This window comes from Burkholderiaceae bacterium DAT-1, assembly GCA_019084025.1.
Lineage (GTDB): Bacteria > Pseudomonadota > Gammaproteobacteria > Burkholderiales > Chitinimonadaceae > DAT-1.
The window spans coordinates 112,063-167,058 of sequence record JAHRBI010000004.1; the positions used below are offsets into that span (position 1 = coordinate 112,063).

A 54,996-nucleotide genomic window follows, 5' to 3' on the forward strand; every position below is an offset into this window, starting at 1 on the left:
ATCTTGTTCACTCCTTGTGAAAATTGAATGAACGTATTGTCGGAAAACGGTAGGCTCGCTTGAATACGCAAATTTGCGTAATTCACCGACTAAATCGAACGATCCTTCAATATGGAGTTGCCGATGTCCTGTTTTGTTCCGGTTGCCCTTGCGCATGCCAGTCGCCTGATTAACCATGGCCCGACCGTACTGGTGACGACCGCGCACAATGGCCGCCGCAATATCATGGCGGCTGCCTGGTCGATGCCCGTCGAGTTCACCCCGCCGCGCATTGCGATCGTCATCGATAAACGTACCCTGACTAAAGAGATGATTGCCGCGAGTGGCGTATTTGCGGTGTGCATTCCGGGTGTGGCGCAGGCAAAGCTGACCTACGCGGTCGGCACTTGCAGTGGCCGGGATGTCGACAAATTTGCGCACTATGCTATTGACGCGGCGACTGGTCCGGTGACGGGTGTGCCAGTGCTGGAGTTAGGTTGTTCCGCGTGGATGGAATGCCGGCTGATTCCCGAGGCGCATACTGAACAGGCTTACGATACCTGCTTTGCCGAAGTGGTATCGGCCGCAGCCGACCCGTGCATTTTCTGCGAGGGACACTGGAATGTGGATGAGCGCAATGGCGATCTCCATACGATTCATCATGTGGGGGCTGGGAAGTTTGTGTCGGGTGGGGGGATGTTTGGGGTTGGGGCGAACAATGTTTGACCGCCCTTTTGCACTTACCTTACCCCTTACCCCTTGTCCTGCTGATGCTGGGAGTCGGCATTTCACTCACGGTGCAATGGAATGCCCCAACGCTATCGCATAAGGAATGGCGAGATGTGATCGCAAAAACGATGGAGGCACATGCTGCTGCATCGATCCACTCCTGCGGCGTAGTGTTTCTTGGTGAGGATGGTACCGCTGCTGATCAATGTGTTTCAATTGCAGAGCAAATTCATGCGCCATTCTGGGTGGTTTCTCAGGTGAAAGGGGAGGACACCTTTGTCTGGATTGCACTTCATCGTTCGCAGCAAGGACAATTGAGCCAGCTTACACTTGATTCATACGGGGGAAGAACAATGGACAAATTGGGCTGCATGTATCCGAACGCGTGTGTACGTCAAACAGGGTAAGTAAGTTGCCAGCGGCCAGGCGAGATGTTTTGGTGCCAGCGTTTGATTGTTTGTAAAACACCGGTTCGAATTTTGAATGGAGCTTAATTGTGAAAGTCTCCGTATTCGCAGACATCAACAGTACACCTGCAGAGTTGTTTCATTTGTCTCAGGATTATCAGCGGCGACTGGAGTGGGATGTGTATCTGTCAGAGGCATATCTGCTGGGTGATGCAATAGAAGCAAATGTCGGTGTGGATTCGTTTTGTAAAGGCACATCGGGAGCGGTGATGATCTCAAGGTATGTCTCCTTCACTCCGCCAAGTGTGGCGGCTGTCACCATGATCAAAGGCCCGCTTATCCTTGATCGATTTAGCGGGAGCTGGTCATTTAAATCATGTGAGGGTGGTACGCGAGTGACTTTCACTTATAACTTCAGAACGCGCCCAGCTTGGCTTCGCTCCATCATCGAACCATGTGTGGCTTGGCTTTATCGACGGGATATGGCGCGCAGATTACTTGCATTCAAGCGTTGGGTAGAAACCAAGAGCGGCGAAGCGAAATAAAAAAACAGGCGCCCTCAAGCGCCTGATCCAGTGAGCGAGTGGATTGAAAATCAGTGTTCGAAGGCGGGCAGGCGAAGCTGCTCTTCCTTGCTGAACATGCGATCGCGCAGTTGTTGTAGTGCGGTATCGGCATTGACGGTGCTGGCGCTCTGCAGAACGTGCTGTCGCGCTTGGGTATAGGATTCGATGCGCGCTTGCCAGGCAGACTCTTCTCGGTCTAGTTCGGCGAGACGCTGTGCCGCTTCTGCACCTACCGTCTGAGCGCGGATCTCAAAAATCTGCGCGGTGGAAGCGCCCTTGGCGCGCGCACTGTCCACGGCGGAGGCCAGAGAGAGATGGCTGATGCTAGCATCCCGCTGCTGGCGTTCGGCCACGGATAAGGTCGCATCCAGTGCAGCTTCGCGAGCCCGCTTTTCTGCGTCGCTCAGTCTGCTGTCATTACGCAGGGCAACCCGCTGAAGTGCCAGATCGTCTTCACGGTCGTTGCTGCCGAACAGTGCCGCAATTTCCTTTTCAGAAAAAAATTGTTTCCGCGTGTCACGGTAGCGTTGCAGGCGAGTCTGCAATGCGCTGAGAGACTGACCCGACTGATCGGCGGAAAGCTTGATGCCTTTGAGTGCTTCGCGGAAAGACAGATAGCGTCCCAGCAGTTCCTTGGCCTGTTTGGCTGCGGATAGGGCAAGATCTTGATCGAGCGAAGCTTCGATTTCGCTGCGAATCTGGCCGAGTGATTTTTCGCCGCTTTGCGATAGGAAGTACTCGAAGCGGCGCAGGAGTTCGGGGCTGAGAACCAGTTCGCCCTCTTCGCTGCGAATATACCCATCCATACGGGTACCGAAGAGCGAACCACCTGCCGCAACATGTTGCGGCGCTGGTGATAAGGTGGCGACCGGGGCGGAGGCGTTGGCGTCTGGCCTGACCATCCAGATGATCAGGCCACCCGCTGCAGCGCTACTGACTGCAAGGGCGGCCCAACGCATTACACACCTGCCTGTTGCAGACGATTGGCGTGTTGACGGAAGAGTGTGACCGGGCTGGTTTCGAACCAGCTGACCAGACCGAAGAGCTGGTTGATTTCGTCGGCGTGGTTCATGGTGTAGTTGTCACGGATCACGGTGCCGAGGTGAGTGGCGCAGGCACTGACCAGTCCATCATTGGCTTCGCCGCCAAAGGCCAGGCCAGTTGTCACCAGCAGGGCATCGCTGGCATCCAGCAAATGGGTCAGCGTGCTGCTGCCGCTCCAGGAATAGTAGCGTACGCCATTGGCGACGGCGGCACCCTGGCCGCAGGCCGTTGTCGGCACACCGGCCGGGTACTTGGCGTTGAAAGCATTCATGCCCGGCGTGGACAGATCGTACAGCGCAGCTTTTGCGTCTTGCGGAAGCCCTGAGTGGCCAGAGACCAGTGCGACCAGACTACCGAATGCGTTGGCGATGCTGGAAGCGACGCTATTGGAAATCGAGCCATTGGGCAAGGTGCCTGCGACAACATCGGCAAACTTCGAGCCCTTGTTTACTCCCCCCACAGTGCTGACCGATGCCACCAGCTGTGGCGCGACCGCAGCGACGTACCGGCTGGTTGGCGCGCCCTGGCTGTGGCCAATCAGGTTCACTTTCTGTGCGCCGGTGATAGCAAGGATCTGTTTGACCTGACTGAGCAGCTGTTCGCCGCGCACGGCATTGCCGTTGACAGCGGAAACGTCAGCGATGAAGACCCTGGCGCCATCTTTTTGCAGCGCGCTGGCGACGCCGTTGAAATAGTCGACACCCAGTGCTTTGTCGAAGCCGAACAGGCCATGTACAAGAACGATGGGGTATTTGGTTTGGGTATAGCCTGCAGCAAAAGAAGGGATCGACAGGGCGAAGCAAAGCAGGACGCTGCCGAGGCGCCGGATGGTGCGTGTCATCGAGTTGTCTCCAGTTTTAGTGTGTGTGCCGGTGTTGAACCGGCCAGGTGACGCAACCATCTTCGGGTTGTCATCACCATCTAGCGCTCACTAGAACTGAGCGCTTGCTATGGAGTATTGGCAGGTCTTTCGGTTAAATCAATTTTGGATTCAAAGAGTTGTCACTTTGCGGCAACAAAAGTGTGCGAACGGGCGTTTGAAATTAGGTGCCGAAATCCCAGTCAGACCCTGAATAGAGTGAATTGCTGGAGCGGTAGATTGGCGGCAAAATGTAATGGCGGTAAGTCGATCTAAATAAACCGGACAAATTGGGACAGGAAGAGGAATGCTAAAATATCTTTTGCTAATGGCTTGTTTGAGTTCGGCTTACGCCGATACGATTTATCGATGCACAGAAAAGGGCAAAGTCACGCTGCAACAGACGCCGTGCCCGGTTACGTCAAAGGAGAAAACGGTCAATCTGGTGCCCAATGTGATTGATCGTAGAGAAGGGCGAATGAATGATCGAGCAACTGCAGAGCGTGTAGAGCGGCAGCAATTTGTGCAAGCACAAGCGAGAGCACAATACGAGGACGATCCTTGGGAGCGAGATCGAAGAGAACGCGAGCGCAAAGCGCAGTCTATTGAGTGCGGCAATGCCAAACGTACCGTTGAGCATTACCGTGCGACCAATAAAATCTCTCGTAATTCGCGGGAGTGGGAAGGTGCAATGAATGCGTGTTGGCGGGATTGCGGCATTTATTGCTAATTAAGTCTCGGTACGGACATGCGCGTACAGCTGGAAATCGCTCGGCTGGCCGCGCACCATGCGCAGGCAGTGCAAGGTGCCTTCATGGATGAATCCGGCGCGTTCTAGCACGTGAATTGAGCGGGTATTATCCACATGGGCATGCGTCTGCACCTGGATGATGCCGACTTCGCTGTGTACCCAATCGAGCAAGGGCGGAATCAACTGCGCCAGTGTGCGTTTACCCCATGCTTTACGGGATAGATCGTAGGCGAGTTCGGCGGTGCAATGCGCAGGCTGAACTGAATGAAAGCCGATGGAGCCAATTTGTGTATCGGCCGCATGGCTGGCCGGATCGTATATCGCATGCACCAGCTCCGAGACCGCTTTGAGTACCCTGCTGGTGTGATCGAGAAAACCAGGGACGGTCAGGTAGTCGAACCAGTCTTGCAGATCGCTTTCGCGAATCGGACGCAGATAGACATGTTCTGTTCGGATGTCGGGTAGCTGACTAAATTGCATGGTCAGCCCCCGAATTGCTGCCGCAGGACATTCTTCTGTACCTTGCCCATGGTGTTGCGCGGCAAGTCGTCGACAAGATGAACAGCTTTTGGCACCTTGAAGTTTGCCAGCGTGGCTTTAAGGGTGGCAATGATGTCGGCCGGACTCAATGCGGCACCCGCTGCAGACGTGTCCCGAACCACGACTGCCGTGACCGCTTCGCCGAAATCTGCATGCGGCAGTCCGATGACGGCCGATTCCACCACGCCGGGCAAGGCGTCGATCAGCTCTTCGATTTCCTTGGGATAGACATTGAGGCCGCCGGTGATGATCAGATCTTTGGATCGTCCGGAAATCGACAGATAGCCATCGTCGCTCCAGCTACCCATGTCGCCCGTTTTGAACCAGCCATCGGCAGTGAATTCTTCACGCGTTTTTTCCGGCATGCGCCAGTAGCCCGCAAACACATTGTCACCCTTGACCTGAATGTGTCCGACTTCACCCGTCGCACAGGGCAATCCGTCGTCATTGAAAACGCGCACCTGTGTACAGGGAAGAGGCTGGCCGACCGTGCCGCCCCGGCGTTCGCCTAGATACGGGTTGGACGTGAACATCCCGCCTTCGCTCATGCCATAGCGTTCGAGAATGGTATGGCCGGTACGCTCGGTGAACTGGGTAAAGGTTTCTTTGAGCAGCGGCGCCGAGCCGGAAATAAACAGGCGGATGGATGCGGCGATCTCACGAGTAAAGGCTTCGTTTGCCAATAGACGCGTGTAGTAGGTCGGCACGCCCATGAAAACGGTCGACTTTGGCAGCAGCTCAATGGCACGCTTGGGGTCGAATTTTGGCTCGAAATACATGGACGAGCCATTGAGTAGCATGCAGTGGCAGGCCACGAATAATCCGTGAATATGGAAGATGGGCAGCATGTGCAGGAGCACGTCGTTGGGCTGGAAATGCCATGCGGTGTGAAGGGTGGTGACATTGGCGGCGAGATTACCATGCGTCAGCATCGCACCTTTGGATCGACCTGTTGTGCCAGATGTGTAGAGAATCGCGGCGAGATCATCTTTGTTGCGCGGAATCGTTGCAAAGGTATCGGGCAGGTCTGCTGCTGCATCCATGAGCGAGCCGTGGCCCGTATCGTCCAGTGTCAGCACATGCGGGGTGCCCGCACCCTGCGCCAGTTCGGTTGCCAGTGCCAGTTGCTCCGGTGCGCACACGAACAGTCCCGGCGTGGCATCGTTGAGAAAATAGTCGAGCTCGTGACGCTGGTAGGCCGGATTGATGGGCAGAAAGACGGTGCCCGCACGTAACGAGGCCAGATAGAGCGCCAGCGCCTCAGCGGTTTTGTCGACCTGAACGGCGACGCGATCACCGGGTTGCAGGCCGAGTTGAATGAGCAGATTCGCCAGTCGGGCGGCGGTGCGGTTGAGGTCGTCGTAAGTCCAGATGCTGCCATCCGGCAGGTACAGGCAGGGCGCATTGGCTTCTTTGGGGAAACGGGTAGCAAAGAGGTCGAAAAGGTTGGCGTTGGACATGGCATCTGTGTGCGTTGCGTGGGATGCGACACGCTATCACAGCACACAGATGCGGGGAAACCGGATGCGTCAGGCAGGTTTGCTGATCTTGCCCGAGCGGGTTGGCCCGACGACAGCCTCGATCTGTGCCTTTAACTCAAGACACATGCCCAGCATGAACAGCGCTTCGCAGGCCACAAACAGCGGGCCGATGATGAGACCGGTGAGATCATCGACAAAGGCGGGTTTGCGGCCCTCGAATACATGACCGACAAACTGGATGATCCAGCCCACCACAAAACCACCCACACCCAGCATCAGCCAGGTTTGCGTGTCCTGTGCTGCGGCAGCGTAGCCTGCCCAGACCGAGAGCGCCATCAGGATGGACATCAGGATGCCAATCGGGCGATTCAGGTTGAGGTAAAACAGACTGGCACCCGCCGCAACCACGGCCGCCGCACTGAAGCGCCAGCCGACGATCAGTACGGTTAGCTTGCTCAGCAGAATGGCGACTGACACCACAATCATGGGAATCCCGACAAAATGCGTGGCGATATTGCGCGTATCGCGGTGGTAGGCGGCGTAGTTGGCCAGATGGGCGTCGAGGGTTTTCACATTGTGTCTCCGGTGAGGTTTTCTGTATTCTGGTGCGGAGCCACCTCTATCGTCTGTCAAAAATCCGACATAGCACCAAAATGACACAATCCCATTCTGCACAAACTTTTGCACCGCTGTTGCGCACCGGTAGCTGGTTCGCCTCCTTGCCGGACACATTGCAGTCCGCCTTGCTGGCGCTCGCACAGGTGCGCCAGTTGGCCGCGGGCGAGACGCTGTTTGTGCGTGGCGATGCGCCGGATGGTCTGTATTGCGTCGTGGACGGCTGCATCCGGGTGTCTGGCCTTACTGAGTCAGGCAATGAGGCCTTGCTGGCGATGCTGGATGCACCCCAGTGGTTTGGCGAGATTGCGCTGTTCGATCGCAATGTGCGGACGCATGATGCGCGAGCTGAAGTGGCGAGTGTCCTGCTACATGTGCCGCAGAATCAACTGGAGGCGCTGCTGGATGCGCATCCGCATTTCTGGCGGCACATGGGGCGATTACTGACGCAACGACTGCGCATTCTCTTTGGCGCAGTGGAAGATTTGCTGCTGCTTGAACCCACCGAGCGCGTGGCACGGCGTCTGGCGTCGATGGCCACCGGCTACGGGGCGCTGGATGGCGCCAGCAAGCGCATGGTGCGGGTATCACAGGAACAACTAGGCACCATGCTGGCGCTGTCCCGGCAAACCGTGAATCAGGCGCTGAAGACGCTGGAGTCAACCGGGGCGATCAGGCGCAGCAGGGGGGAGATTGAGATTGTGGACATGTACGCGCTGCAATCTCAATCCAGATAAATGGCCTCAGGCGAGTCGATACCTCACCCGTAACCCCGCCTCCTTCCCCGGCTGAAAATGTATCCGCGACGCATCGCCGCCCACGGCCTTGATCAGGCGCGGGTTCATGACGTGGAACCACAGCGGGGGCAGGTAGGCGATGACAAACATCCCGAAATAGCCATTGGGCAGGGTGGGCAGATTGTCGAAATGGCGCAGCGACTGGTAGCGGCGCATCGGGTGGGCGTGATGGTCGGAGTGCCGTTGCAGGTGGAAGAGCGCCCAGTTGGAAAAAATGTGGTTGCTGTTCCATGAGTGATGGGGCTGGCAGCGCTCGTACTGACCGTTGTCCTGCTTGCGGCGCAAGAGACCGTAGTGCTCGATGTAATTGGCCGAGGTGAGCTGGAACCACGCCCAGACCGCGATCCCGAGCAGCATTGGCAAGATGGCGGTGCCGAGCCACACAATCATCCCCGTCCATAGCGCCAGCGTAATCAGACTGGTGATGATCAGCTCGTTATGCAGCGACAATGGCGCGAGCCCGGCCTGGCGGCAGCGTGCCCACTCCAGCTTCCATCCGCGCATCAATCCGCCCGGTAATTCCCGCAGCGCAAAGCGGTAGATGGATTCGCCCATACGCGAGGAGGCCGAGTCTTCCGGCGTGGATACATGCTTGTGATGCCCGCGATTGTGTTCGATGACAAAATGGCCGTATGCAAAAGGCGCGAGGACCAGTTGCGCCAGTCCGCGTTCGTGCGCCGGACGCTTGTGGCCCATTTCGTGCGCCAGATTGATCGCAAATCCGCCGATGCCACCGGCGATGATAATCACGGCAATTACGCCATGCAGTGGTAAGGTCTGCGTACCCAGAAACCATAGCGAGAACGCCCACGCAGCGCCCAGAATCGGCACCAGCGCAAAGGTGATGTAGCGATAGTAAGCCACTTGTTCAAGCGCGGGGACGGCGGATTCGGGCGGATTGGAGCGATCTTCACCCAGCAGCCAGTCCAGCATGGGCACCACGCCATACATCACCAGCAGCGGGAGCCATAGCATCCACGCGGCATGAAATTGCAGGTAGAGCAGAGGGCCGGCGCCAACCGTGGCCGGTACCGCCAGCGAGGCCAGCCAGACCCATTTCTTGCGGTCGCGGTACGGCAGATCTGCTGGGGTGAGATGCATGTCCATCGAATGTCTCCAGTGTGGGTGTTGTAAGCATGAGTATGCAAATGCACCCGTTTTGCTAACACCGTTGAAACTGTCAATTGATCGTCATAAAGTGACAAGTCGACTTTAAATTGCACAATCATGCTGAATTTTCCGGTGATCCATCCCACCTACATCCGCCTGCTCTGCCATGTGCTGCGCGAGCGTGGTGTCGCGCTTGCGCCTGTGCTGGCGGCGGGAGGGTTGGCGGAGGGAGAGCTGGGGCAACGCCGATTGCCGGTCGGACTGGCATCAACCGTGGCGCTCGTTGCAGCGGCGGAACAGGCTGCGGACTGTCCGTGGCTGGGGCTGATCTTCGGGCGGGCGCTGCCGCTAACGGCACATGGCCCGATTGGTTATGCAGCTGTCGCTAGCCCCGATGCCAGACGGATGCTGGAGGTGATTCAACGCTATGGCGGGATGCGTATGCCGGTGCTGTCGTTCGAGCTGATGCCGGATGAGGGCGGCGTGCGCTTGTTGGTGCATGAACGCATGTCGCTGGGGCCATTGCGGCGCTTTTTGCTGGATGGCGTGGTGGCGGCGTTTTGCCGTCTATTCGAGAGCAATCTGGGCGGCACGCTGGCGGGCGTGACGCTCGCGATACCGTGGTCGCAGCCAGACTGGCTGGATGAATATGAACAGGCGGCTGCAGGTGCCTCGATTATCTGGTCGGCACCCGTTTTGTCGTGGCGGTTTCCGGCAGCCTTTTTGCTGCGGCCGTGTCTGATGTCGGATGAGACCGCTGCGGTGGATATGCATGTACAGCAGCACATCGAATCGGAACTGCCTTTGTCGGCACGGATTGCGGCGCGTCTGGGCTCGGCTGAAACGGGCTATCCCGCGCTGGACGATATGGCTGCCAGCCTGCATCTTTCATCACGCACGGTGATTCGTCGCCTGAAAGCTGAAGGGTGCACTTATCAGGATCTGCTGGATGAAAGCCGCAAGGCGCGGGCCGAATGGTGGCTGCGGACGACGCAGCTGGCGGTGGACGTGATTGCGGATCGACTCGGGTTTGTTGATACGTCCAATTTCAGCCGCACCTTCCGGCGCTGGTTTGGCATGACGCCGGGGGAGATGCGAAAGGGGGACGGATTGTCCCCCATGTCGTCTACCGCCAGTTCGACTGCACAACCGCGTGGTTAAGCCGCTTCCTGCACCTCATTTCGTCCAATCGCATACCAGTTCACCTTGCGGGTAAGCATCATCACGGCGGTGAGGGCGGCGAAGAGCAGCAGGGTGCCGCATAGCAGCGCGTAATCTTCCATGCACAGCAGCAGATAGAGGATGCCATAGAGGCCTGCCAGCATGCCTGCATGAATCAGACCCGCTCGACGGCTACCCAGTGCATGGCCGCCATATAAGCCATTCTGGATGACACAGGCAGACGCCGCGATCAGATACGCCAGCCAGAAGGGCAGTTGCTCGGCCAGCGAGAGCAGAAGCAGGAAGAAAATCGCCAGCGACATACCCACCAGACCATATTGCACCGGGTGGATGCTGATCTTGCGCATGATTTCATTGAGGAAAAACGCTGCAAAAGTCAGGATCATGAACAGGATGCCGTATTTGCTGGCGCGGTCGGTCTGCATGTAGACATCAACTGGCTCGAAGAGGCGGGTACGCAAGGCCACATCGCGGTATTGATCGCACTGACCGCTCATGCATTGCTCGAAGTGTTCGTTCATGCCGTTGGACATCCAGCTGGTTTTCCACTGCGCGTCGAATCCCTTGGCCGAAAACACCCGCACGTCCGGCAAGTAGCGGCCGACAAAACTCGGGCTGCGCCAGTCCGATTTCAAATGCAGATCGGAATTACGACCCAGTGGTACGACGGAGAGTTCGTCCATGCCTTCCAGGGGCAGGCGGACCTGAAAATGAATGGTGCGCGCATCGCCATCATGTTCGGGCAAATCGATATGGATACCCGTCGCGATCTTCTTCATCTTGCTGCCGGGCTCGAAGGTGTGATCTATGCCATTCCAGGTCAGAACGGGAATTTCCTTGATACCGCGCATATCGCTGATCCCCAGCGCGACAAACGGCTTGCCCCAGATAATGTTCGGGTCTTTGCGTTCGGCACGGGTATCGGGCAGCGTGATGTCGCCACTCAGGGTCAGGTCGGCGTGGTAGAGCAGGGCCTGATACATATCGCGCTTGCGGGTGTAGGTACGAATATCGCCGTCTGCTGACAATTGATCCGGCAGGACGCGATACTCCCGCTCTTCCCAGTGATAGGTCTGGACGCCATGTTCATCCGGTGCATTCATCACTTTCTTGCGAAACGGCAGCACCCATACCAGCCCCTCCACCCGTTGCATGCCGGCGGCACCATCGGCGATGGAAGATAGCGCTTCAGTCTTATAGGCTCGTCGGGAAGCCACCATGCCTTCGACCATGCCAAGCGCAATCATTAGCACCAGCATAACCACCCCGATGGCAATAAATTTGAATGTCAGATGCTTGGACACACGTCACTCCTCTGTGTTGTTCGTTGGAATGACGCAAGTGTGACAAGCCAGATTGAAGAATCTGTGCGCTGAATATGAAGTTGTGTGAAGTGCGCGGTGGCTCGCCAGTCAAACTTAGTCTGCCAGCGTGAGCTCGGCGACCGCCCCACCGTCTGGCGCGTTTACCACGCGAATGTGCCCGCCATGCAGACTGGCAACTTCGCGTACGAATGGGAGACCCAGCCCGGTTGATTTCGGGCGATGGTCGGGGCGCGGCAGGGAATAGAAGCGCTCGAAAATGCGGTCGCGGGCAAAATCGGGCACGCCGGGACCATGATCGCGGATGGTGAGTTGCACATTTTTCTCGTCACGAATGAGACTGATATCGATCAGACCCTTCTCTGGCGAAAAATCGATGGCGTTATCGAGCAGATTGCCTATGGCCTGACTGAGCAGAAACGCATCTCCCCGCATGAGGAGGGATGATTCGGAATCAAGGGAGATGACGATGTTGCGCGGGGAGGCGATCGCCTCCCGGTTGCGGATAACATCCCGAACAAGGGGCACCAGATCGACAGTCTCCGGGTGCGCCAGCGTGCGCATGCCCTCCAGCTTGGCCAGATCCAGCAGGCGCTCGATGATACGGGTCATGCGGTCAGATTGCGCGGCGATATTGCCAAGAAAGCGCTGGCGCTCGGCCTCGGGCATCTGCTCGTTGATCAGTTCTGCTGCGCCCTTGATCGCGGCCAGCGGGCTTTTTAATTCATGTGTGAGCGCATGAACGTATTCCTCGGCATAGCGTTTTCCTTCCAGCTCTTCGCGCATGTGCTCGATGGATTGGCCGAGCAGGGCGACCTCGCCGCTGCCATGCAAGGGGGGCAGGGTAACATTACGTTCGCCGCGCGAGACAGCTGCCGTATAGTCCACCAGCCGGTGCAGCGTGCGGGTCAGCCACCACGAGAGCAACAGCCCTGCCAGCAGGCTGAGGGCCAGCGCCGCTTGCCCTGCGCGAGTCAAGCCACGATACGCCTGCACAAAATAGGGTTCGACCGATCCCGCCGGCTTGGCAACAGTGACCACGCCGATGATCTTGCCATTGTCCAGAACAGGGGCCGCAACATGGAGAACGGCGTCGCCGGTGTTGGGGTCTTGTGTGGCCCGTGCGCCGTAGCGGCCGTGCAGCGTCAGGTAGACATCATTCCAGCGGGAATAATCCTGACCGGTTGCTTCCACGCTGGAATCAAACAATACGATGCCGCGCGCATCTGTGACGTAAATGCGGTAATCCGGGCGGTCGCGCTGTACGCCCCAGATACTTGCACCCATGTGTCGTTGCTGAAAACGACCGACTTGCTGCGCTAGCGCGCTGTCGCCTGCCAGCATGCCCTGACGGATGTCGTCGCGTACCTGTTCGGCCAGCAAATTGGCGCTATCGAGCAGGCTGTCTTCCATGGCTTGCCGCAGTGCCGGTTTGAGCGCATTGCGGGCGGTATCGACCAGAAACCACGCGGTGATGCCCACCACCAGGAAATACCCCAGAAAGATACGCAGGCGGATCCGCATCAGGCCAGCCTCAGGCTATAGCCCAGACCGCGATGGGTGTGGATGTACTGGTTGTCCGGGTCGGCCTGACGCAATTTGGCGCGCAGGCTTTTGATATGGGCATCCACAGTGCGCTCGAAGCTGGCCTCGGGTTCTTCCCATGCATGATCCATCAGTTGTGCGCGGGTAAACACGCGCTCAGGTGCGTCGAGCAAAGTGATCAGCAGGCGATATTCATAGCGGGTGAGATCGAGGGGCGTCTCGCCCAGAAAGACTTTTGCTCGGGCGACATCGTGGCGCAATGCAGAGCCAGTCTGCACGGACTGTATGCCGCGACGCAAGATGGCTTTGACCCGCGCCACCAGTTCGCGCGGGCTGAACGGCTTCAGTACATAGTCATCTGCACCCAGTTCAAAACCAATAATCCGGTCAATCTCTTCCGAGCGGGCGGTGAGAAAGACTACCGGCACATCGGACTGACGCCGGATCGCTTTACAGACCTCAAAGCCGCTGATGTCCGGCAGACCGACATCCAGAATCACCAGGTCGGCGGGACGTGTCTGCAGGTGTGCGAGTCCATCGGTGCCCAGCATGGCCCAGTGCACCTCGAATCCTTCCGAGCGAAGGGCGTATACGATGGTGTCGGCGATGGCGGCTTCATCTTCAATCAGGATAATCCGCTGGCTCATGAGGGTTTCACGCACGCCAATTGTGCTTTGAGGGAGGGCGATGCTTTGAGCAAAGCCTGATTGTAATGCTCGGCAAACTGGTAGGCCTGCGTGTTGAAGCGAACACCTTGTTCGCCGCAGACCGAGTCCGATGTGCCTGCAATGATCTTGACCATATCCTTGGGGAAGGGGCAGCCCGCCAGTTCCGGCACGCCGGGGGTGACGACGGCAAACCCGCTAATGGCGAGCAACTGCGGATGCGCGGATTTGGCTGCGCGCTGGGCAGCACGTACCGGGTTACCTTTAACAAGCTTGAGCGAATCCGCGGGTATGTCCGGACAGGAAGCGCTGATGGCCGCAGTCGACACGGCAGTTACCGCGCCCAGTATGAGCATGAATTGGATGGTGCTGCGCATGGCATCTCCCGAAAGGATATTGGTCAGTTTCAGCGATTCACGAGACTAACCCAAGTCTGCCGCGCTTCCAACACGCATTACATTCAGTCTTCATTCATATCCTTGCGTGCAACATGAAGTCACAAGCCCATCCACTTGGCCCTGCGACTGCAACCGATGCCGCAGGGATATCAACCTGAAGAGGCGACATCATGAATCAACGTGCATTTGCATTCCAGACCCTGCGTGACCTGCGTGAAGCGGGGCGTGACGAACTGGCAGACTATTTGCGGTCGTGGGGATTTTCCGTGGACAAGCAGGATGGCCGCGCACAATTGCTCAGCGCAGCCATTGTGAATTTCGAGAGTGAAGGTGCCGGTTACGGGCCCTTGCAGATGGCAGCTTGAGCTTCAGGCGGCTGGCGTCGAGTGCTTGTCACGCCGGCGGGCTGACAATCCACTTGCCAGCTTGATCCAACCGCCCGCTTCCAGCAGCACGCCAGCAATCAGACAGGCTGTCCAGCTGTGGCTAAACCCCTGTTGATAGGCAATGAGGGCAAGCACGAACAGTACAACGGCGATGATGTGGTGCTTCATGTTTCCTCCGGATGGACTGGATAGGGTGTTGTTTTCATCAACGTAGCGCCTTTGCCTGTTCGGGTCAATGCGCTGATCGAATAGATTGTGATGTATGGCGTCGTCATTCGGTGGCACACTTGCGGCATCTGTGTGGCATGACTCGATGATGAACGATAGCGATTATGAAATGCTCGTGTGGACGCTTGAAGCGGAAGCACGCGAGCAGCCGGGGCAATTCCGGCTCAAGGTGATTTTATTCAGCCTGACGGCGTATCTGGTGCTCTTTGGTTTGCTGGCCGGCTTATGTCTGGTCGGCGTATGGCTCTATGGCTGGGTAACTGAATCGCATTCGGTGCGCGGCATGCTGATACTGGCCGGTTTTGCGATCACGGTGATTCCGGTGTTGTATGCCACTGGCAAAATGCTCATGATGCGGCTGGATGTGCCCACTGGCAGGGAGATTACTGCTGCAGAGGCACCCAAGTTGTTTCGCTGGCTGGAAGGTTTGCGTAAACAGGAAAATGGTCCACCCATCTATCGGGTACTGATTACCCGAGAATATTCCGCTTATATCTCGCAAGTACCGCGATTTGGCCTTTTCGGGGGCTACCGCAATTATATGGTGCTGGGCTTGCCGTTTTTGCAAACGATGAGTCCGCGCGAAATGATGTCCATCATCGCACATGAGTATGGTCATCTGAGCGGTAGTCACGGCAAGCTGAGCCGCTGGATCTACCGGCAGCGGATTACCTTTGGTGCGGTCCAGGCGCATGCCAGCGCGCATCGTGAGGAAGACATGGTCAATGGTTTACTGGCTTCGCTCCTTGATCGATTTGGTCCGTATTACAACGCGTATACCTTTGTTCTGTCCCGAACCAACGAGTATGAGGCAGATGCGGCGTCCGCACGCACTGCGGGTGCGGAAGCATCTGCCAGCGCGCTGATCCGCTGTGTGCTGCTCGGCGAATGGATGAGCGAGACCTTCTGGCCGAAGCTGTACGATCAGGTTAAGCAGCGATCAACACCAGCATTTATGCCATTTTCTACCTTGCGCAAGATCGCCAGTGCCACGCAAATGGAATGGGCAACGAAGGAGAAATTGCGTGCAGCATGGAAAGTGGATTCCGGTGTGTTTGATACCCACCCCTGCCTGCGCGAACGTGTCACTGCGCTGGACCAGACTGCCGCATTGCCGCCGGATGTAAAAGTATCGGCGGCAGATGCCATGCTGGGCGAGTTTGCCCATATGCTTGCACGTGAGTTTGACGAAGCATGGTGGGCGGAACAAAAGAAAAACTGGCAAGACTATCATCGCCGTTACAGTCGGGGGCAGGCCCGAATTGCCGAGTTATCTGCATTGCAGCTGGATAGCCTGTCCGCGGGAGAGGCGCAGGAGTATGCGTTATTGCTGTCCGAATTCCGCTCGCATGCCGAGGCCAAGCCTGTTCTCAAGCATTTGCTTGACCGTTCTGGCGAGCGTTATCCCAAGCCGGTGTTCTACTACGGCAGGGTGCTCCTGAGCGAAAATAACGAAGTGGGTCTCGACTATCTGCACGAGGCCATGCAGCTTTCGCCGAGCCTGACCAATGACTGTGCCCATGCCGGATATGACTGGCTGATGCGAAATCGCGGCGAAGAGGCGGCAGAGCGCTGGCTGGTACGGATTGGTGTCGTCACTGCATAAGCGGATAACGGGCGCAGGGTAGGCCCGTTCTATCACTTGCTTACAGGCCGCTACAGGCCTAGTTCACTCAAGCCCGGATGATCATCCGGTCTGCGTCCCTGCGGCCAGTGAAATAGCCGGTCTGCCTCGCTGATAACCTGATCATTGATGCTGGCGTGGCGGATTTTCATCAGCCCGTCCGCATCGAATGCCCAGTTTTCGTTACCGTGACTGCGGTACCACTGGCCATCCTCTGCCTGCCATTCGTAGGCAAATCGCACCGCAATGCGGTCTGCATCAAACGCCCATAATTCCTTGATCAACCGATATTGCTGTTCTTTGGCCCACTTGCGGGTCAGGAAGGCTTCGATGGCTTCACGGTCGGCGATGAATTCGGCGCGATTTCGCCAGCGGCTATCTGGTGTATAGGCCAGTGCGACGCGGGCAGGGTCACGGCTGTTCCATGCATCTTCGGCCAGGCGAACCTTCTGGATCGCCGTTTCACGGGTAAATGGCGGGAGCGGGGGGCGACTCATGTGCATACTCCTGTGGCTGAACACCCGGCGAATCGCTTCGCCGGGCGCAAAAGTGGTGGGTGATCAGGCTGCAAACGGTGCAACTTCGGGGAAGTCGATCTCGGTTCCTGCGACAGAGTTGATGTAATTGGTCCAGGTGTTCAGGGCCACATGCAGCACGATCTCTACAATCTGGGCATCGCTATAGCCTGCAGCTTTCACGGCAGCGACCGCGTCTGTACCGACATGTCCGCGTTTGCTGACGACCTGTGCTGCAAAGGTGACGGCAGCGGATGCCATGGCATCTTCGGACGCACCCTTGCGGTTGGCGATCATTTCCGATTCGCTCAGGCCGGCCAGATTTTTGCCCAGATAGGTATGGGCAGACAGGCAGTAGCCGCAGCGGTTGATTTCGGCCACGGCCAGGGCAATGCGTTCGCGGGTGGCCGCTGGCAGTGTGCCCTTGCCCAATGCGCCGGAGAGGTTCAGATAGCCTTCGAGTGCAGCCGGGCTATTGGCGACCAGACGGAACAGATTGGGGACGACGCCCAGTTGCCCTTGCACGGCTTGCAGTAAGGGTTGCGCAGCGGCTGGTGCGTCGGCAATGGTGGCGGCGATATGAAGATGTGTCATGGTGTAGTGCCTTTCGGTTGGGTGGTGTGCATCGACAAACCGAACAATACGCACTATCACTGAATGTGATAATTGGGCAAAATTGCGAATCATCTTTCCAATAATTGAGAAAATAATGGATCGTCTCGATGCCATGAAGCTGTTCGTCGCGGTCGTAGATCATGGCGGGTTTTCTGCGGCGGCTCGGGTGGTGGGGATGCCAGTTGCGACTGTGAGCCGGCGTATTGGCGAACTGGAAGCGCATTTGCAGGCACGATTGCTGATGCGATCTACCCGGAAGCTGGCGCTGACGGATGCGGGGCGAGACTATCTGGGGGGGTGCCGGCGGATTCTCGATGAGGTGGGGGAGCTGGAGCGGGCCGCGACCGGTGAGTTGAGCCAGCCCAAAGGTGAACTAGTGGTAACTGCACCGGTAGTGTTTGGCCGCATGCATGTGCAGCCAGTGATACTGAGTTTTCTCAATGCTTTTCCGGACATCCGGATCCGGTTGGTATTAAGCGACCGCGTCGCGCATTTGCTCGAAGAACATATCGACGCCGCCATCCGGATTGGTCCGCTGCCCGATAGCAATATGGTAGCCATCCGGCTGGGGCAAATCCGGCAAGTGTGCTGTGCCAGTCCGGATTATCTTGCCCGGCACGGCATCCCTGCTGTGCCCGCTGATCTGGCACAGCACACCAGTATCAACTATGACGGGCTGTATCTGCCGCAGCGCTGGCAGTTCGGTGTCGGGAGCCAGAGCGAGGAGATTGGCATGCGCTGCCGGCTGTCGGTCAACAGTGCCGAAGCAGCAATTGAGGCGGCCATTGCAGGGCTGGGCTTGACCCGGGTGCTGTCCTACCAGTGTGCGCCTGCTGTGGCTGAGGGGCGGCTGAGTCTTGTATTGGAATCCTTCGAGCCTGCACCGTGGCCAGTGCATTTATTGCACGGTGGACAAGCTTATATGCCACAAAAATTACGGGCGTTCATCGACTGGATGGTGCCGGGGATCAGGGCGCGGTTGGCGGAATAGTCCGCCCCTCCCGCCACACTGCTGTGTGGCGGGGCTGGTGTCATGCCGTGCTTAGCTTGAATGCACCTTTTGCGAGTCGGGTGGGGCTTGATGACGGTCATGCATGCCATAGCGGCGTGTGACTTCTGCTACACTGAGCTGGTAATCGGTAAAGACCCGTTCCCTGCCAATCGTTTGTGCCAGCCGATGTGCCTCCAGCGTGCGCCACTGTTGCACGGCTGCTTCGTCGCGCCAGAACGACAGCGATAGCAGTTTGCCGGACTCACCCAGACTCTGAAAGCGTTCGATGGAGATAAAGCCGTCTATCTCTGCCAGAAGCGGACGCAAAGCCGCTGCTGTGTCGAGATAATCCTGCTGGTGGTTCGGGTGAACCCGGACTTCGAAGATCACGGCAATCATGCTGTGCCACCCATCACAGGGGGAATACCGATGGTACCGGCGACATTTTCTACAAAGGTCCGTTCTTCCTTGAGGATGAAGCGCTTTTCTTGCGCAAAGGCGAAGTTGGCGGCGCCTTCCGGATCACGTCTGAGCCGGGCGCGGTACGCTTCGTAATCGGCGAGGCTATCAAATGAGATCAGGCTCCAGGCGACGTAGTTGCTACCTTCGTGCGGCAGAAAATAGCCGATCAGGTGTCCGCCGCATTTGGGGATGATGCGACCCCAGTTCTGTGCGTACAGGTCAAATGCTGCGCGTTGGAAAGGATCGATTTCGTAGCGGATGAAACAGGTGAGGGCCATGTGCTGCTCCTTGGTTTGGACAGACCGCACGATAGCAACTTGACGCATGCAGATGGTTCGGCGAGGATCGAACCATGAACGACACTCCAAATCTGGTCCGCATTGCTGCACTGATCGGCGATTTTGCCCGTGCCGAGGCACTGTCTGCCTTAATGGCTGGTCAGGCCCTCACCGTAACCGAACTCGCAAATCGCGCCGGTGTAACCAAGCAAACAATCAGTGGACACCTTTCCAAGTTGCTGGAAGGCGGCTTGCTTGCCTGCGAGCAGCAGGGGCGGCATCGCTATTACAGGCTCGCGAGTACTGAAGTTGCTCAGGTGCTGGAGGCCCTGATGGGCTTATCCCAGCAGACCGCTACCCCGCATCAGCAGGTGGGGCCGCGCCAGCCTGCGCTGCGCAAGGCGCGCACCTGTTACGATCATCTGGCGGGTGAGCTGGCTGTGGTGGCTTACGATGCCATGCTGTCGCGGCAGCTCCTATCCAAACAGGATGACGCTATCACGCTGACAGACCGAGGGCTGGACTGGCTGGCACAATCTGGCATCGACACTGCACAGATGACGGGGCGCCGGCCCCTGAGTCGGCCCTGTCTGGACTGGAGTGAGCGGCGCCATCATCTGGCGGGAAAGCTGGGGCGCGCGATGCTGGTGCATGTGCTTGATCAGGGATGGGCGACCCGAGCGCCCGAGTCGCGGGTCGTGAGCTTTTCGGCGCCAGGGGAGCGCGATTTCCGGGCGTGGATCTTGTTCGAATAAGTATTGCAAATACGAATCATTATCATTTAGTATGTGAGTACATCCTCGGCACAGGGATGGGGGAACGCCCTGTGATCGCCCGCCATAATTAGGAGTACACGCATGTTGAATGTGCAAGAAAACGAGTATGAGTCCGGTTGCCGCCATCTGTCCATTGCCAGTAATGCCGCTGGCAAAGTGATTGTCTGCACGGAATGCGGCCGTGTACATGTGGCTATGCCGCATGTCATGCTGAATCTGGATCCCGATGATTTCGATGCACTGTCTGCGCTGCTCAACACCGCCAGACCGCGCATCGAAGAGCTGGCACGCATTCGTCTGAGTTGCCACCGCGAGGCTGGGGCCAGCGCGTATCGGCGCGCGCACTGATCGCAACGGGAGCTCATCATGTGTGATCTTGACGCGCAACAGCCGCTTGTACCTCACTTTGCCCGCGATCCCAAGGGGGTGCTGAATCTGTCAGGCAAGCACCGGCGCAAGCTCTGGGAGATACCGGAGGGATGTCATTGTCCGGTGATCGGCGTCTGCATTCCGCTACCCGTATTGCGGGCGCTGGTGAACAAGGCGCTGCGCGGACGGACAGTCGGCGATGACTATGAGCTGCATGTCGGGGCGGTGAGTGAGTGCCGCTTCAAGAATCGCATATCCGAAGCCATTCAGGCCGATCTTGAGCAGCGCCACGCGCAGATGATTCACCGATTCCGTGCCCTGCAGAGTAGTGAGGCAATTCTGTCCGCGTGGCTGGATGAAGAGGCGCGAGGGCATATGGCGGGTGCGCTCTGGGCTGCGGTGACCCATCCCGCCTGTTGCGCGCAGACCCTGGAACTGATTTGCCGGAGAGTCCATATGATCCAGCATCAGGCGGGCGCGTGCGCCCGAACAGATCGGCTGCAGGTTGAGGCCTTGCTGCGTGAGAATAAGGTACTGGCTGCAGAATTGGGAAAAGTACAGACGCGCTTCACCGAGTTTGTAGCCGAAAAACAGGCCGAACTGGATAGCCTGCACAGTATGCAGGGTCATTTGCAAGGGCAACTGGCGGCGCGCGAGCACACCATTGTGGCGCTTCAACGAGAGATGGCTGCCTGGCGTGAACAGGTGCCGGATCTGGACACGCGGCAGCGCCTTGCCGAACGCGTGGCCGATTTGGAAAGTCGCCTGCGCGACCGCCATACGCAAATATTGCAGCTTGAGCGAGAACTGAGTGTCGTCTTGCGTCGGGTGAACGTGTCCTTCCCGGTACAGGATGAAGAACGCGAGGAGGATGAGGCGGTTGCTTCTTTGCCTGCCTTATCCGAAAAGAAGGTGATGTGCGTAGGCGGGCGAGGCGGACTGGTGGCAGCCTACCGGCAATTGATCCAGCGTGCTGGCGGCAGTTTTGCCTTTCATGATGGCGGGGTAGAGCAGAATCTCAATCAGCTGGAGCCGGGGCTCGCGGCTGCCGATCTGGTGATCTGCCAGACGGGCTGTATCAGTCACGATGCCTACTGGCGCGTAAAAGACTTCTGCAAGCGAACCGGCAAGCAATGCGTGTTTGTGGAGCGCCCAGGGAAGGCCAGTTTGCAACGGGTGCTGGTGCAGTTGTTTCCACATCATGCTGAGAAGGACAATCAAACGCATTTTCAAGAGGCGCGGGACGCACATGCACCCCTTGCACATTCGCCCGGCTAGTCACTGACTCGCGATATCATGGGTGTTTCGATTGTGCGGATTGCTGCGGTGAAGCCTGATCAGTCCCTATCCATTTTTTTTATCTTCCTGCGACTTGGGTTGACCTCTTTTGGTGGCCCGGTCGCCCATCTGGCCTTTTTCAGGGAAACCTTTGTCAGGCGCAGGCAATGGCTGAGTGAATCGGCCTATACCGATCTGGTTGCGCTGTGCCAGTTCCTGCCGGGGCCTGCGAGCAGTCAGGTGGGCTTGGCGCTGGGCTGGATGCGCGGAGGCTATGCGGGGGCGCTAGCAGCCTGGCTAGGATTTACGCTGCCCTCTGCCATGATGCTGATCGTGCTGGCATCTAGCATGCAGCGCCTGTCGTCCCTGGTGTCCGCGGGTGTGGTTCATGGATTGAAAGTGGCTACCGTAGCGGTTGTTGCCCAGGCGGTGTGGGGGATGGCAAAGACGCTATGTGCGGATGTGCCGCGTGTATTGATCATGCTGATTGCCGCGGTTGTTGCATTCAGCCTGCCGCTGCCCGGTGTACAGATCGGTATTCTGCTATTGGCGGGTGCGGCGGGATGGTGTGGATTGCGCTTGCCAGACTCCTTGTCCATACGCGTTGCATTGCCGTATATGAGCCGTCGAACGGGACTGTTCTGGCTGGCCGCCTTCACGATTTTACTGACAGGCTTGCCGGTTCTGGCAAAGGCAAGTGGCGTACACGGCCTTGAGGTGTTCAATGCCTTCTATCGCGCGGGTGCACTGGTTTTTGGGGGCGGGCACGTTTTCCTGCCCTTGTTGCAGGCCGCTGTTGTCCCGGCTGGATGGGTGGACAGAGAAACCTTTTTAGCGGGATATGGGGTCACACAAGCAATGCCGGGCCCCTTGTTTACATTTTCCGCGTTTCTGGGGGCGTCACTGCATGGTACGCCCGGTGGCTGGGTGGGCGGAATGGTGTGTCTGATCGCTGCATTTTTGCCCGGGGCGCTATTGCTATTTGGCGCATTGCCATTCTGGACGCAATTGAGCCACTCCTTGCGCGCACGCGCAGCACTGGATGGCGTGAATGCAGCCGTGGTGGGGCTGCTGCTGGCTGCATTCATCTCGCCGGTGATCATCAGCGCAATTCACCATCTGCAGGATGTTCTGCTGGCCGGAGCGGCGCTGCTTGCCTTATTACACTGGCGCAGCCCGCCCTGGCTGGTGGTGCTGGTGTGCGGCGGGATGGGGGTGATGCTCCCGCCTGTCTAGCGGATCACCACATCCTCAGTCGTTCATTCGCGGGTTTGAACAGGGCATCACCCGGTTGCAGAGAGAACGCGGATTGAAACCCGTCACTATTGATGACTGCACCATTGGCTCGCCAAAATTGCGGTGCATGCACGTCGGTACTTAGCAGCTGGCGCTGCAGCTCCGGCCGGAGTTTGCTGCGCTTGCTTTGCGCATACGCTAGAAAGAAGCGCTGTTCGCCGGTGTAGCCATCAATCACGGGCGATGGTTTGCCGCCCAGTGAAGCCTGATAAGCCGCAAACGCCAGCTGTACGCCAGCCAGATCGGCCAGATTTTCCGGCAGTGTGCGCTGTCCATCGATACGGGCGCCCGGCAGTGCTTCATACTGATTGAACTGGGCAACCAGTTTGGCCGTAAGCTGGGCAAAGGTCGTTTTGTCCGACGCCTGCCACCAGTCCGAAAACACGCCATCTCCATCAAACTGATTACCGAGATTGTCGAAACCATGGCTGATTTCGTGGCCGATTTGCGTGCCTAGTGCGCCGTAATTGTATGCATCGTCAGCAGCAGGATCAAAGATCGGTGCTTGCAGGAATCCGGCGGGAAGGTTCACGGCATTGGCCATCGGATCATAGTAGGCATCCACGGTCTGGGGCGTCATCATCCAGTCTTCGCGGTTGACTTGCTGCCCCGCTTTGGCGGCCTGCAGCAGCCATTCGTGACGCTTGGTGCGATGCAGATTACCAAGCGGATCGCCGGGTAGAATGTTCAGGTGACTGTAGTCACGCCACCGTGATGGATAACCCACCTTGACCTGATACTTATCGAGTTTTGCTAGTGCATGCTGGCGGGTACTGTCGGCCATCCAGCTATTCTGGCGGATGGATTGTCTGGCGACGGTCAGCAGCGCCTGGGTCATGCGTTCCACATGTGTTTTGTCTTCTGCCGGGAAATATCGCTCGACATAGAGGCGCCCGAGCGGTTCGCCGAGCAGGTTGTTCAGCGTGTCAATGGCTTTCGCTTCACGCGGTGTTTCTGCACGCATCCCCGATAGCGCCGTGCCGTGAAAAGCAAAACTGGCTAAACGCACATCCGATGGCAGGACTGCCACTGCGCCATCTAACAGGCGAAGTGAGAAGTAGGCTTTCCAGGTAGTGAGCGGGACGGACTGGTAGAGTTTGCCGAGACCGGTTGCAGTAGTGGGTGTGGTGAGGACGACGGGTTGTGACGGATTCAGTCCGGCTGATTTCAGAAAGCGCGTCCAGTCAAATCCCGGCGCTTGGGCTGCGAGGCCGGTTGCACTGAGCGGGTTGTACATCTTGCCCGGATCGCGGGTATCTTCAATCGGCACATGAAGGGCAGCGATCTGTTTTTCCAGTGCGAATACATCTTGGGCTGTGGCTTCCGGATGTGCAAGGCCAATCCGAGTGGCCAGTGTAGTCAGGTACGTCAGGTAGGCCGTGCGTGCTGTTGCGAATGCAGGGTTAGACTCATCCAGATAGTAATCCCGGCCCGGTAAACCCAGTCCGCCCTGTCCGGTATAGACGCGCTGAAGCGTGGGCTGCTTGAAGTCTGGCAGTACGAATTGCATGAAGATAGGGGTCTCGACAATGCCCTGCATGTCGCCCTGCCAGCTGGCAAGCGCGTCCAGTGTCGCAACCGCGTCCAGCGAACGCAGTGCGGCCTTGACGGGCGCCATACCTGCGCGCTCGATGGCGTCTGTATTCATCCAGGCCGCATAGAATGTACCCACTTGCTGGCCGATACTGCCACGCTTGATATGCTTTTGCTGTGCCAGTTCATGCACGATGGTACTGATCCGAGCCTGAGTGCGTACCAGCGGATCATCTCCGAAAACCGCCTGTTTGTTTGCTGGAATCTCGGTACGCTGTAACCATCCGCCGTTGACGGCCTGATACAGATTGTCCTGAATCCGGACAGCAGGATCAAAGCCTGAGAGGTCTAGACCGGATGGCAATGGGGCGGCATACAGGGTCGAAATGGCCAGCGCCAGAATAGACAGTGTACGGGTGGGCAGGTGTGAAAGCATGATGCGCTCCAGAACTTGAATGTGAGCGGATTATTCGACTGGAGGGCGGCGCTGTTTCAAAAAGGTGCCGGATGGTGTCTGCGGGGGATGAATATCTGGATTAGCGGTTTGAGCGGCGATAAAACGTGTGCCATTGATTGCAAAAAACGGGTGGGTGTGCGCGGCAACAGTGGATTCGGATCTTCACAAGGACATACACTGCATGCGTTATATCCTTTGTGATGAATGGATGTTTTCCGATGAATGAGCTGATTGCTCCGCGTTTCTGGCCGACCGAACGCCGCTTCTGGCAGATGCATGCAGGCGGCATGCTGCTTATTGTGGCAACGCAAATGCTGTCTGCCTGGATGTGGGGGAACAGCATCGTCAAAGATGCAGTGGCGACGCTGGTGTGGATGGTCCCCTATACCCTGAGTGTGCTGCTATTTCGCCGGACATTTCTTCGGCGGAACTGGTCGGAGAAGGGATGGGGCAAGCTGTCCCTGATGACGCTGGTGTACGGAACACTGGCGGGTATGATGATCGCGGCTACGGTCTATCTGGTCACCATGTCGCAAAAATTGCCCGGACTCGTGGCGCTGAAGATGATCGTCGGGAACGGACTATCGAATCAGCTGTTTGTCTGCGCCTGGATTTTTATCTTCATGAGTGCCGTTGCGAATGGTCGGGCACGGGAGGCAGAACTTGCCAACCTGCGTCTGCAAAACCATCTCAAAGAAGCGCGTCTCGCTACGCTGGCAAATCAGCTCAATCCGCATTTTCTGTTTAATGCACTGAATAACCTTCGTTTTCTGATTCATGAAGATGGCCGGATGGCCGAACAGATGGTGACGCAGCTGTCGGATTTGCTTCGCTATTCTTTGCAGTCGAGTAGGCGGGATACGGTCCCGCTGGCGGAAGAGATGGAAATGGTCGATCGCTATCTGGCTGTGATGGCAATTCAGATGGAGGCGCGTTTAAGCGTGGAGCGATCGATTGATCCGGAGATGCTGCAGGTGGCGATTCCGCCGATGTCCATTCAGCTGCTGGTAGAAAATGCGATCAAACATGGATTGGAAGGACGTCCGAGAGGTGGCACCCTCACGCTGGCTGTGCGAGCGGAAGGGTCAATCTGCGTGGTGGAAGTATGCAATGACAAGGCGCCCCCATCCGGGCTGGTGTCACCGGGTGAAGGGATTGGGCTGGACAATATTCGTCGTCGTCTCGGATTGCTGTTCGGCCCCAGCGCAACGCTGATCGTTTCTGATAAAGGCGATACCTTTGTGGTCAGAATGCGTATACCCGGAGCACGTCCATGCTGAAGGCAATGGTGATTGAGGATTCCCGACTGGCGCGCGAAGGCTTGATCCGCATGCTGGGCGCATTCGAAGGGGTGATTGAAGTAGTGGGCGCAGCTGATGAGCCTGAAGCAGCCTTGCCGCTCATTCAGGCACTGCAGCCCGATGTCCTGTTTCTCGATATCCATCTACCGGGCGGCTCGGGGTTTGAGTTACTCGGACAGCTGGATTACACCCCGAAAATCATCTTTACGACTGCGTTTGCAGAATATGCGATCCGCTCATTCGAGTTCAATACAGTCGATTATCTGCTCAAGCCTATCAGCCAGGATCGGCTGGCGATGGCGGTTGCCAAATTGACTGCGCAGCAGGCGGAGGCCCCGCAGGACAATAGTCCGCTTTCTCTCAGCAGCCGGATATTTATCAAGGATGGCGATGCGTGCCACCTGATTGCACTTTCGAGCATCCGCTATCTGGAAAGCTGCAAAAATTATGTGATTGTGTACTTCGACGATAAGCGCGCGTACGTTAAAAAGTCGATGAATAGCATCGAGGCGCGCTTGCCGGATGCACATTTTTTCCGGATCAGCCGTCAGCATATCGTGAATCTGAACCACCTCATTGGCATTGAGGAAACACTCAATTTTGCCTGGAAAGCCGTAATGGATGACCGGAAAACACTGGAGATTTCGCGGCGCAATTTATTGGAGCTTAAAGAAAAGCTTTCGCTCTAGCGCATCGTCTGAGCACCTGCTTGCCCATGAAAAAGCGTGCCATCCCCGCTCACTGGAGATGGCACGCTACTAGATCGGTACGCGCCCTGCTTTTTACCGTGTGATCAATACTTTGCGGTCACACTCAGGTTGTTAAATGCGCTATACGCGTATACGCCAACGTAGTATTTGCCTGCAGCCGGGTTGGCAATCGAGCAGGATTCGGTTGCAGTTGGTCCATCGGACTTGCACTTGTAGCTGCTGGTGGTTGGCTTGGCACCCACTTGTACGAACAGGTCGGCATCGCCTGTTGAGCCTGCTGTCGATACAGTCAGCGACGTTTTGCCAGCAGGCACATCGATGGTGTAGTACTTCCAGGTACCTGCTGTAGCGGTCTGTCCGCCTAGTGCAACATTGTTGGACAGGACTGGATCGCTTGGCGGCACGATTCCGCCCTCCAAGGTACCCTTCATGGCATACCAGCCCAGCGAGGAATAGTTGGAGAAGCCGTTCTGTGGTGTGCCTTCTGCGCCGCCTTTGATCACCAGACGGTAATTACCAGCAGCCAGATTCAGATTCACAAATTCAGCGGAACGATTCACCGCCAGATTGCTGCGTGCGACGACTGCACCGCTGGCATCCAGAATCGAGGCATCCACGTCCAGCATCCGCAGGTATTCGATCGGGTCTACGCGCAGATTGAGGCGGCCACCGGTTTGCACGGTAAAGGTGAAGGTGTCCGTATCGGTATTGCGCTCGATCTGGCCGAAGTTGCGGGTCGGATCAATGGAACCGTCCGAGCCGACTACCAGCGGTTTGTCGGTGGGATTGTCGTCGGCCATATACGGCACGCCTTCGTCTACGCTCATGATGCGCAGATCATCTTCCTGATTGGATGCGGTGCTGTATTCGCCGCGGCTCCATGTAAACAGCTGATTGGTCCATGATGCGCCCATCCAGTAGTTGCCCATGATCGGGCCCCACTGATAGGCGGCAATGCCTTCGTAGTATTCGCCACCGGTGCCGCCGCCATCGTGGGACATCCCCATTTCGTGACCGACTTCGTGCGCACAGGTCATGCCGATGCCGTAGCCATAATCAAACCCGGTGGCCGGATTGCGGTACAGTGTGCCCGCCGATGTCGTCCCAAATGCGTGCAAAGGGGCATTTGATCGGCCATCCTGATTCACAAAGTTGATGACACCCGTGCGGGTGACATTGGCTGCTTTGGCTGCGTCGTACACCGCCTTATTGGTGGTGACGTTCAGATTGAGCATGGAGTACTGGTCGGCAGTGGCTTGCCATGCACGATACATCTGCTCTTTGGTGACGCCATTGATGGGGGTATTGCCACTCATCACGGCTGCGGTATTGAGATAGAAAACGTACGGGCTGCCGGGCTTGGATTCGAGCTTCGTTACATCTTCGTTATTGTACGGGCCGATGTGTGGCGCCTGGCGCAATGCCATCGAGCTATAAACAGGGTGAGCAACGGTAGCGGTTGCAGTGGCCTTGATAGCGCGCTCTGCGGCTTTGCTGAATGATTCGTCGTAGTCCGGTACGATCTTGCTAATGGCAACCGGTGTCATAATCAGATGTCCGGTTGCATCCGTGGTGTACTCGTATGCCTGCTTGGTGTCATGCAGAATGAGCCATCCATACAGCTTATTCTCGCTCCCCTTGAGCATGAACTGGGAGTTGGGAATATCCAGCGCCTCACCCGAGAGGGATACGCGCCCATCTTTACGGTAAAAGTCACGAACGCGCGTAGACAGGCGAGCTCCGTTGCTGCCCTGAATGAACATGGCGCGTTTTGCGGGCTGCTGTCGAGTCAGGCCGTCGAGTACGTTTGAAATGCTGCCAATATCCTGACCCTTCACCGATGAAACATCGGCTGCAAATGTTTGCAGGGCTGCGAATACGCAAAGGGACAAGCCGAGTGCGGCTGCTTTTTTCATGAGTCATCTCCTGTTTTGTCTTGCTTTTGGCCCTCTGATTTTGATGTTTCACGCATGATCTTGGTTGCCTGTGCCAAATAAAACGGCACTGGTCTTGCGTGGGCAGGCTCAGAGGGATGCTTGCTGCAAAAATATATTGGCACAGATATTTGATATCTATCGGGATTCAATCGCACCCCAATACGTGGCATGGATAGGTGGTATTAATGAAGTGACGGCGCTGTTGGCGGATTTTCGAAATATAGTGAAAAGTGGTATTTTTAACGGTGTTGCGAAATTGTTGCGATTGAGCAGAGAGGACGCTGCGAATGCAGATGCCCGGAAAATGAGCGAAGCGGATACTGTCCCGTTTTTCGCGACAAAGCGGGAGGATAGGCATGGCGTAGATGTGCAAACACGCATCGGACGCTCAGAAATCGCATGATGCGTGTTCGATAGAAAGGGTGAATCAGGTGTGCAGATTCACGCCTGCTTTGGTAGCGAGGGGCGCTTGTGCAAATGTACTGGCGGTACGCCTCAACTTTGCTTGGCAGCCTCGCGGCGACGCTTCGCTTCTTCCAGCAAATAGACCTGATAATCGTCCAGATCGCCGTCGAAATCCTTTACGCCGCCACGCGATACCATCCAGAACTCATCACACACCGAGCGCAATAATGCACGGTCATGACTGACTAGCATCACGGTGCCTTCAAATTCATTCAAGGCGACGCTGAGCGCTTCACGGGTGGAGAGATCCAGGTGATTGGTCGGCTCATCCAGTAGCAGCAGGTTAGGGCGCTGCCACACGATCATGCACAGCACCAGCCGCGCTTTCTCGCCGCCGCTCATGCTGCCCACTGCCTGCTTCACCATGTCCCCGCTGAAATTGAAGGTGCCGAGGAAATTGCGCAGACCCTGCTCGCGGCAATCGTTATAGCCCGGACGCATGGCCACAGGTGTATCGCGTACCAGACGGATCATGTGTTCCAGTGGATTATCTTCGGGGCGCAGCACATCGAGTTCCTGCTGAGAGAAGTAGCCGATGTTCAGACCCTTGCCCTGAATGATTTCACCTGTGATCGACTTCAGTGCACCTGCGATGGTTTTAACCAGCGTCGATTTACCCTGACCATTGGCACCCAGAATACCGATGCGCTGACCCGCCAGCACCGAACGGTTCACATTCTGGATGATGGTGGTCGGCAGGGAAGCCACATCCGCATCTTCAACTGGCGGATAACCCATCGCGGCTGAAGACAGGGTGAGCATGGGATTGGGCAGACTGGCTGGTTCCTTGAATTCGAACTGGAATTCGGCATCGGCCAGCACTGGCGCGATCTTTTCCATGCGCTCCAGCGCCTTGACGCGGCTCTGTGCCTGTTTGGCCTTGCTGGCTTTGGCCTTGAAGCGATCAATAAACTTTTGCAGATGTGCGATCTTGTCCGCCTGACGTGCCAGCGCGGCCTGTTGCAGCAGCATCTGTTCGGCACGCATGTCTTCGAACTTACTGTAATTGCCGCCGTAACGCACCAGTCGGCCATTGTCGATGTGCAGCGTCACATTGGTGATGGCATCGAGAAACTCGCGGTCATGGCTGATGACCACCATCGTGCCTGCATATTGCTTGAGCCAGGCTTCCAGCCACACCAGTGCGTCCAGATCCAGGTGATTGGTTGGCTCATCGAGCAGCAGTAAATCTGACGGACACATCAGCGCGCGCGCCAGTTGCAGACGCATGCGCCAGCCACCGGAGAAACTATTGACCGGCTGATCCAGCTCGGCCACGGTAAATCCTAGACCCAAAATCAGCGCCTGCGCACGAGCCGGCGCATCATGTGCGCCAACATCGTTCAGCGCCATATAGGCGTGCGCCATCCGCATGCCGTCGTCGCTGGCCTCGGCAGCTTCCACTTCGCGCATGGCTTCCAGTAAGGCGGTGTCCCCGGCGACCACGAATTGGGTCGCGGTTTCCTCGGTTTCCGGCATATCCTGCGCGACTTGCGCCATCCGCCATTGCGAAGGAATCGAGAATTCGCCGCCATCCTCGTGCAGGGTGCCATTGAGCATGGCAAACAGCGACGATTTCCCCGCGCCATTGCGCCCCACCAGCCCCACTTTCTCGCCCGGCGTCAGAGTCACAGACGCATCCCCCAGCAACACCTTGCTGCCACGGCGCAAGACCACATTTTTCAGAATAATCATTGAAACAACCACATGAGGAGATTGGGAACCGTCAGCGGGGTGCGGAGCGGAGGAGTTAAGTGGGCGATGATAACACTTAAGTCCTAGAGGGGATTGCGCCGTTGTCTGGTCTGAAAAGCCAAAAAGCCCTTGGAAGGCCAGGGCTCTTTAGTGGGGACATTTGCAAAGGCGTAATTTGCGCGGTTTGCGTGAGTCAGCCCTTAGTCGGCGAGGCATGTATCACGCGGCGTACAAAGGGCACAAACGCGGGTGTCGTCCGGATATACTCTGCATACTCGGGGCGACGCGCGCCAATATCCTTTTCCAGCATCGCCACGCCGCTCACGCGCAGCAACAGCCAGTTCATCATCAAGGGGCCGGGGAACGTCCACCAGCCACCGGCTGAGCAGGCAAACAAGTAGTAGGCCCACCAGATACAGGCTTCGCCGAAGTAATTGGGATGGCGGGTATAGGCCCACACGCCGCTACGCATGACTTTGCCCTTGCTGTCCGGGCGAGATTTGAACCTCGCAAGCTGCCAGTCGCCCAGCGCTTCAAATCCGAATCCCAGCAGCCATAGCATTAGAGCGACCGCATCCAGCATATTCAGGCCGGCAGGATTCTGCGCGATATAGAAGAGCGGGATGGATACCAGCCAGGCCAGTGTCGCTTGCAGCAGAAAGACGATGTACAAGCTGCGGATCCAGAAGGGCGGGTTGTTCGCCCTGATCGCGGCATAGCGGTGATCCTCAGCTTTGCTGCCATTGCGCCAGGTGAGATAGCCGGACAGACGCAGCGCCCAGATCAGCACCAGCGTCATGACCAGTGCGGTCTTGGGTTGGCTCACCACGGCGCTGATGTCTGGTAGATACGCCCAGCATCCCAGCACAAAAAACAAACTCCACAGGCTATCAACAATGGTGACATTGCGGCGGTACAGGCTGATAAACCAGCCCATCAGGCCCAGTATCACCATCAGAGACAGGCCGACTGCATAAGCGGTCCAGTTCATGAGGTGTGCTCCGTGCGGGTAAGCAGGAACTGGTTCACGTCGGTGCGGCCTTCGTCAAAGCCAGCCTCGCAATAGCACAGATACAATTGCCAGATACGCATGAAGGCATCGTCGAACCCCAGTGAGGCAATCTGCTGCGCATGGGTGTCGACATCATGACGCCACCGGCGTAGCGTTTCCGCATAATCCGGGCCAAAGGCAAAGTTGTCATGGGTTTGCAGGCCGGCTGACGCAGCCGTTGCGATAAAGCGCTCGGGACTTGGCAGCATGCCGCCGGGGAAGATGTATTCGCGGATAAAATCGCTGCTGGCGCGATAGCTGGCAAAGCGTGATTCCCCAATGGTGATCGACTGGATCAGCGCCTGTCTGCCGGGACGCAGCAAGTCGTGCACTTTGCGGAAGTAAGTCTTCCAGTACGATTCACCGACGGCCTCGAACATTTCGATGGACACAATCGCATCCCAGCTACCGTCCAGATCCCGGTAATCGCGCAGCTCGAAGCTGGCGAAATGGGTGAGGTGGGCGTCGGCGATGCGTTTGGTGGCGATGTCGAATTGCGCCCTGGAAATCGTGATGCCATGCACCTGAATGCCCTGACGCGCGGCATGCAGGGCAAATCCGCCCCAGCCACAGCCAATTTCGAGTACGCGCATGCCGGGCTTCAAGCCCAGCTGATCAATGATGCGCTGGTACTTGGCACCCTGTGCGGCTTCCAGCGATTGATCAAATCGACCATTGAAAATGGCACTGGAATACGTCCAGCTCGGATCGAGCCAAAGCTTGTAGAAATCGTTACCCAGGTCGTAATGTGCATGAATATTGCGCTGGCTGCCGCGTTTGGTATTGCGGCGGAAGGCGTGCAGGATGGCATACCAGATCGAGGCCAGCCGCTTGCCCGAAACCAAACCTTCCAGTGCGGATTCGTTGCGGATCGCCAGCTTCAGCAAGTCAGTCAGATTGGGTGTATCAATCCAGCGGGCACGCCAGGCTTCGGCAAAGCCGATATCGCCTGCCACCAGAATCCGCTTGCAGGCACCCCAGTCGTGAATTGTCAGCGAAGCGGCCGGTTGTGCATGTAAATCGCCGAAGGTCAGCTGATGACCTTCGGGCGTGGTCACGCTAACGTGCCCGACTTTCATGCGGCTGAGGGCGGCAATAAACAGCCTGCCCGCCATCGGTACTCGTTCAGGCATATTGAGATGGGTACTGAGCTCGCTCATGATCGGCGCTCCTGCGAATTCGATAACGTCAGGGAAACAGACGGCGGAACCGGCTTGCTGAAGAAGGGTACGCGCTGTACCCAGAGCTTCAGCGCCTGCCAGTGAATCCGCCACACCACGCCCAGCGTGAGAAAGGGCATGGACAGCAACTGCTGCCAGACAATGTGTCTGGCAAGCGGAAGGCGTGTGCCACCGATGGCCGTGCGTATGAGCGGGCCAGTATCGTCGGCGTAATCAATCGAGACAAAGGCATGCTTCACAGTGTCGCGAAAGCGGAAGCGATAGTGGCCTTGAACCTCGCAGAAGGGGGAAACATGAAACACCTTGCGCGCCAGTAGCACGCTGTCTTCCCCGATTGCACCGCCATTGCGGGTGGAGAGCAGGTAACGGTGGGTTTCGCCAAAGGTGTTATTCACCTCGGCCAGCACCGCACGGATCGAGCCATCTGCCCCATGCGCATACCAGAAACTCACCGGGTTGAAGGCAAAGCCCAGCACGCGGGGGAAGGTCTGCAGCCAGATTTCGCCATCGCATTCAATCTGATGCTCGGCCAGCAGGGCACGGAACCAGGGTGCGAGCGGCGTGCCGGTTCGCGGGCCGTAATCGCGCTCGAACAGGGCCAGCATGCCGCGCCGGTTGATGGCCAGACCGTGGGCGGGCAGGGCATCGAGCCGCTCCAGATTCACCCGAACACAGAACACCGGATAGACAAAGCGGTTGAACACCGGCCGCAGCCGTTCGTGCATCACCTGTCCACGGAGAATAAAGGCGGCGTCCATCACAGGGTCGCCCAGACGGGAAGCGCATCAAAATCAGCCACCACACGTAGTGCAGATTTGAGGCCATCTTCATGAAAACCGTAGCCCGTCCATGCGCCGGCATACCAGATGCCGCCTTTGCCCTGAATCGAGGGTAGCGCTGCCTGAGCCTGCGCAGCAGGCGTATCCATCACCGGATGTTCGTACTCGAAGCGCGCCAGTTGCGTATGGGGCGCTGGATCGTGGAAGGGATTCAGGGTGACCACCACAGGCTGGCTGAAGGGCAAGGGCTGTAGCTGATTGATCAGATAGCTGACGCACACTGGCCGCACGCCGGATACCGCGGCCCCGCCCAGATAATTCCAGGCTGACCACACTTTGCGGCGAACAGGCAGCAAAGCCGGATCGGTATGCAGCCAGGCAATATTAGTCTGGTAGCGCACGCTGCCCAGTATCTGCCGCTCCTCGTCGGATGCATCCTGCAGGATGGCCAGCGTGGTCGGGGCATGGGTGGCAAAAATCACGGCATCAAAGGTCTCGCTACCGGCATCGGTGCGTACCGTGATGCCATCTGCTCCGCGTACCACCGCACGTACCGGTGTATTGAGTCGCACCTGCTGAATCTGCGGCATCATGCGCCGCACATAATCGCGGCCGCCTCCGGCCAAGGTAAACCACTGCGGGCGATTGTTGATCTGCAAGAGACCATGGTTGTGGCAGAAACGGATAAAGCTGACGGCCGGAAAACCCAGCATCTCGTTAGACGGACACGACCAGATGCAGGCTGCCATCGGCAGCAGGTAGGCATCGGCAAACATTGCGCCATAGCCTTCCTGTTTCAGCAGCTCGCCCAGTGTAAGATCAGTCGAAAGCGTGAGATAGCGAGCCGATTCGCGATTGAAGCGCAGGATGTCCTGCACCATGCCGTGAAATCGTGGCGACAGCAGATTACGCCGCTGCGCAAACAGCGTATCGAGATTATTCCCCGCCCATTCCAGCTTGCCGCCATCCATCGATACGGCAAATGTCATCTCGCTTTCGTGACGCTGCACCCCTAGTTCGGCAAACAGGCCCAGCAGATTGGGGTAGGTACGTTCGTTGAAGACCAGAAAGCCGGTATCCACAGGTGCGGTGACGCCATTCAGGGTGACATCCACCGTATTGGTATGGCCACCGGCATAGGCATTGGCCTCGAACAGCGTCACCTGATGCTTTTTTGCCAGCAACCACGCACTGGCCAGACCGGAAATGCCCGCCCCGATGACGGCGATGCGTTGCTGGCCGGTTGCGGGTGTGGAGGAAGGAGCGTGCATTATGTGAATCCCCATTGGCGCGATCGATGGACTTGCGCATTCGATTGATATGTCTGGCTGTGCACAGCGCATCTGCCAGTGCTATGATCCTGATCATACTACGTCTTAAATAAAACTACCAACCAGTAACGATTGCTACCGATGAGTATTTTTTCCAAACTCAGCTTCAAGGATCAAGCCTTCAAGCTTCGCGAGACCGCGATTCTCGATGCCACAGCGCAGACGCTCGCCGAAAAGGGCTTTGATCTGATGACCATGGATGACGTGGCCAATCTGGTCGGTATCTCCAAGCCGGTGTTGTATAAACACTTCAAATCTAAGGAAGAACTAGTAGGCGCGGCGATGATCCGCCTACTGGGTGAGGCCATTGATCAGCTGAAGGGTTTGCCGGATACGATGTCGCCACTGGCGAAACTGAAGGTGTTGCTGAGCTGGGCGCTGGACGTGCGATTGAAAGGCGGTCTGCCGTTCCTGCCTTCAACTGCCCAGCATGTTCGCGATATGCTGATGCGCAATCTGCATTACGTGGCACTGGTGCTGTCGCTGAATAAACAACTGAAGAAGATTGTGCAGGCGGCCAAGGCGGCAGGGGAACTGCGCAGCGATCTGCCGGATGATGTGATTCTGTTCAGCTACTATGCGCGCACCTGCGATCCCACTGTGGAGTACCTGCGAACCTACTCGAAAATGGACGACGCGGAGATCATCGCTCATATGCTGGAAGTGTGTTTTGCGGGGGTGGCGGTTTAGTTGCCTGCAAGGAACTGATTCGCTATGCCACAACCACTCAGCCACGCACTTTCCACCGAGCCCGCACCCAGCCAGTCCCCGCACAGGCCGATTCTGGCGGACGCATCCCATGCCCATGGCGTAGCCAGCCCGAGTCCGCCGCGTGCGTAGCGCCAGCGATGAACTTCACACGTGACCTCCTCGCGGCGCTGATCGGGAAGCAGGGCAGTTAGAAAAGCCTCTTTCACAGAGTCTGCGCTGTCTTCCAGATGCTCGACAGACCATGCTTCTGTCGCGTATGCCACATAAACGGGCGTATTAGCCCGACCGTATTTGCAATGATTGGCGATGATCCGGTCGATCATGGGCGAGCCTGCGATTGGCGTATCCTGTATGCCACTGAGCATCGCCACCCAGCAAGGCGTCTGCTGTGCTGATCGTGCAAGATCAGCAAGGGTAGCCGATAAGTTGACCAGCAACGGTACGGCCTGCTCCGCAGGTGTCGCGCTGATTACTGCGTCGAATGCTTCGCCAGCCACCTCGCCGGATTCATTCAACAAGCGGTACTGCCCGGCTGCATTGCGTTCGATGTGGGCGATCCGCTGTCCGGTGCGAATAGTGATGTCGCGCAGTAAATGCTTAACCGGCTGATTCATCTGCGGCACGCCGACGAACTCGCCATCGACGCTAAACGGTGCAGCTATGCCTGCATCCACCCAGCGTGCAACCTCACTGATAAAGTCAGGGCAACCCGCATGAAATCCCGGCGCGCCGTGATCTGCCTGCCAGTCCGGGGTGCGGCGCGTACTCAGGCGGCCACCCGTGCCGCGGCTCTTATCAAAGGCGACCACCTCGTAACCCGCATCGTGCAATGCGCGGGCACAGGCGGCGCCGGCCATACCGGCACCGATGATGGCGATTCGATTAGATAGTGACATGGACAAGCTCCTGCAGATCAGCTTTTCGAGAAACTTTACCATATGGTAGAGAAGTTTACTAATGAGTAGCGTATCATCTTTTCATGCCCAGAAAGTTGATCTGCCCATGTCCACCCAGACCCTCCGCCTGATCCTCGGGGATCAACTGAATGCCCGCCATCCCTGGTTTGTACGGCCGGATGCCTCGGTTTGCTATGTGATGATGGAAATCCGCAGCGAGACGGATTACGTGGTGCATCACATTCAGAAAGTGCTGACGATCTTTGCCGCCATGCGCCGCTTTGCGCAGGCGCTGCAGCAGGCCGGGCACCGAGTGCGCTATTTCAAAATTGGTGATCCGGACAATACCCAGACGATTGAAGGCAATCTACGCATGCTGCTGGATGAGACGGGCGCAGCGGGCTGGGCCTGTATGGAGCCGGACGAATGGCGGGTGCAGCAGATATTGGAGGCTGCCGCGAAGACGCTGGCCCGACCCTTCGAGATGGTCTCCACCGAGCATTTTCTGCTGACGCGAGCCGAGGCGATCCGTACGTGCGCGACGCGAGTGCCGCGCATGGAATTTTTCTATCGCGAGATGCGCCGCCGCTATCAACTTCTGCTGGATGCCGATGGTCAGCCGGTAGGCGGGAAATGGAATTTTGATGCCAGTAACAGAGGGCGCTGGCAGGGACAGCCGCAGGCGCCGGACTGGCCGTGGGCAGCCGAGGATGTCTCGGCGCTGTATCAGGAGATTCAGGCGGCAGGCGTGCGCACCATGGGAGAGGTTGATCCGGCCGCATTGCGCTGGCCGGTCAGCCGGAAACAGGCAAAGGCCGGTTTGCAGGCGTTTGTCCAGCAGGTACTGCCGCATTTCGGCGCCTATCAGGATGCGATGTCGGTCCATGCGCCCCTGCTGTTTCATTCGGCTCTGAGCGTAGCATTGAATCTGAAAATGCTGCATCCACTAGAGGTCGTGGAAGCTGCAATTGCCGCCTGGCAAGGCGGTGAGGCACCCATCGAATCTGTAGAGGGCTTTGTACGGCAGATTATTGGCTGGCGCGAGTTTGTCCGTGCGGTCTACTGGGCGAATATGCCCGATTATGCGCAGCTGAACGCCCTTGACGCGACCCGGCCGCTTCCCGCTTGGTACTGGAGCGGGGAGACCCGCATGAACTGCGTCCGCCATGTCGTGCGGCAATCTCTCACGCTGGGCTACGCTCATCACATCCAGCGACTGATGATTACCGGCAACTTTGCGTTGCTGGCCGGACTGCATCCCGATGAGGTGGATGCATGGTATCTCGGTATCTATGTCGATGCCTTCGAGTGGGTGGAAATGCCCAATACACGTGGCATGGCGCTATTTGCCGATGGCGGTACGGTAGGCAGCAAGCCCTATGCGGGCGGCGCGAACTACATCAAGGGTCAGAGCGACTACTGTTCCGGGTGCCATTACGATAGCAAGCGCCGGGTAGGGGAAGGGGCATGCCCCTTCAATGTGCTGTACTGGCATTTTATCGACCGTCATCAGGATCGCTTTTCCGCCAATCCGCGTATGGCCATGATTGTGAATGGCTGGAAAAAGCGTCCCGATCCGGAAAAAGCACCCATTCTGGCGACTGCCGGTCGCTATCTGGAGCGACTCGATACGCTGTAGGGGGCGCCTTAGCCTGCCGGACAATGCGTATTGCGCCGGAAAAACAGCGTGACCTCGCCCACATCTACGCCAAATTTGCTCATGCGGGTGCGGTTGACCAGCGTGTCGGCATCAATGAGATACATCCAGTCATCCATCTGCATATCATAGGTGCTGTCATCGACGGGCAGGCGCAGCACATATTGCCAGTGCAGGGCATTGCCCGACTGGATGCCATTTGCTTCGCCGACCACATCGCCAGCGCGCCCCTGCCAGGTATTCGCGGCGGTGCGGGTGAGTGCCCAGATGCGCGAGTCCTTGCTGCCATCCGCATAGCTGAACGACTCATTCAAGGTCAGCGCATCGGGTGTGCCTTCACCTCTGATCGCAACTTTGAATCGCTTGACCACCTCGCCATTGCGCTTCTGGAACATGCCCCAGCCGCAGGTATCGCCCGCAAACCACTGGTAGAGATCGAGCTTGGGTGTTTGATCACGATAGTGCTCGATACCCGGCGAGCCACATCCCGTGAGTGCCAGCGTAAAGAGGATCGTGCACAGTTTGAAAGCGGAAGGCATGGCGATGTTCACAATGGGGATCTCAGGGTAAGGATGAATAGGTCGTCGCGTCTGGCGGCCCCGCACGGCGGCAGCGCTCGGAACAGTAGACCACATGCTCCCAGTCGCGCGCCCATTTGCGTCGCCAGTTAAACGGACGTTGGCAAGCGGGGCAGATTTTGGCGGGGAGGGTGAGTTTGTGATGCATGATGGATCAGGCCTTCGGTAAGGGATGAATCACACCATGCCCGCCATCGACGGCAATTTGCTGTCCGGTGATCCAGCCTGCTTCAGGTGAAAGCAGAAAGGCAATCATCGCAGCGCTGTCTGCACCCTCGCCGACGCGGCCCATGGGATTGAGGCTGGCACTGCGGGCCAGTGCCTCGGGCGTACCCGTCAGGCGCGCAGACAAGTTCGAACGTGTGAGGCCCGGATGGATGCAGTTCACGCGGATACCATTGCCTGCATAGGTGGCTGCCGCCGATTCAGCAAGGGTAGCCACGGCGGATTTCGCGGACGCAATGGCTTCATGATTGGGAAAGGCACCCCGGGTGATCAGGCTGCCCATCAGGACTGCACTGGCGGCAGTTTTCTGCTTGAGTTGCAAGGCAATGAATGCCTTGAGCGCCCATGCCGCGCTGAAATAGTTGATCAGCATGGTCTGCTCGATATCGGCATCCTGTGTCAGATGCAGCGGGCGAATCACGGTATTGCCGACACAATGCGCCATTGCCGTGATGCCCCCCACCTTGGTCACGGCCTGTTCAAGCAGCGTGCGTGCGGTGGCAGGCTGGGTCAGATCTCCCGGGAGGACGACGGTTGGTCCATCCAGAGAGGCTGCCAGTTCTTGCAAGGCGGCTTCATGACGGGCAGTCAGAACCAGCGTTCTGCCAGATGGCTGCAATGCTCGTGCCAAAGCCGAGCCGATGGCACCTGACGCACCGGTAATCCAGATCGCACCCATGGCGTTCTCCAGGAATGTACTTGATGGTAAATAATGCTACTATATGGTAGCGATTGGCAAGTACCAAACGGGTTTCCTTACGGGAGGGGGATGCAATGATCCGACTGCACAGGTCTTCGTACGTACTTTTACTTGGCATTAGCCTGATCTGTCATGCGGGCTGGCAGGATGACGTACCGGGTGCGCGACTGGCCGGACAGGGTACCTTTAGCTGGTTCGGGTTCAATCTCTATCATGCCCGGCTCTGGTCGGCCACATCGCCATTTGAATTCGACCGACCGTTTGCCTTGGAGTTGACGTATCGCCGCAGCATCAGTCGCGAGCGTCTAGTCAATACAAGTATGGACGAAATGGCACGCCAGACATCCTGCACGGCCCGGAAGTCGAACGAAGCCGATTGGCGCGCCGGTATGCAGCGGGCGTTTGCAGATGTTTCGTCCGGAGATCGCTTTACTGGCGTGTATCTGCCGGAAACCGGCGCTCGTTTTTATCTGAATGGCCGTAAAACCACCGATATCAATGATCCGGCCTTTGCCCGCTGCTTCTTTGCTATCTGGCTGGGTGTAGACGCACGCTCACCCGAACTGCGGGCTGAACTGATCGGGAAGGGGCGTGCCGGTTGACACCACCGTACCCTGTACTCAATGCCCTTGCATACCAATGTGCATGGCTGGCAACCGTCATGTCAGCTGCTAACGGACATGGATGGTACACCATGCCTATCGCACTGGCGCAGGTGGGGTGGCATCTGGCGCGGAGTGAGCAAGTCCGGAGCGAGACGGGTCTGCTACTCTGCATCTCTGGGGCTGGACTCATGCTTGATCAAATGGTGCTCGGCACAGGATGGATTCAATTCACAGGGGATGCGAATGCATCGGACAGGGTGCCACTATGGATGGCGGGCATCTGGCTGTCATTTGCCACAACCTTTAACGGGGCACTGGCATGGTTACAGCGGCGATATTGGCTGGCTATCGGTCTGGCGGGGCTTGGCGGGCCACTCGCCTATTGGGCGGCTGCGCGAATGGGTGCGCTGGTGATCGTCGATCTGCAGGCGACCTGCCTCGCATACGGCATGGGCTTTGCGCTGCTGGTACCCGCCGGACTAGCGGGCGCCTCCTTTCTGCAGCAGCGGCCAGGACATGCCAGTGCATCGCATGCCGAGCATACGCAGTAAAGCATGTGCCGTGGATGCGTTTGGGAGATGAGTAGTAGAGACTCTGGGAGATGAAACGCAAAAAGCCCTTGGCGAACCAAGAGCTTTTTGTTGAATGCTGGCGGAAGCGGTGAGATTCGAACTCACGGAGCCCGTGAAGACTCGTCGGTTTTCAAGACCGGTGCATTAAACCACTCTGCCACGCTTCCGGGGTGGTTAGGGGGCGCATTCTATCGTGAGTGCGGGCCGTTGGCTAGTATTTGTAAAGATTTTTGCCAGCGGATTGAAACTTCCATATATTGACCGCATCTAAGCTGTAGTCGTTCAACCACGGTCTCAAAAGGAGTCCACCATGCAATCCCAATGGCAAACCTCGACGTATGAGGCAGGTTATGCCCAATCAGTCGATCGTAACAAAGTGCTGCGCAATACGTACTTCCTGCTGGCGCTATCCATGATTCCGACAGGGCTGGGAGCATGGTTTGGCGTCGCAATGAAGTTCGCCATGAGCCCGCTCATGGGTGTCCTGCTGTTTTTAGGCGTGAGCTTTGGCTTCTTCTTCGCCATCGAGCGTACCAAAAATAGTCCGGCAGGCGTGTTCCTGACCCTGGGCTGGACCGGCTTTATGGGCTTGTGGCTGTCGCAGTATCTGCAGCATGCATTGCGCTTTAGCAATGGTAGTACCCTGATTGCAATGGCGGCGGCAGGCACTGCAGTCGTTCTGTTTGCGATGTCTGCTCTGGCGATCGTCAGCAAGCGCGACTTTTCTTTTATGGGTAAGTTCCTGTTTGTCGGGGTGATCATTACGCTGGTAGCATCGCTGGCAAACATCTTCCTGCAGATTCCGGCGCTGATGCTGGCTGTCTCGGTCATGGTAACCGTGATCTTCTCGCTGTACATTCTGTACGACGTGAGCCAGATCGTGAACGGCGGTGAAACCAATTACATCACCGCAACGGTTCAACTGTACCTCGATATCTACAATGTCTTCATCAGCCTGCTGAATCTGCTGATGGCCTTTGGTGGCGAGCGTGACTAACGCCCACTGATTGACTGATTCACGACATGGCGCCTCCGGGCGCCATGTTTTTTTGTGCTTGAACGTGTGCCGTCGACATACAATCGCGTGCCTGCCACTTGCTATGAGTTATCCATGTCGCTGTTTCATCGTCATCACCGCGTGATCCCCTTTGGAGAGGGCAAAGTACACATTCATAACATGCCACCACATACCTGGCATGATCTGTATCACTTTGCGCTGTCTGCACCATGGCCGGTATTTTTTCTGAGTATTGCCGGTGTCTTTATGTCGTTGAATGTGGTGTTTGCGAGCCTGTACATGCTGGGTGACGATCCCATCGCCAACATTGCACCGCAAGGGTTCTGGGGCGCTTTTTTCTTTAGCGTAGAGACGCTGGCGACAGTGGGCTACGGCGATATGCACCCGCAAACGGCCTACGCGCATTTCATTGCCACACTGGAAATTTTTCTGGGGATGACCAGCATCGCCCTGATGACGGGGGCGATTTTCTCCCGCTTCTCGCGTCCGCGTGCACGGATTAATTTTGCGCGGCATCCTGTTGTTGGCATGATGGATGGCAAGCGCATGCTGATGATCCGTACAGCCAATGCGCGCATGAATATGATTCTCGATGCGTCTGCACGACTGCGGCTGATTCGCCGGGAAGTGACGCAGGAAGGCAAGGTTTTCCGCCGCATTCACGATATTGAACTAGTGCGTAGCGAGCAGCCGATGTTTGTGCTGGGCTGGGTGCTGATGCATGTGATCGATGAAAATAGCCCCTTATGCGGTTGCTACGAGCAATTACTGGAAGAGCAGGAAGCTTCCCTTATTCTGACCATGACGGGCCACGATGACAGCATCTCGCAATCGATCGTGACCCGGCATGTGTATTCCGCGAAGGATATTCGCTGGAATCATCGCTACATAGATGTCAGCACACAAGACGCGCAGGGAGTGCACCACATGGATTATCAATATTTCCATGCAGTCGAGCCCGAGCAGTCCGCAGTTCAGACAGACTGAACGTCGTCGGGCAGGGTCGCGATGATTTCGTTGAAATAGTCACGGTCGGATGGGGGAAGGTCAGGCATGGCCTCACGTAGGGCGTCGAGCGCTCGGCGGGCTGCTGGTAGATCTCCTGCATGTGTGGCATACCAGCCGTATTCCAGACACACGCCGCAGCGCTGCAATAGACTATACCGCGCTGCCCCGCTCATCATGCCCTCATATAGGTCGCGAGCCAACGCAAGCCAGCTGGACGGGAGTAGCGATTGCCAATCGGGCATTGCGCCAGAATTGCCTGCTGAATGCAGGATGGTGTCTGGCGGCATGGGGGTGAGTGAACGAAACTGACGCATCGAGAGACGCGTATTCAGTCGACACGCGGCACGGGCGATCCGCATCAGGTAAATTGCATTCCATGCGGAGTGGCCACTCGCGCCCGCGCAGCGGCACAGCCACTCGCTGAACAGCAGCCAGCGCAAAGCATCCTGCAGGGTGTGGCCTGGCGCGGTCTCGGCAATCAAGCTCTGATCGCGGAATAGCCAGATCGCCATACCCGTATTGGCGGCGACCTGCTGGGCGGCATCAAATGAGCCTTGCTCGAAAGCGGCACGCAAGGCCTGCGCAAAGTGTGCCATTGCTGCTGCAGCGTGTTCGGGGCGCAATTTGCTGGAGCGCTTATCCGCAGCGAGTGCACGGGATCGTTCGCTGAGCGCCATCAGATTATGCCACTCGAAGCGGATACGTGGATGAATCCGCACCACCAGCCCGCGTTGTGGATGGCTATGCATGGCCTGCAGAATGGCTTCAGTCCCGGCGACATCCCGTTGTGCATAGGTACACCACGCGCTGAGAATTTGCTCCATGGCGTCCAGATAGCCACTGTCATCGGGGCCGGCCAGCTTGAGCGTCTTGCGCAGCCGGGCCAGCGTTTTACGTGCCGTCGACAAGTCATCAAGCCGTCGCCAGACGCTGGCCTCGCCCAATACCGCAAGGGCTTCACTCAGATGATCGCCCGCCATCGCAGCTGCTTCCTTGAATCCTGCGAGTGCCCCCGCTTGATGCTGGTGTGCTTGCCCCAGACGGGTGAGTAGTCGTCCTTCACGCATCGCCTGCTGGGCAGTCGCCAATGCCATCCAGAATCCGGGGGAAGCATCTGTTTGCGGTTTGCCGGTTTGACTGCTGTGTGCGTTCAAGCCCAGCATCTCTCCGATTTCCCGCTCCGTTGCGGTGTCATTATCGAGTGTGCAACGGATGCGCTCGGGCTCGCCCTCGGCCAGCCAGAACGGCCCCTGGCTACGTCCATCCGGATTCAATAGGCGAGGATCTCGCCGACAGTCCTCTCCCCAGCCTATCTGAATGCCCCAGCTTGCAAAATCCTTGAATGCCCGGCTGATGATCATGCGCTGATTGCGTGCGTCCGGAAACTGCTCACGCAGCTCGGCTGCCCGCACCAGTGGCGATAAGCCATTGCGATGCTGATGGAGTAGCCGGAGCAGCAACCACAGCGATTGCCATGGGGCACGCTGGCCATTCACGGTTTGCGGGGAGCGGAGATCAATCAGGATCATGGTAGAAAGGTCACGGTTGGATTGCGACATTGTGCATGACTTACGAAGCAAGACATATTTTGGTTACATAGGTTACATGTGAAACAGAGGATACGGTCAGTGTACAGGCATGCGATTCGAAAAAGCGTCAGGATGCGGTCCATACAAACACACCCAGACGAGGCGCACCGGTATGGACAAACACACACATGAACACCCCCCCGCTGTGATATCCGGGCTGGGACTGCTGGCGGCCATTGTGTTGGCTGTTATTAGCGCACCAAGCGATGCGTCAGAACCTGTGCGTAAGGAGATGCCCGAGCTGAAGCGCTGTTTTGGAAATGGCAAAATTCAGGGTACATTTGTACTGTACGAACCTGCCACACAGACCCTTACTGAATACAACAGCAAGCGCGCACAGCAACGCTTTGTACCCGCGTCGACCTACAAAATACTCAATAGCCTGATCGGACTGGAAACCGGCGTCATCAAAAGTGTCGACCAAGTCTTTCCATGGGACGGCAAGCATTACTGGAATAGTGATTGGGAGCAGGATCTGACCCTGCGCGAAGCCATGAAGTATTCAGCGGTGCCGGTATATCAGCGCATCGCCCGCGACATCGGACTGGCGCGGATGCAGGCCGGGGTCACATCCGCCAATTTTGGGAATGGCCATATCGGACAGGTGGTCGACCGCTTCTGGCTGGACGGGCCGCTGGCGATCTCTGCCGAAGAGCAGGCGCAGTTTGTAACGCGACTGGCCATGAAGCAACTGCCATTCTCGGAGGCCAACCAGTTGGCGGTGCGCGATATCCTGCGTCAGGATGCCGATACCACTTACAGTCTGTTTGCCAAAACTGGCTGGGCGCAATCCAGCAAGCAGGATCTTGGCTGGTGGGTGGGCTGGGTGGAGGATGCAAAAGGCATCCATGCATTCGCACTCAATATGGACATGGATGAAAAACGCCATATCGAGGCGGAAACCCGCAAGCAGGTCGGCCGTGCCTGCCTGCGCCAGCTGGGTGTGATACCGGAGGCGAAACAGTGAGTCAGGCTCCTTCACGACTGGCAGGACTCGATTCCCTGCGCATGATCGCTATTGTTACGGTCATGCTGTTTCACTCGGGTTTGTTGCGCCTGAAACTGCCCATGGCGGGCTGGTTCAGCTTTGGCTGGATGGGCGTAGACCTGTTTTTTCTGCTCAGCGGCTATTTGATCGGCGGGCAGCTGTTTGAATCCTGGCAAGCGGGCCGCTTTAGCGCAGGGCGCTTTTATGCGCGACGTCTGATGCGGACCTTGCCAGCCTACATCCTGATCGTGGCGGTGTATTTTCTACTGCCAAGTCTGCGCGAAAATCCGGAGATTCAGCCCTTCTGGCAGTTTGCATCGTTCACGGAAAACCTGTTCATCGACATCACCCACAGCAAAGCGTTTTCGCATGTGTGGTCACTGTGCGTAGAAGAACAGTTTTACCTGTTCATGCCGCTCATTGCGCTGCTGGCCTTGCGCTTACGATCGCTCAAGGTCGGTGTCGGCTTGATACTGGGCGTGATATTGCTCGGCGTCTGGATTCGCTATCACCAGTGGGCCACGGTTGTCATGCCGGTATTGGGGGATGACGAGCTGAAGTGGCCGCGCTATTTCGAAGCGATCTATTATCCTACCTGGTGCCGCATGGATGAACTGGTGCTGGGCGTGGCGCTTGCGGCGATGCGCGTATTCCGGCGGCAATGGTGGGAGGCTTCCGGGCGTTTTGCCAACGTGATGCTGCTGGCAGGGCTGGGGCTGCTGTGGCTGGCCTGCCGGATGTTCGACGATCGCTTTACGCTGGTCAGTAGTGCGCTTGGCTACCCGGTGGTGGCGATGTCGATGGCGCTCATTGTGTTTGCAGGCGCCCATCGATCGCTGCTGAGCCGCTGGCGCATCCCCGGTGCAGGTCTGATGGCTGCAATGGCCTACAGCCTCTACCTCAGTCATAAGCTGGTGATGGCGGCCTACCGCGAAACTTTCAGCGCGCGGTTTGCCGACCAGCCCGTGATCGGCTGGGCAATCTGTGCGGCGATGGTATTGCTGGGCGGCTATGCCCTGTACCGGATAGCAGAACGCCCCAGCCTCTATTGGCGGGAGCGTCTGCTGGGGTGGCTGGATCGGGGGCAGGCAGTGAAATTACCAGAAGCCAATCCAGTTCAGTCAGGTGCTTAATAGGCTACGGTTGCAACTTCGCGAATGAACTGACCGGCTTCGATCTCGTTCACAAAGGCGCTGGCGTAGTCCGGATAATGGATGGCGCTGGCGCCGTTTGCATCGGCGATCAGGGTGCGGCTACCTACGCGGAAGCTGCCCTTTTCTTCACCCGGGCCAATCATGGCGGCGGGGGCGTAGAAGGTCCAGTCGAGGTCGGTGGCGGCCTGGAACACAGCCAGTGCCTTGCGATGCGCTTCGGCGATGGCCTTGTAGGCGGCCGGGAAGGTGGGGGCATCCACCAGTTGCAAGCCCGGTGCCACTTCCAGACTACCCGCGCCACCCACGACCACTAGACGCTTCACGCCGGTATCGCGGGCCAGCTTCACCAGTGCATGCGCGGCATCAATCACAGCATCGACATTGTCAGGACGCGGGCCGAAGGCGCTGGCGATCACGTCATGACCTTTCACCACCTCGTTCAGTGCGGCATCGCCCAGCGAACCCTTCACTTGTGTAGCGGCTGCGAGTGCTTCGTGTTCATTGCGGACGATGGCGGTGACGGCATGGCCACGATTCAGGGCCACGCGAGCGATGTGTTGGCCGATGTTGCCGGTAGCGCCGATCAGAGCGATTTTCATGATGGTTTCCTGTTCTGTGCGTTTGCACGTGTGTTTGCGATGGAGTGCATATTAATTGCTTGAATCGATGCGAAAAACCGCGTATATCGCATTTGTTTGTTGCATGAATCGAGCAAATAGGGGCGAACATGGATCGCATGATGGCGGCAAGGGTCTTTGTCGAGGTAGTGGATCGAGGCAGCCAGATTGCAGCGGCTGATGCGCTGGACCTGTCGCGAGCCATGGTGTCGCGCTATCTCGCGGAGCTGGAGGGCTGGCTGGGCGCGCGTCTGTTGCACCGAACTACGCGCCGCCTGAGCCTGACGCCTGCGGGTGAAGCAGTGTTGCCACGCTGCCGGCAGATGCTGGAGATTGGCGACGATATGCTGGCATCGGTGTCCGAGCCGGATGCCGTGCCACGTGGCCTGTTGCGGGTGACGTGTAGTACGGCCTTCGCGCAGCAGCATCTGTGTCAGGTGCTGGTGGCGTTTACCGAGCGCTATCCGGAGACGCGGGTAGAACTGTTGGTGGTGGATCGTACGGTGAATCTGATTGAGGAGCGAGTGGATCTGGCGGTACGGATTACCGGCGAACTCGATCCCAACCTGATCGCCCGCCGGTTCACGGCCTGTCGCTCGGTACTGTATGCTTCGCCGGCTTATCTGCAGAAACACGGCACGCCGAAGCAACCTGCTGATCTGAAACACCATCGCTGCCTGACCTACACCTACTTCGGCCAGACCATGTGGACTTTCGTGGGCGACGATGGCCCGTATACCGTGCCGGTGTCGGGTGGATTATCGGCCAATGAATCGGGTGTGCTGCTACAGGCGGCGCTTGCTGGGGCCGGGATTACCATGCAGCCGACCTTTGCTGTTGATGCGCAATTGCGGGACGGATCGCTAGTGCCAGTGCTGACGGAATTTCCCTTGCCGGAAATGAGTATTTACGGCGTGTATGCGTCGCGCAAGCATCAATCGCTGGCGCTGCGGGTGTTGCTGGATTTTCTGGCGGAACGGTTTGGGACGGCGTATTGGGAGGGGTAGGGTGAAGTTGCAATACCTTATGGTCGTACGCCCGGGGCTAGGCCATCATAGTCGCCAGCGAGACGCGCTTGAGCTTCGTTCAATAGTTGTGTGTAGTTGGATAAAAACGGGTGTGGCAAAATCTTATCTAGCTGAGCACTCACCGTTGAAAGTGCAATGAATTCAGCATTATTTTTGAGCTGCAAGATATCTGTTTCCTGAAAGCGAGCAAAAAATTCAAACAACACCAATGCTTCATCTTCGCTAAGCGTAATCTGGATATCTGAATTCATTTAATATCTGCCTTTTCCTTCAGGTAATGAATCATATCATCAACTAGCACCCAGTACTCTTCTGATGGGATGCGATCATCATCGATTTCACGCCTTTTGGTTTCGATGCCTTCAGGACTGGCAAGCCATCTGTCTTTGAGTGCGACTGCATTCTTGTAATCGAACTTTGCGGTCCATGAGATTGGAAGTAACCCAAACCCTTCGTGCATGATCGAATATTTTGGCATGCGTTTTGTACACTGCACTTTATATTCGGTTTCTTTTTCTATTTCCAGAGAGGTAGATATCTTTGGATTGAATACATTGCTAGATTCATTTAGGAAAACTAAAGCAAAGCTGCCTATGCCATTATCTCGGTAGGGGCCAAAATTGATCAAATCATCTTTTTTAAAGGTGCCTTTAAGTGCATTTATTATTCTGCCACTATATTTGACACCACACGATTGTTCTCCATTTTTTACCAGTTCGCCAGATTCAATTTGCACAATCGCAACCACATCGGCGTGTTTGTAAAGTGTATCTACACTCAGGCGGGGTAGCGTTGTTGCAGAAAGGTGTTGCGAGAGCGTGCACCATACCGACAGTGCAAATACGACTCTCATCGGGACCCGTATGATTTTGTTGTCGTGCATGGTATGGAGCCTAGTGTTTGTCTAGTTAAGCAATTGACCTGAAGCTTGTTGAGGCAAAAAAAGACCGCCCCCATATTGAAGGCGATCGTATCTTAAATTGAAGCACACTGGGAAATGGCCTATGTGGCCACCTCATCAAGGCTTCTCAAACCACGCAATACTTTCCACGTGCGCGGTATGCGGGAACATATTCACAATGCCCGCCGCCTTCAGTACATAGCCCTTCACATTCACCAGCACATTGGCGTCGCGCGCCAGCGTGGACGGGCTGCAGCTGACGTAGACGATGCGCTTGGGGCCGTTTTCGGCGGAGATGGATTTCACCAGCTCCATCGCGCCATCACGCGGCGGATCGATCAGCATGCGGTCGAAATGGCCGAGGCCGGCCAGTTTCTCTTCGGTCATCTCGAAGAGATTATCGACGGCGAATTCGGTACGGTCGGCCAGATTGTTCTTCTGCGCATTTTCCAGCGCACGTTCCACCAGTTGCTGGCTGCCTTCAATGCCGACCACTGTTGCGCCGGAGCGGGCAATCGGCAGGGTGAAGTTACCCAGGCCACAGAACAGATCGGCAATGCGCTCGCCCGGTTGCGGATCGAGAAGGCGTAGGGCGCGGCCGACCAGCATGCGGTTGATGTGCGGATTCACCTGTGTAAATTCGGTGGGCTTGTACGGCATGACGACATCGAACGCAGGCAGGGTATAGGTCAGCGCTGGTGCGTCGAGCGGGTAGAAGGGATAGGCGGTTTCCGGGCCTTTGGGTTGCAGCCAGAACTGCACCTTGTGTTCGTCGGCAAAGGCACGCACGATATCTTCATCGGCCGCGCTGAGCGGGTCCATCACGCGCAGCACAAGTACATCCACATCCTGACCCACGGCCAGTTCGATCTGCGGCATACGTTCACGGATGGACAACTGCATCACCAGCCCGCGCAGCGGCACCAGCAGATTGGAAATCTTGCGTGGCAGAATCTCGCATTGTTTCATGTCCACAATGTAGCGCGAGCGCTTTTCATGGAAGCCCACCAGTACGGTGCCTTTCTTTTCCACATAGCGGGCCGAGAGACGCGCGCGGTGGCGATAACCCCAGGTCGGGCCGTAGATCGCCGGCAGAATCACTTCCGGCTTCACGTTGCCGATGCGCTGCAGATTGTCTTCCAGTACGCGTTGTTTTGCGGCCACTTGCGAGCGCTCGTCAGCATGCTGCATATTGCAGCCACCACACAGATCATAATGCGGACATTGCGGCTTCACGCGCATGAAGCTTTCCTGCAGGACTTCAACCGTCTGCGCGTTTTCGAAATTCGGCTTCTTGCGATAGCTGGAGTAGCGCACGGTTTCGAAGGGCAGTGCGCCATCAATGAAGATGGTTTTGCCGTCGACGCGGGCAATGCCATGACCTTCGTGGTCGAGCGATTCGATGTGGGCGATCGGGTTGAGTCGTGTTTGGGACATGGCGTTGAACCGTAACCGTGCAGAAGCAAAAGAGCGGAATTATAACCGCTTGGCCTACAAGGTGAAATGGCCGTCTGATCGATGTGGTGCGTGACGAAAGCGATTCTACAAAAAATGAAGCCGACGCAATGTGCCGCGCCGGCTTTGAAGTAAGGCGACTAGCGTCGCCTTCGAGGGAGACTTTACTGCATGCACACCAATGTGTGCGGGGTTGAAGGTGTTATAGACCCGCTGGCGATTGCGTAAATGTGAATGCGACAATCGGTCAGAGACGGCTAAAATAGGGGCATTCGCCCAATAGTGACCTGCAATGAACACCCATCTTTCAGTAGACGATTTCAGCGATCCGGCAAGCCGCTTGCGCGCCACCAACCGGGTGACGTGGATCAGTGTGGTGGTCAATCTAGTGCTCACGATCCTGCAGGTGGTAGTAGGGATACTGGCCCGCTCGCAGGCGCTGGTGGCGGATGGCCTGCATTCGCTATCTGATCTGGTGGCGGATGGCGTGGTGCTGATTGCCGCCAAGGAAGCGCATAAGGATGCCGATGAGGATCACCCCTACGGACATTACCGTTTCGAGAATGCTGCCTCGCTGGTGCTGGGTGCACTGTTGCTGATCGTCGGCGTAGGCATGTGCTGGTCGGCGGCGCAAAAGCTGCAAGATCCCGAAGCCATCCCCAAGGTATCGCACTGGGCTTTCTGGACTGCGAGCGCCACGATTCTCGCCAAGGAAGCCCTGTTTCGCTACATGCTGCGCGTGGGCGAGAAGCTACGCTCCAGCATGCTGATTGCCAATGCCTGGCATGCGCGCTCGGATGCGGCTTCGTCGCTGGTGGTGGCGATTGGCGTGGCCGGTAATCTGATGGGCTATCCGCTGGCTGATGCGCTGGCGGCTGCCATGGTGGGCTTCATGATTGCGCGCATGGGCTGGTCTTTCGGGTTTGATGCCTTGTCCGACCTCACCGATCGCAGTCTGGATCCGGACATGGTTGATGCCATGCGCAAGACACTTGCCGCGACACCGGGCGTTGTAGGCGTACACGAATTACGCACCCGCAAAATGGGCGACCTCGCCTTGGTCGATGCACACTTGCTGGTATCGCCAACCATTTCGGTCTCCGAAGGCCACCGCATTGCCGAAGCCGCACGCATGGCACTGATGGCGCAATATCGCACGCTGGACGTGCTGATTCATATCGATCCGGAAGATGACGAAGTGGCTGCCAAATCCAGCCACCTGCCGCACCGCAGTCAGCTCATGGATGAAGTCCATGCCGCGACAGACGGTCTGGTGCATCCGGAAACACCTGCGCTGATCCATTATCTCGATGGGCAGTGCGAGATTGATCTGTTTGTCGATCATCGGCTGAGTGCTGAAGAGTTGCTGGCGGTGACCACCGCGCTGGATACACTGGCCAGCAACGCGCCACATCTGCGCGATATCCGCATCCACAAGCGGGTGGCCTGATGGCGCGCATCTTTCTGGGCATCTGGCCGGATGAAAACACGCGAGATGCGCTGGCACAGGCAAGCCAGTCCGTGCATCAAATAAGCGGTGGCCGCATCATGGCTGCCAATCGACTGCATCTGACGCTGGCATTTCTCGGTGAGGTTGATGAATCGCGCGTGGGCTACATCGCCCGTCAACTGGAGCATCTGCCTGTGCTGGCGATGGACATGCTGCTCGATCAATACGGCTTTTTCGGCAATATCGGCTGGCTAGGCTGTGCGAATCCGCCCGATGCATTAATGACCCAGGCCCGCCTCCTGCGGACTGCATTGCGGCTTAACGGCATCCAGTTCGACGACAAGCCCTTTGTGCCACATGTGACGCTGGTGCGGGATGCAAAGCGACGGGATTTGGTGCCGCTCCCGCCGGTTGCCATTCGCTGGCAGAGCAGCGAGATTGTGCTGGCTGAGGCAGATGATCGACCCGGCCAACCGTATCGGGTGCGGGGGCGGTTTGGGTGAGATATGGGATGGATTGCAAAAGAAAAGGGAGCCGCAGCTCCCTTTCCCTCACTCAAGCATCCACCCTGAGTTTTACTGTTGCACGGCCTTCAACTCCAGCCGCATCTTGTGCAGAATCGGCTCGGTATAGCCACTTGGCTGTACGCCGCCTTCAAAGATCAAAGCGGCGGCCGCTGCGAATGCAGTGCTGGCTGCGATGTTCGCGGCCATCGGCTGATACAGCGGATCACCTGCATTCTGCTCATCTACCACCTTGGCCATCCGTTGCAGGGTGCTTTCAACCTGCTCGCGTGTGACGATGCCGTGGCGCAGCCAGTTGGCGACGTGCTGGCTGGAAATACGCAGCGTGGCGCGGTCTTCCATCAGGCCGACATTGTGGATATCCGGCACCTTCGAACAACCGACGCCCTGATCCACCCAGCGCACCACGTAGCCCAGAATGCCCTGACAATTATTGTCCAGTTCTTCCTGAATCTCGGCGGCGGACCAGTTGGTGTCCGTTGCGACAGGGATGGTCAGAATATCGTCGAGGCTGGCGCGCGGACGGGATTTCAGCTCGTCCTGACGTGCCTGCACGTTGACCTTGTGATAGTGCAGGGCGTGCAGGACTGCGCCAGTGGGCGAGGGCACCCATGCGCAATTGGCACCGGCGCTCGGGTGGGCGATCTTGGTGGCGATCATTTCCGACATCAGATCAGGCTTGGGCCACATGCCCTTGCCAATCTGGGCGCGACCTTGCAGACCGCAGGCCAGACCGATATCCACGTTCCAGTTTTCATAGGCGGCGATCCACTTTTCCTTCTTCATCGCCTCCTTGCGCACCATGGGACCCGCTTCCATGGACGTGTGAATCTCGTCGCCGGTGCGGTCCATAAAGCCGGTATTGATAAAAATCGTGCGATCCTGAGCCGCGCGGATACAAGCTTTCAGATTCACTGTGGTGCGGCGCTCTTCGTCCATGATGCCGATTTTCAGCGTCTTGGGCGCGAGGCCAAGTGCCTGTTCGACGCGGGCAAAGAGTTTCACAGCAAACGCGACTTCATCCGGGCCGTGCATCTTCGGCTTCACGATATAGACCGAACCGGTGCGCGAATTGCGCAGCGGGCTATGGCCGAGTACATCATGCTTGGCGATGAGCGACGTCACCACCGCATCCATAATGCCTTCGAAGATTGCCTCGCCATCGACCAGAATCGCCGGGTTGGTCATCAGATGCCCGACATTGCGCAGCAGCATCAGCGAGCGGCCGGGCAGGGTAAAGCTGCTGCCATCCAGTGCGGTAAAGACGCGGTCGGCATGCATGCGACGGGTCAGCTGCTTGCCGCCTTTTTCGAATGTCTCTTCCAGCGTGCCTTGCATCAGGCCCAGCCAGTTGCTGTATACCTCGACCTTGTCCTCGCCATCGACGGCGGCAACGGAGTCTTCGCAATCCTGAATGGTGGTGACGGCGGCTTCGAGGCAGAGATCCTTGATGTGCGCGGCATCGGTTTTGCCGATGGGGTGGGCAGCATCAAACTGAACTTCAACATGCAGGCCATTGTGCTTCAGCAACACGCCTGTGGGCGCTTCGGCGCTACCGGTAAAGCCGACACACTGCGCGGCATCTTTCAGTGCGGTGACGCTGCCATCCTTCAGGCCGACTGCAAGTGCGCCGCCTTCAATGCGATAGCTGGCCGAGTCGACATGCGAGGCATTGACGAGCGGAAAGTGTTCGTCGAGGAAAGCGCGGGCAAAGGCGATGACCTTGGCACCACGTGCAGGATTATAGGTTTTACCCTTTTCGGCTCCGCCTGATTCGCTGATGGCATCGGTGCCATAGAGCGCATCGTAGAGCGAACCCCAGCGGGCATTGGCCGCGTTCAGTGCATAGCGGGCATTCTTGACCGGCACCACCAGCTGCGGACCCGCGAGGGTAGCGATTTCTACATCGACATTTTCAGTGGTGACAGAAAAATCCGGGCCTTCCGGCACCAGATAGCCGATGTCCTGCAAGAAAATCTTGTAGGCAATCGGATCAAATGTGGGATGGCTGCGATGCCATGCATCAATCTGCGCCTGCAGCTCATCGCGGCGTGCCAGCAGGGCACGGTTTT

60 protein-coding genes and 1 tRNA gene (2 of these 61 cut by a window edge) are annotated in these 54,996 nt (G+C 57.3%); 27 read left to right on the forward strand and 34 right to left on the reverse strand.

The window, feature by feature from the left end; all coding sequences use genetic code 11:
• A protein-coding gene (locus KSF73_09060; protein ID MBV1775863.1) for a hypothetical protein crosses the window boundary here: on the reverse strand, positions 1 to 2 show a 2-nt sliver of it. Its footprint begins 1,159 nt before the window's first position; a 2-nt sliver of its 1,161-nt coding sequence is all that appears in the window; the start codon is cut by the window's left edge — 2 of its three bases fall inside, at positions 1 to 2; the stop codon falls past the left edge of the window.
• 121 nt (positions 3 to 123) lie between these two features.
• Here KSF73_09060 and KSF73_09065 point away from each other — a divergent pair, with 121 nt between their 5' ends.
• From KSF73_09065 to KSF73_09075, 3 genes are all read left to right on the forward strand, one after another.
• A complete protein-coding gene (locus tag KSF73_09065) occupies positions 124 to 705 on the forward strand; it encodes a flavin reductase family protein (GenBank protein ID MBV1775864.1) in 582 nt (193 codons plus the stop codon).
• Positions 702 to 1,115 (forward strand): hypothetical protein, encoded by a 414-nt coding sequence (locus tag KSF73_09070; GenBank protein ID MBV1775865.1) that lies wholly within the window; start codon positions 702 to 704, stop codon positions 1,113 to 1,115. The genes KSF73_09065 and KSF73_09070 overlap by 4 nt, the downstream gene beginning before the upstream one ends.
• Positions 1,116 to 1,204: 89 nt before the next feature.
• Positions 1,205 to 1,660 carry an SRPBCC family protein gene (locus KSF73_09075; protein ID MBV1775866.1) on the forward strand — a complete coding sequence of 152 codons (456 nt, stop codon included), beginning with the start codon at positions 1,205 to 1,207 and terminating at the stop codon, positions 1,658 to 1,660.
• Positions 1,661 to 1,710: 50 nt separating this feature from the next.
• Here KSF73_09075 and KSF73_09080 read toward each other — a convergent pair whose 3' ends face one another.
• The gene (locus KSF73_09080) at positions 1,711 to 2,640 is read right to left on the reverse strand and encodes a lipase chaperone (protein MBV1775867.1); all 930 of its coding nucleotides are present in this window, start codon (positions 2,638 to 2,640) and stop codon (positions 1,711 to 1,713) included.
• Positions 2,640 to 3,566: a triacylglycerol lipase gene (locus KSF73_09085; protein ID MBV1775868.1), complete on the reverse strand. Its 927-nt coding sequence runs from the start codon at positions 3,564 to 3,566 to the stop codon at positions 2,640 to 2,642. Before KSF73_09085 ends, KSF73_09080 begins: the two co-directional genes overlap by 1 nt.
• Before the next feature lie 325 nt (positions 3,567 to 3,891).
• Here KSF73_09085 and KSF73_09090 point away from each other — a divergent pair, with 325 nt between their 5' ends.
• Entirely contained in the window at positions 3,892 to 4,314 is a 423-nt protein-coding gene (locus tag KSF73_09090; GenBank protein ID MBV1775869.1) for a DUF4124 domain-containing protein, read from the forward strand.
• Here KSF73_09090 and KSF73_09095 read toward each other — a convergent pair whose 3' ends face one another.
• From KSF73_09095 to KSF73_09105, 3 genes are all read right to left on the reverse strand, one after another.
• Positions 4,315 to 4,815: a GNAT family N-acetyltransferase gene (locus KSF73_09095; GenBank protein ID MBV1775870.1), complete on the reverse strand. Its 501-nt coding sequence runs from the start codon at positions 4,813 to 4,815 to the stop codon at positions 4,315 to 4,317.
• Positions 4,816 to 4,817: 2 nt separating this feature from the next.
• Entirely contained in the window at positions 4,818 to 6,335 is a 1,518-nt protein-coding gene (locus KSF73_09100) for a malonyl-CoA synthase (protein MBV1775871.1), read from the reverse strand.
• Positions 6,336 to 6,404: 69 nt separating this feature from the next.
• Positions 6,405 to 6,929 (reverse strand): DUF962 domain-containing protein, encoded by a 525-nt coding sequence (locus tag KSF73_09105; GenBank protein MBV1775872.1) that lies wholly within the window; start codon positions 6,927 to 6,929, stop codon positions 6,405 to 6,407.
• A gap of 80 nt (positions 6,930 to 7,009) precedes the next feature.
• Here KSF73_09105 and KSF73_09110 point away from each other — a divergent pair, with 80 nt between their 5' ends.
• Complete coding sequence (locus tag KSF73_09110; protein ID MBV1775873.1) at positions 7,010 to 7,708, forward strand: Crp/Fnr family transcriptional regulator; 699 nt, start codon at positions 7,010 to 7,012, stop codon at positions 7,706 to 7,708.
• Between the two features lie 6 nt (positions 7,709 to 7,714).
• Here KSF73_09110 and KSF73_09115 read toward each other — a convergent pair whose 3' ends face one another.
• A complete protein-coding gene (locus KSF73_09115) occupies positions 7,715 to 8,875 on the reverse strand; it encodes an alkane 1-monooxygenase (protein MBV1775874.1) in 1,161 nt (386 codons plus the stop codon).
• A gap of 120 nt (positions 8,876 to 8,995) precedes the next feature.
• On the opposite strand from KSF73_09115, the gene KSF73_09120 reads away from it, so the two are divergent.
• Positions 8,996 to 10,039, forward strand: a complete 1,044-nt coding sequence (locus KSF73_09120) for an AraC family transcriptional regulator (protein MBV1775875.1) — start codon at positions 8,996 to 8,998, stop codon at positions 10,037 to 10,039.
• Here KSF73_09120 and creD read toward each other — a convergent pair.
• The 4 genes from creD to KSF73_09140 all read right to left on the reverse strand — a co-directional run bounded on the left by creD (position 10,036) and on the right by KSF73_09140 (position 13,969).
• Positions 10,036 to 11,364, reverse strand: a complete 1,329-nt coding sequence (gene creD, locus KSF73_09125; GenBank protein ID MBV1775876.1) for a cell envelope integrity protein CreD — start codon at positions 11,362 to 11,364, stop codon at positions 10,036 to 10,038. The genes KSF73_09120 and creD overlap by 4 nt on opposite strands.
• 114 nt (positions 11,365 to 11,478) lie before the next feature.
• On the reverse strand, positions 11,479 to 12,906 hold the full coding sequence (gene creC / locus KSF73_09130; GenBank protein ID MBV1775877.1) for a two-component system sensor histidine kinase CreC: 1,428 nt from the start codon (positions 12,904 to 12,906) through the stop codon (positions 11,479 to 11,481).
• On the reverse strand, positions 12,906 to 13,574 hold the full coding sequence (gene creB, locus KSF73_09135) for a two-component system response regulator CreB (GenBank protein MBV1775878.1): 669 nt from the start codon (positions 13,572 to 13,574) through the stop codon (positions 12,906 to 12,908). The genes creC and creB overlap by 1 nt, the downstream gene beginning before the upstream one ends.
• The gene (locus KSF73_09140; GenBank protein MBV1775879.1) at positions 13,571 to 13,969 is read right to left on the reverse strand and encodes a hypothetical protein; all 399 of its coding nucleotides are present in this window, start codon (positions 13,967 to 13,969) and stop codon (positions 13,571 to 13,573) included. The genes creB and KSF73_09140 overlap by 4 nt, the downstream gene beginning before the upstream one ends.
• Before the next feature lie 191 nt (positions 13,970 to 14,160).
• Here KSF73_09140 and KSF73_09145 point away from each other — a divergent pair, with 191 nt between their 5' ends.
• A complete protein-coding gene (locus KSF73_09145) occupies positions 14,161 to 14,355 on the forward strand; it encodes a hypothetical protein (protein ID MBV1775880.1) in 195 nt (64 codons plus the stop codon).
• Positions 14,356 to 14,358: 3 nt separating this feature from the next.
• On the opposite strand, the gene KSF73_09150 is transcribed toward KSF73_09145, so the two are convergent.
• Positions 14,359 to 14,544, reverse strand: a complete 186-nt coding sequence (locus KSF73_09150; GenBank protein MBV1775881.1) for a hypothetical protein — start codon at positions 14,542 to 14,544, stop codon at positions 14,359 to 14,361.
• Positions 14,545 to 14,638: 94 nt separating this feature from the next.
• On the opposite strand from KSF73_09150, the gene KSF73_09155 reads away from it, so the two are divergent.
• Complete coding sequence (locus tag KSF73_09155) at positions 14,639 to 16,210, forward strand: M48 family metallopeptidase (GenBank protein ID MBV1775882.1); 1,572 nt, start codon at positions 14,639 to 14,641, stop codon at positions 16,208 to 16,210.
• Positions 16,211 to 16,260: 50 nt separating this feature from the next.
• Here the strand turns inward: KSF73_09155 and KSF73_09160 are convergent, their stop codons facing one another.
• Both KSF73_09160 and KSF73_09165 read right to left on the reverse strand, forming a co-directional pair.
• Positions 16,261 to 16,731, reverse strand: a complete 471-nt coding sequence (locus KSF73_09160; protein MBV1775883.1) for a nuclear transport factor 2 family protein — start codon at positions 16,729 to 16,731, stop codon at positions 16,261 to 16,263.
• A 57-nt stretch (positions 16,732 to 16,788) separates the two neighbouring features.
• Entirely contained in the window at positions 16,789 to 17,337 is a 549-nt protein-coding gene (locus KSF73_09165; GenBank protein MBV1775884.1) for a carboxymuconolactone decarboxylase family protein, read from the reverse strand.
• A gap of 115 nt (positions 17,338 to 17,452) precedes the next feature.
• On the opposite strand from KSF73_09165, the gene KSF73_09170 reads away from it, so the two are divergent.
• Positions 17,453 to 18,349, forward strand: coding sequence for a LysR family transcriptional regulator (locus KSF73_09170; protein MBV1775885.1), 897 nt, complete (start codon positions 17,453 to 17,455; stop codon positions 18,347 to 18,349).
• A 51-nt stretch (positions 18,350 to 18,400) separates the two neighbouring features.
• Here the strand turns inward: KSF73_09170 and KSF73_09175 are convergent, their stop codons facing one another.
• Both KSF73_09175 and KSF73_09180 read right to left on the reverse strand, forming a co-directional pair.
• On the reverse strand, positions 18,401 to 18,748 hold the full coding sequence (locus tag KSF73_09175) for an antibiotic biosynthesis monooxygenase (GenBank protein MBV1775886.1): 348 nt from the start codon (positions 18,746 to 18,748) through the stop codon (positions 18,401 to 18,403).
• The gene (locus tag KSF73_09180) at positions 18,745 to 19,089 is read right to left on the reverse strand and encodes an NIPSNAP family protein (GenBank protein ID MBV1775887.1); all 345 of its coding nucleotides are present in this window, start codon (positions 19,087 to 19,089) and stop codon (positions 18,745 to 18,747) included. Before KSF73_09180 ends, KSF73_09175 begins: the two co-directional genes overlap by 4 nt.
• A 74-nt stretch (positions 19,090 to 19,163) precedes the next feature.
• On the opposite strand from KSF73_09180, the gene KSF73_09185 reads away from it, so the two are divergent.
• The 4 genes from KSF73_09185 (at position 19,164) to chrA (ending at position 22,748) form a co-directional block, all read left to right on the forward strand.
• Entirely contained in the window at positions 19,164 to 19,844 is a 681-nt protein-coding gene (locus tag KSF73_09185; GenBank protein ID MBV1775888.1) for an ArsR family transcriptional regulator, read from the forward strand.
• 102 nt (positions 19,845 to 19,946) lie between these two features.
• Positions 19,947 to 20,213 (forward strand): hypothetical protein, encoded by a 267-nt coding sequence (locus KSF73_09190; GenBank protein ID MBV1775889.1) that lies wholly within the window; start codon positions 19,947 to 19,949, stop codon positions 20,211 to 20,213.
• 705 nt (positions 20,214 to 20,918) lie between these two features.
• Positions 20,919 to 21,512 (forward strand): DUF2325 domain-containing protein, encoded by a 594-nt coding sequence (locus KSF73_09195; protein ID MBV1775890.1) that lies wholly within the window; start codon positions 20,919 to 20,921, stop codon positions 21,510 to 21,512.
• An 18-nt stretch (positions 21,513 to 21,530) separates the two neighbouring features.
• Entirely contained in the window at positions 21,531 to 22,748 is a 1,218-nt protein-coding gene (gene chrA, locus KSF73_09200; protein MBV1775891.1) for a chromate efflux transporter, read from the forward strand.
• Positions 22,749 to 22,752: 4 nt separating this feature from the next.
• Here chrA and KSF73_09205 read toward each other — a convergent pair whose 3' ends face one another.
• Positions 22,753 to 24,777, reverse strand: a complete 2,025-nt coding sequence (locus KSF73_09205; protein ID MBV1775892.1) for a M13 family metallopeptidase — start codon at positions 24,775 to 24,777, stop codon at positions 22,753 to 22,755.
• Positions 24,778 to 25,016: 239 nt separating this feature from the next.
• Between KSF73_09205 and KSF73_09210 the strand changes: the two genes are divergently transcribed.
• Together KSF73_09210 and KSF73_09215 are read left to right on the forward strand one after the other, a co-directional pair.
• Complete coding sequence (locus KSF73_09210; GenBank protein MBV1775893.1) at positions 25,017 to 26,078, forward strand: sensor histidine kinase; 1,062 nt, start codon at positions 25,017 to 25,019, stop codon at positions 26,076 to 26,078.
• Positions 26,075 to 26,788 (forward strand): LytTR family DNA-binding domain-containing protein, encoded by a 714-nt coding sequence (locus tag KSF73_09215; protein MBV1775894.1) that lies wholly within the window; start codon positions 26,075 to 26,077, stop codon positions 26,786 to 26,788. Before KSF73_09210 ends, KSF73_09215 begins: the two co-directional genes overlap by 4 nt.
• A gap of 104 nt (positions 26,789 to 26,892) precedes the next feature.
• On the opposite strand, the gene KSF73_09220 is transcribed toward KSF73_09215, so the two are convergent.
• Positions 26,893 to 28,725, reverse strand: coding sequence for a pre-peptidase C-terminal domain-containing protein (locus tag KSF73_09220; protein ID MBV1775895.1), 1,833 nt, complete (start codon positions 28,723 to 28,725; stop codon positions 26,893 to 26,895).
• A gap of 70 nt (positions 28,726 to 28,795) precedes the next feature.
• Between KSF73_09220 and KSF73_09225 the strand changes: the two genes are divergently transcribed.
• Positions 28,796 to 29,149, forward strand: coding sequence for a hypothetical protein (locus tag KSF73_09225; protein MBV1775896.1), 354 nt, complete (start codon positions 28,796 to 28,798; stop codon positions 29,147 to 29,149).
• Between the two features lie 92 nt (positions 29,150 to 29,241).
• On the opposite strand, the gene KSF73_09230 is transcribed toward KSF73_09225, so the two are convergent.
• The 5 genes from KSF73_09230 to KSF73_09250 form a co-directional block, all read right to left on the reverse strand.
• On the reverse strand, positions 29,242 to 30,906 hold the full coding sequence (locus KSF73_09230; protein ID MBV1775897.1) for an ATP-binding cassette domain-containing protein: 1,665 nt from the start codon (positions 30,904 to 30,906) through the stop codon (positions 29,242 to 29,244).
• Between the two features lie 193 nt (positions 30,907 to 31,099).
• Complete coding sequence (locus KSF73_09235) at positions 31,100 to 31,897, reverse strand: DUF1295 domain-containing protein (protein ID MBV1775898.1); 798 nt, start codon at positions 31,895 to 31,897, stop codon at positions 31,100 to 31,102.
• Entirely contained in the window at positions 31,894 to 33,090 is a 1,197-nt protein-coding gene (locus tag KSF73_09240; protein ID MBV1775899.1) for a cyclopropane-fatty-acyl-phospholipid synthase family protein, read from the reverse strand. The genes KSF73_09235 and KSF73_09240 overlap by 4 nt, the downstream gene beginning before the upstream one ends.
• A gap of 23 nt (positions 33,091 to 33,113) precedes the next feature.
• Positions 33,114 to 33,896: a DUF1365 domain-containing protein gene (locus tag KSF73_09245; GenBank protein ID MBV1775900.1), complete on the reverse strand. Its 783-nt coding sequence runs from the start codon at positions 33,894 to 33,896 to the stop codon at positions 33,114 to 33,116.
• Positions 33,896 to 35,188 (reverse strand): FAD-dependent oxidoreductase, encoded by a 1,293-nt coding sequence (locus tag KSF73_09250; protein MBV1775901.1) that lies wholly within the window; start codon positions 35,186 to 35,188, stop codon positions 33,896 to 33,898. The genes KSF73_09245 and KSF73_09250 overlap by 1 nt, the downstream gene beginning before the upstream one ends.
• A gap of 141 nt (positions 35,189 to 35,329) precedes the next feature.
• Between KSF73_09250 and KSF73_09255 the strand changes: the two genes are divergently transcribed.
• Entirely contained in the window at positions 35,330 to 35,938 is a 609-nt protein-coding gene (locus tag KSF73_09255) for a TetR/AcrR family transcriptional regulator (protein ID MBV1775902.1), read from the forward strand.
• Here KSF73_09255 and KSF73_09260 read toward each other — a convergent pair.
• Positions 35,935 to 36,855 carry an NAD(P)-binding protein gene (locus KSF73_09260; GenBank protein ID MBV1775903.1) on the reverse strand — a complete coding sequence of 307 codons (921 nt, stop codon included), beginning with the start codon at positions 36,853 to 36,855 and terminating at the stop codon, positions 35,935 to 35,937. The genes KSF73_09255 and KSF73_09260 overlap by 4 nt on opposite strands.
• Before the next feature lie 106 nt (positions 36,856 to 36,961).
• Here KSF73_09260 and KSF73_09265 point away from each other — a divergent pair, with 106 nt between their 5' ends.
• Positions 36,962 to 38,494 (forward strand): cryptochrome/photolyase family protein, encoded by a 1,533-nt coding sequence (locus tag KSF73_09265; GenBank protein ID MBV1775904.1) that lies wholly within the window; start codon positions 36,962 to 36,964, stop codon positions 38,492 to 38,494.
• An 8-nt stretch (positions 38,495 to 38,502) separates the two neighbouring features.
• On the opposite strand, the gene KSF73_09270 is transcribed toward KSF73_09265, so the two are convergent.
• Genes KSF73_09270 through KSF73_09280 form a run of 3 tightly spaced genes read right to left on the reverse strand, consistent with a single transcriptional unit; the run spans position 38,503 to position 39,994 of the window.
• The gene (locus KSF73_09270; protein MBV1775905.1) at positions 38,503 to 39,051 is read right to left on the reverse strand and encodes a DUF3833 domain-containing protein; all 549 of its coding nucleotides are present in this window, start codon (positions 39,049 to 39,051) and stop codon (positions 38,503 to 38,505) included.
• A gap of 22 nt (positions 39,052 to 39,073) precedes the next feature.
• A complete protein-coding gene (locus KSF73_09275; protein ID MBV1775906.1) occupies positions 39,074 to 39,238 on the reverse strand; it encodes a DUF2256 domain-containing protein in 165 nt (54 codons plus the stop codon).
• Between the two features lie 6 nt (positions 39,239 to 39,244).
• The gene (locus KSF73_09280; GenBank protein MBV1775907.1) at positions 39,245 to 39,994 is read right to left on the reverse strand and encodes an SDR family oxidoreductase; all 750 of its coding nucleotides are present in this window, start codon (positions 39,992 to 39,994) and stop codon (positions 39,245 to 39,247) included.
• Positions 39,995 to 40,089: 95 nt separating this feature from the next.
• On the opposite strand from KSF73_09280, the gene KSF73_09285 reads away from it, so the two are divergent.
• Positions 40,090 to 40,617: a chalcone isomerase family protein gene (locus KSF73_09285; GenBank protein ID MBV1775908.1), complete on the forward strand. Its 528-nt coding sequence runs from the start codon at positions 40,090 to 40,092 to the stop codon at positions 40,615 to 40,617.
• The gene (locus tag KSF73_09290) at positions 40,614 to 41,171 is read left to right on the forward strand and encodes a DUF2878 domain-containing protein (GenBank protein MBV1775909.1); all 558 of its coding nucleotides are present in this window, start codon (positions 40,614 to 40,616) and stop codon (positions 41,169 to 41,171) included. The genes KSF73_09285 and KSF73_09290 overlap by 4 nt, the downstream gene beginning before the upstream one ends.
• Before the next feature lie 98 nt (positions 41,172 to 41,269).
• Here the strand turns inward: KSF73_09290 and KSF73_09295 are convergent.
• Positions 41,270 to 41,359 (reverse strand) — tRNA-Ser (locus KSF73_09295).
• 143 nt (positions 41,360 to 41,502) lie between these two features.
• Here KSF73_09295 and KSF73_09300 point away from each other — a divergent pair.
• Entirely contained in the window at positions 41,503 to 42,189 is a 687-nt protein-coding gene (locus KSF73_09300) for a Bax inhibitor-1/YccA family protein (protein MBV1775910.1), read from the forward strand.
• A gap of 114 nt (positions 42,190 to 42,303) precedes the next feature.
• Positions 42,304 to 43,197, forward strand: coding sequence for an Inward rectifier potassium channel (locus KSF73_09305; protein MBV1775911.1), 894 nt, complete (start codon positions 42,304 to 42,306; stop codon positions 43,195 to 43,197).
• Here KSF73_09305 and KSF73_09310 read toward each other — a convergent pair.
• The gene (locus tag KSF73_09310) at positions 43,185 to 44,777 is read right to left on the reverse strand and encodes a hypothetical protein (protein ID MBV1775912.1); all 1,593 of its coding nucleotides are present in this window, start codon (positions 44,775 to 44,777) and stop codon (positions 43,185 to 43,187) included. The two genes, KSF73_09305 and KSF73_09310, sit on opposite strands and share 13 nt — an antisense overlap.
• A 142-nt stretch (positions 44,778 to 44,919) precedes the next feature.
• Here KSF73_09310 and blaOXA point away from each other — a divergent pair, with 142 nt between their 5' ends.
• Positions 44,920 to 45,774 carry a class D beta-lactamase gene (gene blaOXA, locus KSF73_09315; protein ID MBV1775913.1) on the forward strand — a complete coding sequence of 285 codons (855 nt, stop codon included), beginning with the start codon at positions 44,920 to 44,922 and terminating at the stop codon, positions 45,772 to 45,774.
• A complete protein-coding gene (locus KSF73_09320) occupies positions 45,771 to 46,928 on the forward strand; it encodes an acyltransferase (protein ID MBV1775914.1) in 1,158 nt (385 codons plus the stop codon). Before blaOXA ends, KSF73_09320 begins: the two co-directional genes overlap by 4 nt.
• Here the strand turns inward: KSF73_09320 and KSF73_09325 are convergent.
• Positions 46,925 to 47,548 (reverse strand): NAD(P)H-binding protein, encoded by a 624-nt coding sequence (locus KSF73_09325; GenBank protein MBV1775915.1) that lies wholly within the window; start codon positions 47,546 to 47,548, stop codon positions 46,925 to 46,927. The genes KSF73_09320 and KSF73_09325 overlap by 4 nt on opposite strands.
• Before the next feature lie 128 nt (positions 47,549 to 47,676).
• Between KSF73_09325 and KSF73_09330 the strand changes: the two genes are divergently transcribed.
• Positions 47,677 to 48,573 carry a LysR family transcriptional regulator gene (locus KSF73_09330; GenBank protein MBV1775916.1) on the forward strand — a complete coding sequence of 299 codons (897 nt, stop codon included), beginning with the start codon at positions 47,677 to 47,679 and terminating at the stop codon, positions 48,571 to 48,573.
• 17 nt (positions 48,574 to 48,590) lie between these two features.
• Here KSF73_09330 and KSF73_09335 read toward each other — a convergent pair whose 3' ends face one another.
• The 3 genes from KSF73_09335 to rlmD form a co-directional block, all read right to left on the reverse strand.
• A complete protein-coding gene (locus KSF73_09335; protein MBV1775917.1) occupies positions 48,591 to 48,845 on the reverse strand; it encodes a hypothetical protein in 255 nt (84 codons plus the stop codon).
• Complete coding sequence (locus KSF73_09340) at positions 48,842 to 49,477, reverse strand: hypothetical protein (protein MBV1775918.1); 636 nt, start codon at positions 49,475 to 49,477, stop codon at positions 48,842 to 48,844. Before KSF73_09340 ends, KSF73_09335 begins: the two co-directional genes overlap by 4 nt.
• Positions 49,478 to 49,612: 135 nt before the next feature.
• Positions 49,613 to 50,932, reverse strand: a complete 1,320-nt coding sequence (gene rlmD / locus KSF73_09345; GenBank protein ID MBV1775919.1) for a 23S rRNA (uracil(1939)-C(5))-methyltransferase RlmD — start codon at positions 50,930 to 50,932, stop codon at positions 49,613 to 49,615.
• A gap of 310 nt (positions 50,933 to 51,242) precedes the next feature.
• Between rlmD and KSF73_09350 the strand changes: the two genes are divergently transcribed.
• Positions 51,243 to 52,400, forward strand: a complete 1,158-nt coding sequence (locus KSF73_09350) for a cation diffusion facilitator family transporter (GenBank protein ID MBV1775920.1) — start codon at positions 51,243 to 51,245, stop codon at positions 52,398 to 52,400.
• Positions 52,400 to 52,903, forward strand: a complete 504-nt coding sequence (gene thpR / locus KSF73_09355; GenBank protein ID MBV1775921.1) for an RNA 2',3'-cyclic phosphodiesterase — start codon at positions 52,400 to 52,402, stop codon at positions 52,901 to 52,903. Before KSF73_09350 ends, thpR begins: the two co-directional genes overlap by 1 nt.
• A gap of 72 nt (positions 52,904 to 52,975) precedes the next feature.
• Here thpR and KSF73_09360 read toward each other — a convergent pair whose 3' ends face one another.
• On the reverse strand, positions 52,976 to 54,996 hold the 3' portion of the coding sequence (locus KSF73_09360; protein ID MBV1775922.1) for a malate synthase G. The gene runs 145 nt beyond the window's last position; 2,021 of the gene's 2,166 nt are visible here — the last part of the coding sequence; the start codon falls outside the window, past its right edge — the gene reads right to left on this strand; its stop codon occupies positions 52,976 to 52,978.

Coding starts and splice junctions, on each gene's coding strand:
- KSF73_09065 (MBV1775864.1), top strand. CDS start 124: ATGTCCTGTTTTGTTCCGGTTGCCCTTGCGCATGCCAGTCGCCTGATT.
- KSF73_09080 (MBV1775867.1), bottom strand. CDS start 2,640: ATGCGTTGGGCCGCCCTTGCAGTCAGTAGCGCTGCAGCGGGTGGCCTG.
- KSF73_09085 (MBV1775868.1), bottom strand. CDS start 3,566: ATGACACGCACCATCCGGCGCCTCGGCAGCGTCCTGCTTTGCTTCGCC.
- KSF73_09090 (MBV1775869.1), top strand. CDS start 3,892: ATGCTAAAATATCTTTTGCTAATGGCTTGTTTGAGTTCGGCTTACGCC.
- KSF73_09095 (MBV1775870.1), bottom strand. CDS start 4,815: ATGCAATTTAGTCAGCTACCCGACATCCGAACAGAACATGTCTATCTG.
- KSF73_09100 (MBV1775871.1), bottom strand. CDS start 6,335: ATGTCCAACGCCAACCTTTTCGACCTCTTTGCTACCCGTTTCCCCAAA.
- KSF73_09110 (MBV1775873.1), top strand. CDS start 7,010: ATGACACAATCCCATTCTGCACAAACTTTTGCACCGCTGTTGCGCACC.
- KSF73_09115 (MBV1775874.1), bottom strand. CDS start 8,875: ATGGACATGCATCTCACCCCAGCAGATCTGCCGTACCGCGACCGCAAG.
- KSF73_09120 (MBV1775875.1), top strand. CDS start 8,996: ATGCTGAATTTTCCGGTGATCCATCCCACCTACATCCGCCTGCTCTGC.
- creC (MBV1775877.1), bottom strand. CDS start 12,906: ATGCGGATCCGCCTGCGTATCTTTCTGGGGTATTTCCTGGTGGTGGGC.
- creB (MBV1775878.1), bottom strand. CDS start 13,574: ATGAGCCAGCGGATTATCCTGATTGAAGATGAAGCCGCCATCGCCGAC.
- KSF73_09140 (MBV1775879.1), bottom strand. CDS start 13,969: ATGCGCAGCACCATCCAATTCATGCTCATACTGGGCGCGGTAACTGCC.
- KSF73_09145 (MBV1775880.1), top strand. CDS start 14,161: ATGAATCAACGTGCATTTGCATTCCAGACCCTGCGTGACCTGCGTGAA.
- KSF73_09150 (MBV1775881.1), bottom strand. CDS start 14,544: ATGAAGCACCACATCATCGCCGTTGTACTGTTCGTGCTTGCCCTCATT.
- KSF73_09155 (MBV1775882.1), top strand. CDS start 14,639: ATGGCGTCGTCATTCGGTGGCACACTTGCGGCATCTGTGTGGCATGAC.
- KSF73_09160 (MBV1775883.1), bottom strand. CDS start 16,731: ATGCACATGAGTCGCCCCCCGCTCCCGCCATTTACCCGTGAAACGGCG.
- KSF73_09165 (MBV1775884.1), bottom strand. CDS start 17,337: ATGACACATCTTCATATCGCCGCCACCATTGCCGACGCACCAGCCGCT.
- KSF73_09170 (MBV1775885.1), top strand. CDS start 17,453: ATGGATCGTCTCGATGCCATGAAGCTGTTCGTCGCGGTCGTAGATCAT.
- KSF73_09175 (MBV1775886.1), bottom strand. CDS start 18,748: ATGATTGCCGTGATCTTCGAAGTCCGGGTTCACCCGAACCACCAGCAG.
- KSF73_09180 (MBV1775887.1), bottom strand. CDS start 19,089: ATGGCCCTCACCTGTTTCATCCGCTACGAAATCGATCCTTTCCAACGC.
- KSF73_09185 (MBV1775888.1), top strand. CDS start 19,164: ATGAACGACACTCCAAATCTGGTCCGCATTGCTGCACTGATCGGCGAT.
- KSF73_09190 (MBV1775889.1), top strand. CDS start 19,947: ATGTTGAATGTGCAAGAAAACGAGTATGAGTCCGGTTGCCGCCATCTG.
- KSF73_09195 (MBV1775890.1), top strand. CDS start 20,919: ATGGCTGCCTGGCGTGAACAGGTGCCGGATCTGGACACGCGGCAGCGC.
- chrA (MBV1775891.1), top strand. CDS start 21,531: ATGGGTGTTTCGATTGTGCGGATTGCTGCGGTGAAGCCTGATCAGTCC.
- KSF73_09205 (MBV1775892.1), bottom strand. CDS start 24,777: ATGCTTTCACACCTGCCCACCCGTACACTGTCTATTCTGGCGCTGGCC.
- KSF73_09210 (MBV1775893.1), top strand. CDS start 25,017: ATGAATGAGCTGATTGCTCCGCGTTTCTGGCCGACCGAACGCCGCTTC.
- KSF73_09220 (MBV1775895.1), bottom strand. CDS start 28,725: ATGAAAAAAGCAGCCGCACTCGGCTTGTCCCTTTGCGTATTCGCAGCC.
- KSF73_09230 (MBV1775897.1), bottom strand. CDS start 30,906: ATGATTATTCTGAAAAATGTGGTCTTGCGCCGTGGCAGCAAGGTGTTG.
- KSF73_09235 (MBV1775898.1), bottom strand. CDS start 31,897: ATGAACTGGACCGCTTATGCAGTCGGCCTGTCTCTGATGGTGATACTG.
- KSF73_09240 (MBV1775899.1), bottom strand. CDS start 33,090: ATGCCTGAACGAGTACCGATGGCGGGCAGGCTGTTTATTGCCGCCCTC.
- KSF73_09245 (MBV1775900.1), bottom strand. CDS start 33,896: ATGGACGCCGCCTTTATTCTCCGTGGACAGGTGATGCACGAACGGCTG.
- KSF73_09250 (MBV1775901.1), bottom strand. CDS start 35,188: ATGCACGCTCCTTCCTCCACACCCGCAACCGGCCAGCAACGCATCGCC.
- KSF73_09255 (MBV1775902.1), top strand. CDS start 35,330: ATGAGTATTTTTTCCAAACTCAGCTTCAAGGATCAAGCCTTCAAGCTT.
- KSF73_09260 (MBV1775903.1), bottom strand. CDS start 36,855: ATGTCACTATCTAATCGAATCGCCATCATCGGTGCCGGTATGGCCGGC.
- KSF73_09265 (MBV1775904.1), top strand. CDS start 36,962: ATGTCCACCCAGACCCTCCGCCTGATCCTCGGGGATCAACTGAATGCC.
- KSF73_09270 (MBV1775905.1), bottom strand. CDS start 39,051: ATGCCTTCCGCTTTCAAACTGTGCACGATCCTCTTTACGCTGGCACTC.
- KSF73_09275 (MBV1775906.1), bottom strand. CDS start 39,238: ATGCATCACAAACTCACCCTCCCCGCCAAAATCTGCCCCGCTTGCCAA.
- KSF73_09280 (MBV1775907.1), bottom strand. CDS start 39,994: ATGGGTGCGATCTGGATTACCGGTGCGTCAGGTGCCATCGGCTCGGCT.
- KSF73_09285 (MBV1775908.1), top strand. CDS start 40,090: ATGATCCGACTGCACAGGTCTTCGTACGTACTTTTACTTGGCATTAGC.
- KSF73_09300 (MBV1775910.1), top strand. CDS start 41,503: ATGCAATCCCAATGGCAAACCTCGACGTATGAGGCAGGTTATGCCCAA.
- KSF73_09305 (MBV1775911.1), top strand. CDS start 42,304: ATGTCGCTGTTTCATCGTCATCACCGCGTGATCCCCTTTGGAGAGGGC.
- KSF73_09310 (MBV1775912.1), bottom strand. CDS start 44,777: ATGTCGCAATCCAACCGTGACCTTTCTACCATGATCCTGATTGATCTC.
- blaOXA (MBV1775913.1), top strand. CDS start 44,920: ATGGACAAACACACACATGAACACCCCCCCGCTGTGATATCCGGGCTG.
- KSF73_09325 (MBV1775915.1), bottom strand. CDS start 47,548: ATGAAAATCGCTCTGATCGGCGCTACCGGCAACATCGGCCAACACATC.
- KSF73_09330 (MBV1775916.1), top strand. CDS start 47,677: ATGGATCGCATGATGGCGGCAAGGGTCTTTGTCGAGGTAGTGGATCGA.
- KSF73_09335 (MBV1775917.1), bottom strand. CDS start 48,845: ATGAATTCAGATATCCAGATTACGCTTAGCGAAGATGAAGCATTGGTG.
- KSF73_09340 (MBV1775918.1), bottom strand. CDS start 49,477: ATGCACGACAACAAAATCATACGGGTCCCGATGAGAGTCGTATTTGCA.
- rlmD (MBV1775919.1), bottom strand. CDS start 50,932: ATGTCCCAAACACGACTCAACCCGATCGCCCACATCGAATCGCTCGAC.
- KSF73_09350 (MBV1775920.1), top strand. CDS start 51,243: ATGAACACCCATCTTTCAGTAGACGATTTCAGCGATCCGGCAAGCCGC.
- thpR (MBV1775921.1), top strand. CDS start 52,400: ATGGCGCGCATCTTTCTGGGCATCTGGCCGGATGAAAACACGCGAGAT.